The organism is Nonomuraea sp. NPDC049625, assembly GCF_040675285.1.
Classification (GTDB): Bacteria; Actinomycetota; Actinomycetes; order Streptosporangiales; family Streptosporangiaceae; genus Nonomuraea; species Nonomuraea angiospora_A.
In genome coordinates this window covers 280,817-336,179 of the sequence record NZ_JBFAOQ010000016.1, presented here as the reverse complement: position 1 = coordinate 336,179, position 55,363 = coordinate 280,817, and the positions used below count along the sequence as shown (strand labels likewise).

Here is a 55,363-nt window from a genome sequence, read left to right as displayed (position 1 = left end):
GACGCCGTAGACCTTGTGGCCACCTGCCGTCACGGGCAGAGCCGCCGCGTTCGCGCCTTGGTCGGCCGTGGGATTGGCGCCGCCGCCGGGAGCGATCGTGAGGTCGTTGTGGCGCGACGTCTGGTCGTAGATGCGAACGATCGTGCAGTACGTACCCGAGCAGAAGGAGTCCTGGGTCGCGGCGTTCGCGTAACCGCCGGCGCTGAGCACGCCGATGTTGGTCGTCGCACCGTCGGACCAGCGCCGCACCTGGTAGAGCGCCCCGTTGTAGGAGCCGAAGAGCGCACGGGTGGTGCTGTGAGCGGCGACGCACGGGGTGCCGCCGCTCGCGTAGATGTCGCAGGACGACGTGCCGGCCGCCTGTGCCGTGCCTGGCACGGCGACCAGCGCGGTGACGGCGAGCGCCGCGAAGGAAGCGACGGTGAGGGCCGTTCGCCGCCAGTGGCGCAGAGACCAGAAACCCATTGTGTGCCTTTCGTGTGGAGAATTGTTAGCGCTAACATTTATGTCGACAAAATTTGTTTGTTAGCGCTAACATAGTTATCTCTGCATCAACGGGCTATTGCACGGTTCCTTGGTGTGGGACCGTCGGCATGGCTCTACGCACTCGGACGTGCGCCGCAGGTCAGTCACCGGCGAGCGCTCCGCTATAACATGCGGGTTTCCGCTGTGTTTCGACCAAAGTGTCATCAACGATGCGGCGGCTGTCAATACCTGGCGAAGATCGCCTTCTATTCCGTCACAACGTGCGACAGGAGAACTTGGCAAAAAGCGTTACGCCAAAAGGCCCCGGCGCCATGGTGAGGCGTCGGGGCCGCGTGGATGAAGGTTGAGCAGGCGTTCGGCCGGCTACTCCGCCGGTCGCTCAGCGCGCGGCCTGCGAGGTGACGTGCTCGATGGCCTTGACGGCGAGCTTGGGCTGGTCGAGGTAGATGTAGTGCCCACTGTTCTTGGCGGTGCTCAGCTTGCTCCGGCTGGACAGGCCGAGCCACTTGCGCTGGCCCGCGGTCCACGCCCGCTCCAGGTTCGGCCCGTACGTGGGGATGGCCGCCAGGTACTGCTTGCCGTGCTGGATCACCTTGACCGGGATGTTCCCGGCGGAACGGACCTTGCCGTCGGTGATGACCAGCTTCTCCGGGTTCTTTCCCCGGAATATCGCGAGGTTCTGTGCGCGCACCTCGGCCGCCGGGCCCTTGGCGGAGGCGGGGATCGTCGTGGAGATGTCGGCGACCATGGTCGAGGGTGTGGCGTCCATCAGGACCAGGCCCTTGACCCGGTCCCGGTGCTCGGGGGCGTACCTGGCAGCGATCAGCCCACCCAGCGAGTGCCCGGCCAGGACGACCGGGTTGTCACCGGCGATGCGGTCGAGCACCCCGGTCAGGACCTTGCCGGTGCTCGCGAAGTCCTGCGGCCCATCCGGCTGGTCGCTGCCGCCCGCACCCAGCCGGTCGTAGGAACACACCCGGTTCTTCGCGCTCAGCGTCTTCTGCAGGGCAGCCATCTTGTCCAGAGCGTCACCCCCGCCGTGCAGCAGGACGACGACCGGCTTGCCCTCCGCCAGGTCGCCCGAGCAGGACACGTTCACCGACCGCCCACCGACCTCGATCTTCTTGGTGCCGGAGAACGGATCGGCCTTCCGCGGCGTGGAAGCGAAGGGGTCCCAGGCCTCCGCCTTGGTGGAGGAGAAAGGGTCCCAGTCCTCCGCCGCGGCGCTCCCGGTACCGGCGAGTCCCACACCGACCACGGTGCAGCACAGTACGGCCACAGCGGATGCCTTGAAATTGCGGAGCATGATGTCCTCCAGTCAGATAAATGACCGAATTGCTGCGGCCATGACGTAACGCTATGGAATCGACAGCCCCGGAATCGTCACCACCTGGGGGACATTCGCCGGTAGCTCGCACGGGGGACAAGCGCGCCGCGCCAGACGTAAGCCAAGGCCGGCGACCCAGGTACGGCAGGGCCGTCAGGGGCTGAGAGGCGGGCGCCGCGGGAATAGCATGGCCTGGTGGGATCGTTGTGGCCGAAGTGCTCGCCCGGCGACGGGCGCCCTTTCCGGTGATCGCCCGTTCGGCTGCTGCGGCCGTGGCCACCACAACACGACCTTTCTTCATGGAGCGCGTATGACCGACCGCCTCACCGCCGGGCTGATCAGCCAGGCGGCCGAACGGCTGCGGCCGGTCATACGCCACACCGCACTGGAGCCGAACCAGCGGCTGTCCGACCTGCTCGGTGGTCAAGTGCTGCTCAAGCGCGAGGACGCGCAGGTCTGTCGCTCGTACAAGGTGCGCGGGGCGTTCAACCTGATCGCCTCCCTCACGGATGAGGAACGGCGGCGTGGCGTGGTCTGCGCGAGCGCGGGCAACCACGGGCAGGGCGTCGCGTTCGCCTGCGCCCGTCTGGGGATCAACGGCCGGGTGTACGTCCCGTCCACCACGCCACGGCAGAAGCGCGAGCGCATCGCGGCGCTCGGCGGCGACCGGGTGGAGGTCGTGGTCGGCGGCGGCACCTACGACGAGGCGAGCAGCGCCGCGCACGCCGACAGCGAGCACACCGGCGCCATCTACGTGCACCCGTTCGACGACGTCAGGACGATGGCCGGGCAGGGCACGGTCGGTCTGGAGATCCTGGCGCAGTGCGGGGAGGCGCCGCACACCGTGGTCGTCCCGGTCGGTGGAGGCGGCCTGATCAGCGGCATCGCCGTCTGGCTGCGCGAGCACTCACCCGCCACCCGCATCGTGGGGGCCGAGCCCGCCGGAGCGGCCAGCATGCGCGCCGCCCTCGGCCACGGCGAGCCTCTCGCCCTGCCCGAGTTGGACACCTTCGTGGACGGCGCCGCCGTCGGGAGGGTGGGAGACGCCACGTTCCCCCTGGTCAAGGACCTGGTCGACGAGGTCGTGGCGGTCGATGAGGGTGCGGTGTGCACCGAGATGCTGGATCTCTACCAGACCGACGGCATCATCGCCGAACCCGCCGGAGCTCTCGCGGGTGCCGCGGCCCGTGAGCTGCTGCCCTACGCCTCCGGAGGGCCGGTGGTGTGCGTGGTGTCGGGCGGCAACAACGACGTCAGCCGGTACAACGAGGTGCTGGAGCGCTCTCTTGTGCACATCGGCCTGCGGCACTACTTCCTGGTGACCTTCCCGCAGCGCCCCGGGGCCCTGCGCCACTTCCTGGACGAGGTTCTGGGAGAGGGCGAGGACATCATCGTCTTCGAGTACGTCAAGAAGAACAACCGTGAAACCGGCCCGGCGCTCGTCGGCATCGAACTCGAGCGGGCCGGCGACCTCGACAGCCTCCTGTCCCGGATGAAGGCCAGCCCGCTCACGGTGGAGCGCATCCCACCGGGCTCGCCGCTGTTCACGTTCCTTCTCTGACGTCCCGTGGCCGCCGTGGCGAGGAGCAGGCGGGCCACGCGCGGTCAGGCCGAGGTCTCGGAGGCGCCGCGTGCCGCCAGCATGCGCCGCATCAGGTCGATCTCGGCCTTCTGGGCGGCCAGGATGGCGCCGGCCATGCGGCTGACCTGGGGCTGCTCACTCTGAACGGCCGCTTGGGCCATCTGCACGCCGCCCTGATGGTGCGGGATCATCAGGCGCAGGAACAGCACTTCGGCGTCCTTGCCGTCGGCCTGCTCCAGCTCCTTGATCTGGGCCGTGGTGGCCATGCCGGGCATGGCCTTGTTCGTGCTGTGGTGGCTCTGGCCCATCCAGGCCATGCGCGGCTGCAGCGAGGCCTGGGACAGGCCCCACATGTCCAGCCAGGCGTACATCTGCCCGATCTGCTGCTGTTGGGTGGTCGCGATGTCGTAGGCGAGCGTCCTGACCTCGCGATCGCTGGTGCGATCCCGGACGATGAGCGCCATCTGAACAGCCTGCGCGTGATGAGCCTGCATGTCACGGGCGAACCCCGCCTCCACCGAGGCGTCCGCGGGCGGTCGGGGGTAGAGCAGTCCGAGGCCCAAGACGGCCACGGCGAACGCCAGCGCGGCGGTCGCGGGCACCAGCACGCGGCGCCGCCGCAGAACGGCCGGCAGCCTCATGCGGACGGCTCCCCGACCCCGCCGCTGCAGGTCGCCCCCGGCTCGGGCGTGCCCGGGCCGTTGATGTGGGTACGCAGGAACACCGGCAGTCGCGGATCGTCGGCGCTGTCGAGTTTGAGCTGCTTGCCCCAGGAGTTGAGCGCGACCGGGGACGACAGGCCCGGGTAGGGGGACAGGAGGACGAAGTCGCGTCCCCTGGCCTGGTCGAGCAGCATGTCGAGCTGTTCTTTGGGCAGTCCCGGACGGTAGGCCACCCAGACCGCTCCGTGCTCCTGGCTGTGGACCGCGTTCTCGTTGCGGATCGGATCGGTGTAGACGCCGCAGTTCTGCCAGGCCGGGGAGTGATCCCCGCCGACGGGCGGCGCCTGCGGATACGTGACCGGCTTGCTGGTGTGGTTGCGTTGCGTCACGTTGACCGTCTGCACCGCGTCCAGGGACGTGCGGGCACGGTCGTCGAGCCAGAACACCGTCACCGCCGCAGCCAGCGCGCCGACGCCGGTCACGGAGACGCCGATCACGGCGATCCGGCGCCGCCTCTCCTGTCGTCGCTGCTGAGCCTGCAGCGCGGAGAGCCGCTCCTTGATCGTGCCCTGCGGCTTGTCGCCCATTCGACTGCCTCTCCCTACGAGCTTCTACGTTGCGTAGAAGTTCTACCGCATGTCGAATACAGAGGTCGTAAGAGCGGCTGGTGCGCTCAGTTACAGAGTCGGCGTTCGGGGAAGCGGAACGGGGTGCTCATTCCTGTCGAACAGGACACCGGAGACCGTCACCCTTGGTGATCGTCATCATCGTCTCTCTGGGGGCGGCGTGCCTTCTGGGTATCGGCTTCGTCGCCCAGCAGCATGCCGCGTACCGCGAGCCGCTGGAGGAGATGCTGCACGCGCGCCTGCTCCTGAACCTCATGCGCATGCCGTTGTGGCTGGTCGGGCTCGGGCTGATGGTGTGCGGCCAGATCCTCGGCGCCATCGCGCTCCGGTATGCGGACGTGTCGCAGGTGGAGCCGCTTCTCGCGATGAACCTGCTGTTCGCCCTGACCGCGGCCCATGTCATCTACCAGGAACCGTTCGGCCGCACGCTGCAGCTGGGCGCCTTGCTGGTGAGCGGAGGAGTGGCGCTGTTCCTGTTCGCCGGAAGGCCCCAGGGTGGCCGCCTCCCCGATCCGGTCTCCATACGGTGGCTCGCGGCGCTCCCGGTGGTCGTGGTCGCGGGGGCGCTGGTCCTCTTCGGCCTGCGGCGGACCCTGAAGGTCAAGGCGATCTTGCTGGCGGCCGCCGCCGGGGTGCTGTACGGCCTGCAGGACGTACTGACCCGCGGCTCCCTGCTCACGCTGGACAACGGGCCGAACATGCTCACGACCTGGCAACTGTACGTCTTGCCGTGCGTCGCCGTGGTGGGGCTGCTGCTCAATCAGAGCGCGTTCGACGCCGCCCCGCTCCAGATCTCGCTACCGGCCACCACGGTCGCGGAGCCGATCTGCGGGATCGTGCTGGGTGTGGCGATCTTCGCCGAACGTCTGCAGGTCACCCCGGCGGCGATCGCGGGTGAGGTGGCCGGTTTGGTCGCGATGGTGACCGGCATCGTCATCCTCGGCCGATCCCCGTTCCTGGCCAAGCCCGCGCAGCCCGTGCTCCAAGGTCCGCACCGAAGGGAGCGATGATCCGGACACGGACTCCAGGCTCAGAAGACCTGGGCCAGGCACCCCAGGGCGACTGCCACCACGACCGTGGCCACCGCCAGGGCTCTTACGGGTGTGGGTATGCGCAACACGATGCCCCTCCAGGTTTCACAGGCAGTACCGCACGAGCCATTCGTCCTCGTCATAGACATCCCGCGCGGGGTCCGGCGCGGTGGCCGCACGCTCTTCGACCGCGTCCTCGAGCCGGATCCGCTCGGGCAGCCGGCCGAAGCGGGCGCGGCGTGCCGCTTCGGCGGGGTCCTGAGCCGACCGCACTTCAAGCGGCTTTCGCGTTGATGGTGACCGGGATGTTGCCGCGGGTCGCCTTGGAGTAGGGGCAGATCTGGTGGGCCGCGGCGCCGAGCTCGCCGGCCGTCTGCTGGTCCACGCCTCCGAGCTCCAGGTTGAGCACGGCGCTGAGGCCGAACTCGCCGTCGTCGCCGTGGTGCAGGGTCACCTCCGCCGTGATGGCCGTGCTCGTCAGCCTGATCTTGCGCTCCGCCGCCGCCCTTCTGACCGCACCGAGGAAGCAGGAGCCCCAGCCCGCGGCCAGCAGCTGCTCGAGGTTAGTGGCCCCGCCCGCGCCGCCGAGCTGCTTCGGGATGGCGAGCGTCGTGTCGAGGAGGCCGTCGTCGGCCTGGACCCGGCCCCCGTTGCGGCCTTCTCCCGTGACGGTGACGACTCCGGTGTAGCTGACAGCCATGGCTTTCCCTTCAAGGTTTCCGGGGACACATCGCGCGTCACCGGTTCAACTGGTGACGATATTGGCAAAGCCGCTCGTCACCTGTCAAGCCGGTGACGCGTCCTGGCGGCGGAACAGGCTAGGATCTCGTTCGGCCCACAGCTCTTCCTCCAGGTGGTGGTCTCGCCACTCCTCCGGCGGGTCGGCCGGCCAGTCGTGACCGAAGATCGTGTACGGATGATGCGCGCCGGACGAGTGGACCGCGTTCTCGCGCGCGACCGTCGCGACCTCGCCGACCGAGGCGGCACACCTGATCGTGGGGTTCCTCGACCAGGTCGGCACGCCGGAGGAGGTCACGCTCGTCCTGTCCGGCATGCCGGAGCCCGCGCAGCGGTTCGTGCCCGCGATGCGCGACCAGGCGCGTGCCGCCCTCGCGGTCCTGACCGGTGCCACGGAAGGCTGAGCGCACGAGACACCTCGCGGTGCCCTCGTCAACCGTTCGTATGCAGGCGGTGCCTAGGGCCGTGCCGTACGGCCGGCGCCGCGCAGCAGTGTGTCGACCACGACGTCGGCGGCCTGTGCGGAGCTCAGCTCGGGCAGGTTCTCGGCGGCGTGCACCAGCAGCGGCGGCAGGATCGTGGCCACCCAGCCGGGCGGCAGGTCGGAGCGCAGCAGGCCCTCGTCGGTGGCGCGCCGCAGGAAGGCGTCGACCTCGTCGATCAGGCCGCGGCGGCGTTCGTGGAGCGTCTTCTCGCGGAGCATGCGACTCGTTTCCACCGGCCATTTGCGGTTGACGGCGATGATGCCCTCGACGTAGCGGTGCAGCGCGACCTCGACCGGGGCCTCGCGCAGCCTGGCCGCCTCGATGGCCTTCTCGACCGCGTCGTAGCGGGCTCCATAGACGGCGGCCATGAGGTCTTCGCGGGAGGCGAAGCGGCGGTAGACCGTGCGGCGGTCCACCCCCGCCGCCACGGCGATGGCGGCGATGGTCGCCGAGGGGTCGTCGGCGAGCATGCGGGCGCCTGTGCTCAGGACGCGTTCGAGGTTGCGGGTCGCGTCTGCTCTCACCCGCCCAAAGATACCCCTTCCGGCGATTTAGTGTCACGCTAACGCTGAGCTTAGTTTTCTAAGTGCTACATTGATGAGGCAGTTAGGCAATATCGACCAAAGGAAGCACCCATGGCCAGGACATGGCTCATCACCGGATCGTCGCGCGGCTTCGGCCGCCACCTCGCCGAAGCGGTCCTCGAAGCGGGCGACCAGGTCATCGCCACCGCACGCAGCCCCAAGCAGCTCGACGACCTGGTGGCCCGCCACGGTGACCGGATCCGAGCGGTCGCGCTCGACGTCACCGACGCCGCCGCGGCCGCCCGGGCGGTCAAGGAGGCCACCGACGCCTTCGGCAGCCTCGACGTGGTCGTCAACAACGCCGGCTACGGCAACAGCGCGCCGATCGAGGAGATGGCCGAGGACGACTTCCGCGCCCAGATCGAAACCAACCTCTTCGGCGTGGTGAACGTCACCCGGGCCGCCCTGCCCGTCCTGCGCGCCCAGCGATCAGGAGTCTTCGTACAGTTCTCCTCCATCGGCGGGCGCGTCGGCGGCACTCCCGGGATGGGGGCCTACCAGACCGCGAAGTTCGCCGTCGAAGGCTTCTCCGAAGTGCTCGCCAACGAGGTAGCGCCCTTCGGCGTCAAGGTCGTCATCGTCGAGCCGGGCGCGTTCCGTACCGACTGGCAAGGGCCCTCCATGGAGATCCACCCCGTCGGCCCCGACTACGAGCAGACCGTGGGCGCCATCCACCGCTACCGGCGCGACACCGACGGCACCCAGCCCGGCGACCCCGCGCGCGCCGCCAGGATCATCATCGACGTCGTCGGCCACGACGACCCGCCCAGGCGACTCCTCCTCGGCAGCGACGCCGTCGCCTCCGCCCAGAAGGCCGCCGAGCTCCGTGCCGCCGAAACCGAGAAATGGGCCGATGTCAGCCGCTCGGCCGACTACCCCGCCGACGAACGCTAGTCACCGCCCCGGCCGCGGGGCCGGTGGGGGCGGCGGGAGTGCGAGGACCGCGCGGACCGCGGCCGTCAGCCGTTCTCGGCTGTCGGCCCCGATCACGGGGCGACCGTCCGCGCTCGGGGCCGCCAGCGCCCGCCGGAACACAGCGGTCGGCAGGTCGACCACGCACAGCGTCACCACCTCGACGCTCGCCCCGTCAGCACGATCCCACAGCGCCCGCGACAGGCGGGTCAGCAGCGCCACCAACCGCTTGTCCAGGGCGAACATCTCCTCGGCCAGCTCCTGCGGCACCTCGGGACCGAGCAGCTGGTCACGGCGCACCGCCACGAGCATCCGGGCGGCGGCGGGCCGGCGGTCGGCGAACACCGCGGGCACGCTCGCCACCGCCGCCACCGCCTCGACTGCCGCTTCGCGGTCGCCCCCTTGCACCGCGTCGGCCAGCTCGACCTGGAGATCCAGGAAATCTCCCGCCGCCCTCAGCCATAGCCGCCCGAGCAGCACCGGCAACGACCCGAACGCGTGGTAGATCACCCCGTTCGACACCCCGGCGGCCGTCGCCAGCGCTCGCACCGTGAACCGCTCCGGGCCGCCATCGGCCACCAATTGCTCGGCGACGTCCAGCAACCGGTCGAGATCATGAACTCGAGGACGAGGCATGCCTCGTATCATAACAGAGCGCACGCTCCATAATCACGCGGTGGCGTCCACACGGGTGCGGCGGCCGTCCCAGATCCGGCCGAGCTGAATGACGCTCATGCCGAACATCAGGACGCCCAACGGGACGTGCACGGTCTTCACGTGCGCTATGCCCAGCGCTATCTGCGCCGACGTGACCACGAAGAAACCGGCCGCGTACCGGATGGGCCTGGGCGAGCCGCCGCCCGGCCGCCAGACCAGGATCGAGACCACCAGGTGCAGCAGGGTCACGACGAACGTCGCGTATGCTCCAGCACTGTGCAGTGCCCCACCCCCGGGCAAGGACAAAAGCAGCCCGGCGGTGATCGCCTGGACGAAGACGGCCAAGGTTTGCAGGGTGATCGCGATCCGCAGCAACCTGAGGTTCGTGGGTGTGGACATGTCGGGGCTTCCCTTCTCGATCCCGGTGTCTCGGCAGTCCGACGACACGACCGCCGGGAATGTGAGGCGCGGACGACCTCACGTTCCGGGAAGTTGTCTCGTCTGTCCGGGTGAGGGCGGAAACGACCGAGGAGCAGGCGACACCATGACCACCCCATCCGAGCCAGGGCTCGACCCGAGCCTGAGCGTGATCATGAGCGAGCGGCGTCAGCTGATCAATCTCGCCTACCGCCTCCTCGGCTCCCTTGCAGATGCGGAGGATGTCGTCCAGGAGGCCTGCGCCCGCTGGTACGCCATGACCCCGCAACAGCAGCAGGCCATCAACTCCCCCGGTGCCTGGCTGACGAAGGTCGCCGGCCGCATCTGCCTCGATGTGCTCGGCTCGGCACGCGCGCGGCGCGAGCGCTACGTGGGCGAATGGATCCCCGAGCCGCTGCCCGACCGTACGGAGTGGATCAGCGCGCGGCCGGGCGGCGCCATGACCGACCCGGCCGACCGGATCACCCTCGACGAGTCGATCAACATGGCCTTCCTGGTCGTGCTCGAGTCGATGACCCCGGCCGAGCGCGTGGCGTTCATCCTGCACGACGTCTTCCGCTACTCCTTCGCCGAAGTGGCGGAGATCGTCGGTCGTACGCCGGTGGCGTGCCGCCAGCTGGCCTCCTCGGCCCGCCGTCGTCTTCGCGAGGCACAGGCTCCCGCGGCTCCGGCGGCCCGGCCCGGCATCGTCGGCGACTTCAAGCGGGCGTGGGAAGCCAAGGACATCAAAGCCCTCATCAGCCTCCTCGACCCCGACGCCACGGCGGTCATCGACGGCGGCGGCCTCGTCAGCGCCGGCCTCCACCCGATCGAAGGCAGCGAGCAGATCGCCCGCTACCTCCTCGCCATCGCCGGAATGTCACCCGGCCTGACGATCCTGGAACGTACGGTCAACGGTCAGCCCGGTCTGGTGGCCCAGCAGGACGGCGTGACGGTGACGGTGGCGGCGTTCGACGTCACGGGCGACCGGATCAAGCACATCTGGGCGGTACGCAACCCCGAGAAGCTCCGGCCTTGGACGGCGCAGCCACAGCCTTAGGACCGGCTCATCCGGCGTGCTCCAGGAAGGCGCGGACCTCTCCGGCCTCCGGAACGCCGAGTTCCTCGTACAGGCCGAGGGCCGCCCGCCCGTGCTCGCAGGCCTGCTCCGCCCGCCCGAGCGCGAGGAGGGCGCGGGCCAGCCCGTCGTGAGCTCGCGCCTGCTCAGGGCGGTTGCGGGCCAGGTCGGCGAGCGCGAGCGCGGCCGTGTGCTCCCCGATCGCCCAGGCCGGGTCGTCGGCCGCCTCGGCCAGCCCGTTGAGTGCGGCCGCCTCGTCGGTGGTGTTGCCGAGCTTGCGGTAGAGGGCCGCGGCCTGCTCGTGGCGGGTGCGGGCCTGGGCGAGCTCGCCCTGGTGCCGGAGGACGACGCCGAGGTGGTTGAGGATCATCGCCTCCCCTGCCGGGTTGCCGACCTTGCGGTGCAGCGCCAGTGCCAGGTCGAGATGGCGCCGGGCCTCCTCCGGGCGGCCGGCCCGGTCGAGGGCCAGGGCGAGGATGCCGAGCACGTTGGCCTCGCCCCAGGTGTCGGCGCCGATCCGGGTGAGATCGAGTGCCTGCTCCAGGTACTGCTCCGCCTGCTCGTCCTGGCGTCGGCGCAGGGCCACGTTGCCCAGGGTGAGCAGTGCCCGAGCGCGTTCGTAGGCCTCCTCGCACGCGTCGAGGGCCTGGCGGGCGTGCTCCTCCGCGCGCTCGTACTCGCCGAGCCGCCAGTAGGTCCACGCCAGGTCGGCGAGCGCCCGCTCCTCGAACTCGCGGTGGCCGAACTTGCGGCTGCGCTGCAACGCCAGGGTGTGCAGCGTGAGCGCGTCGTCGTGGTGCGCCTGCCGGTCGAGGAAGGGGCGCATCGTCAGAGCCAGCATGCCGACGCAGATCTCGGGTCCGTGGACGGCGGTCGCGATGATGTTGGAGCGTTCGGCGTCGAGCCAGGCGATCGCCTCCGCGGCGTCCCGGATGGGCGCGATCGGGGCGGCCGGCTGGGGGATGCCCTCCCGCTGGCTGACGCTGTACGGGTAGAGCCGGTCCATCGCCGCCCGAGCGCGGTGCAGGTAGTAGGTGAGCAGTCGCAGGACCTCGCCGTCGTCCTCGGCGATCGAGCGCGCGTGCTCGCGGAGGAGATCGTGGAAGGTGTAGCGGCCAGGTTCGAACTGCAGGAGCATGTGGGCGTCGAGGAGGCCTTCCAGGAGCTCCTCCGCCTCGTCCTCCGGGATGCCCGCCAGCGCGGCCGCGCCGCAGGCGTCGATGTCGCGTCCCGGCGCCAGCCCGAGCAGGCGGAACATACGCTGCTCGGCCTCGTCGAGCTGCTCATATGACAGGGTGAAGGCCGCCGACACCCCGTCCAGGAGCCGGCGATGGTCCCGCAGCCGGCCCGCCAGGTAGGACACGGTCCAGCGCGGACGGTGCTGGAGGCGGGCGGCCGAGATCCGGATGGCGAGCGGGAGGCGCCCGCACAGCTGCAGCACCTCGCGTACGGCCTCCGGCTCATGGCCGGCGCGTTCGCCCACGATCCGCTCGAACAGCTCGGCGGCGTCCTGCTCCCCCAGCACGTCGACCGAGAGCGCGTGGGCGCCGTCCAGGTCGACCAGCCGCCGCCGGCTGGTGATCAGGACGAGGGTGTCGGAGTGTCCCGGCAGCAGGGGGCGTACGTGCTCGGCGTCGAGAACGTTGTCCAGCACGGCGAGCGCGCGGCGATCGGCCAGCTCGGCGCGCCACAGGGCGCTCCGCTCGACCAGCGTGACCGGGATGCGCTCGGCGGGCACCCCGAGCTGGCGCAGGAGCGCTTCCAGCGCGGCGGCGGCGTCGAGCGGCTCCCGGCCCGCGGTGTGGGCCTGCAGGTCGATGAAGAGCCGGCCGTCGGGATAGCGGGCGGCCAGCCGATGGGCCACGTGTACGGCGAGCGTGGTCTTGCCGATCCCGGCCATGCCGTCGATCGTGACAACCGCCGGCCCGTGCCGCTCACCCACCTCGCCTATGAGCCGGTCCAGCTCGGTGGTACGTCCGGAGAAATCGGGAATGTCGTACGGCAGGAATGTGGAGCGACGCGGCGGGCCAGCAACCACCGGCGCCGCGCCGGCCAGGCGCAACGCCGGATCGTCCGCCAGGACCGCCCGCTCCAGCTCGATGAAGGCGTGCCCGGGATCCAGCCCCTGCTCGTCCGCCAGAGCCGTCCGGTAGGAACGCGCCGCGGCCAGGGCGTCGGCCTGCCGCCCCGCCCGGTGCAGGGCCAGGACGAGGTGACCGTTGAGCTTCTCGCGGAGCGGGTTGGCGGTCACCTGGGCGGCGAGCTCGTCGAGCAGCTCGCCGTGCCGCCCGGCGGCGAGCTCGCCCTCCACCAGGCGTTCATAGGCCGACAGCCGCCGGTCGTTCCAGAGCTCGCGGACGCCGGTGACGTAATGCGCGTGCACGTCCTCCAGCGCCTCGCCGCCCCACAGCTCCAGGGCCTTGCGCAGCTCACCCGCGGCTGCCAGTTCGGTGAACTCCTGCGCGTCGACCTGCCCGGACTCCGGCTGCGCGACATAGCCGCCGGCACGCGTCTCAAGGAGGTTTACGGCTCCCGCTCCGCGCAGCACCTTGCGGATCGCGGTGATCGAGGCATGGATCTGCGACCGGGCGGTGTCGGGCTGGTCGTAGCCCCACATCGCGTCGATCAGCCGCTCGATGCTGATCACCCGGCCGGCGTTGAGCAGGAGGTAGGCCAGCACAGCCCGGTGACGTGGGGCGATGCCCGCCAGCGGCGCGCCGTCGACGATCATCTGGACGGGGCCGAGAAGAGTGAATCGCAGCATTCGTCCCCCATCACCTTCGCATCGTGCACGCATCGCGAATGTATCAACCTGGCCAGACACTCTGATCTCACACGAACCGAGACAGAGGAGAACACGATGGAAGCCCGGATGAAGAACCCCGCAACCCTCATCCCCGCCGCGATGCAGCCGATCATGCAGGTCATGAAGGCTGCTCAGTCGCAGGGCCTCCCCCAGGAGCTCATGGAGATGATCCACCTGCGGGTCAGCCAGATCAACCGCTGCAGCTTCTGCGTCGACGCCGGCCTGAAGAACCTGCGCAAGCTCGGCGAGAGCGACGACCGCATCGGCCTGATCGCCGCCTGGCGCGAGGCTCCGTACTACACCGACGCCGAGCGGGCCGCCCTGGAGCTGGCCGAGGCCTCGACCCGGCTGGCCGACCGCGACGACGCCGTCTCCGACGAGATCTGGGACAACGCCGCCGACCACTTCGACGAGCAGCAGCTGGCCTCGATCCTGCTGATGACCGCCGTCACCAACCTCTTCAACCGCCTGAACGCCCCGATCCGGCAGGTCGCCGGCACCTGGTAAGCCCCTGCTCACACGTACAGAAGGAGACACCGACATGTCCGCCGTCCGCTCGCACCGCTACTCCGTCTCCGAGTCCGACCTTGAGGAGTTCCTGGCCCGCCGCAGGTCGCTGATCGCGACTGTCCGGAAGGGTCACCCCGGGCTCACCCGCACCGTGCTGATCCGGCTCGACGACGACACGTACACCGACACCTGGCACTGGGAGAGCGCCGAGCAGCTGGGCGCCGCGCTCGCCGCCCTGCCCACCTTTCCGGAGGCCCCGCTGACCATGTCCCTCACCAAGGACGCCACCGCCCTGAACGGCCGGCTCGTCGACGAGCACTGAGCCGCCACTGACGAGGAGTCCACCACGTGTCCAACCCGGCCGGCGCCCCATCCACGACGGCGAACCGTTCGTACCGCTCGAACCGCTCCTACCGTGACGTGCTGCGCGACAAGCGCGTGGCTGGGCTGCTGCTCGGCGACCTGCTGGCCAACATCAGCACGGGCATGATCCTCGTGGCCATGCCCGTGCAGACCCTGCGCATCCACGGGGACATACCTCCGGCGATCGCCGTCGGGATGGTGGAGGCGGCCCCGTTCCTCCTGTCCACGGTCCTGGCGCTCGGCATCGGCCTGGGCCGGGTCCGGACACCGCCCCGCACCCTGCTGCTCGCCGACTGCGTGCTGCGGGCGCTGACCTTCACCGGCCTGGGCCTGGCCGCGGTGACCGACCGGCTCACCCTGCCCGTACTGGTCGGCGGGCTGCTGCTGGGCGCGGCCTTCCGGATGGCTGGTGCGAGCGGTCGCCGTCTGCTCGTCACCTCGATGGCGAGCGAGTCGGAACGGTACGGCGTCAACGGGCTGCTGGGCCTGAACAGCAACGTCGCACTCTACGTGCTGGGCCCCGTGGCCGGCGGGCTCATGATGGCGGCCGACGGGCCGGGTGCGGTGCTGTTCGTCGACGCGTGCGGCGCACTGCTGCTGATGGCCTGCGTACTGCGCTGGGCACCACGGGCGCGGTCGAAGCCACAGTCACGGCCGCGGTCGAAGCCGCAGTCGAAGCCGCAGTCGAAATCGGAGCGGTCAGAGCCGCCGCCGGCGCCGCCGCTGGAGTCGGAGCGGTCGGAACCGGAGCGGTCAGAACCGCGATCGGAGCCGCAGTCGCGGTCGAAGCCACAGCCGAAGCCATGGCCGGAATCGCCGCCCGAGTCGCCGCCGGAGCCGCAGTCGCAGTTGGATTCACCGCCGGAGCCATGGTCGGAGTCGAAGCTGTGGTCGGAGCAGTCGGAGCCGTGGCCGGAGTCGGAGTTGGAGTCGCCGCCGGAGTCACCGTCGGAGTCACCGTCGGAGGAGTCCACCCACATGCGGCAGGACGAATCGGGGTGGCGCATCCTGCGCCGCCGCCCCGTGGCGGCCCGGCTGCTGGTCGTGGTGTTCTTCTTCAACTTCCTCTACATGCCGGTCGAGGTAGCACTCCCCCTGTACGTCCAGGGCACCCTGCACAGCGGCGCGTCCGGCCTCGGTCTGCTCTGGAGCGCCCTGGGCGTCGGCGCGATCGCGGGCGCCGCCCTGGTCAACCTGATGCGCGGCCTCCCCCAGCGCCATCTGCTCATCACGATCATCGGTTTGTGGGCACTCTGCCCGATCGCCCTGGCCACCGCGGGCAACCTGACCGCCCCGATGATCGTGTTCGCCCTGGGCGGCCTGGTCTGGGCCCCGTTCACCCCCGTCGCGTACAGCTTCCTGCAGTCAGACCTGCGGCCCAGCGAACAACAGCCGGTAGTGACCCTCTGGACGACGGGGTCAACAATCGCGGCCCCACTGGGCCTCGTGGCCGGCGGCCCGCTCATCCAACTGACCGGCACCGACACGGGCCTGGTCATCTCGGGCCTCCTCACCCTGCTCCTGGTGCCACTTGCAGCCGCAACCGTCCTAACCCGCGGCCAGACCGCTGTCGAGACCAGCCGCAGCGCTCCCGGCACCACCACCCGCCAATAACGGCATCTGGCGCGTACGCCAACCCGACTTGACGAGGCCGACAACAGAGACGCTGACACCACCAACCGCCGATAACCACTTCAAGCACGTACGCTAACCCGGCTTGACGAGGCCGGCTTCATAGGCGGCGATGACAAGCTGGGCGCGGTCTCGGGCCTGCAGCTTGGCCAGCAAGCGGCCGATGTGCGTCTTGACGGTCCCGGGGCTCAGCTGGAGCTGGGCACTGAGCTCGGCGTTGGACAGTCCGTGGGCGATGAGTGTGAGCACCTCACGCTCCCGGTCCGTCAGATTGCCGAGCCCGTGGAAGACCCGCGGGGCCGGCCGCCGTACGAACTCCGCGATCAATCGTGTGGTGACGCTGGGCGCAAGCAGCGTCTCGCCCGACGCGACCACCCGGATCGCCCTCAGGAGATCGTCAGGGGGAGCGTCCTTGAGCAGGAACCCGCTGGCACCCGCGCGCAGCGCCGCGTAGACGTACTCATCGAGGTCGAACGTCGTGAGGATGAGTACTCGGGTATCCCCGGCGATCTGCCGGGTCGCGGCGATGCCGTCCATCTCCGGCATCCTGACGTCCATGAGCACCACATCGGGTGACTCGGTCCGCGCGAGTGCCACCGCCTGGTGTCCGTCGGCCGCCTCCCCGACGACGATGAGATCGTCCTCCGAGTCGATCAGCAAGCGGAAGCTGCCACGCAGCAGTGCCTGATCGTCGGCGACAAGCACTCGAATCAAGAGATCCCCCACAACACACCCACCACAAGCAGGTTCAACACCAGGCTCGTAGACGCGCTACCCAGGTCTCTGCCTCCCACATTGCGCCACTCAACACCACGGACACCGGCTCCTGGGCCAGGATCTTGACATCAGACACTCCCGCATCCATCCATCCCCATCGCGCGGAACCACCGGCCTCGAACGACGTCGCCGGTGTGAGTCACGTAGGTCACGGGATCTCCCATGATGCGTGTACGCCGAACCCACCCCCCGGCAGAGGTCCGGCCTCGAAGGTGCCGCCGTACATCATGGCCCGTTCCCGCATCCCCGCAAGACCGTGCCCGCCCTCCTTGCCCGGCAGCACTCGCTGTCCCGGCCCGTCGTCCACAACCGAGATCTTCAACAACCCGTCGACGACCGACACGCCGGCCCGGCAACGGGCAGGAGCGGCGTGCCTGACGACGTTGGTGATCGCCTCCTGAACGATGCGATAGACGGACAGCCCCATGCTGTCGGGCACGGTTCCGCTCACCGAGAGCTCGACCTGCACACCGGCCTCCGCCGCGCGTTGTGCCAGGGACGGCAGGTCGGCAAGGCCGGGGAGTGGCGTGCTCTCAGGTGCGCTGCCTGACGAACGCAGGGCGCCGAGCAACTGGCGCATCTCCACGAGCGAGCCGCGCCCGATCTGCTCGATGGCACGTAACGCTTCGCGCCCTTCCTCCGGATGCTTGTCCAGGACCTTGGCCGCCACCCCCGCCTTGACGGTGATCATGCTCAGCGAATGGGCGACGACGTCGTGCAGCTCGCGGGCGATCCGCAGGCGCTCGTCGACCACTGCCTTCTCGGCCTGCATCTTGGCTTCGCGCGCGGCGGACACCCGGCGGGTGCGCGCCGCCGTACCGAGACTCCAGCCGGCTCCCACGACCAGCCAGGCCGCCCCGACGATGAAGACGGGATCCGGCCAGCCGTTCACTCGCGGTGCGCCCATCACCGAGGTCAGCAGAGCGCCTCCGGTGACGAGCAGGCCCAGCACGAGGGCGATCGCCGACCGCCGCGCCGGTTGGGTGGCCGACACCGGGTAGATGGTCAAGGCCACTACCCCGACCATCATCAGCCGGTTCGCCTGTAGCGTGAGCAGAAGGAGGCCGGCCAGGAGCGCAGCGTAGTATGCGGGCACCGGCCAGATCCGCCGCACCGCCACGGGCACCGCGAGCAGCCAGCAGGTCAGCACCGACGCGGTGCTCACCGCCAGGCCCTCCGGATCCGTCGTGGACCCCAGCGCGAGCAGCACCGCGACCACGGTGTCGGCGAGAACGAGCAGCCAGTGCGGGGGCCGCCGGACGAGCAGGTTCACAGCTCGACGCTATCGAGGAACGACCGCGAGCGAATCGGAGCACGATCCGTCAGACCAGGGTCGTACTCCGCTCTCTTACGCCCGCACCGTATGACCCTGGTCCGAGCCGCAAGACCGGATCTGGCTCCGATGTGCGCACCCACCGCCGTGCAGGATCGTTTCCCGCATGGATCGACGCACACTCATCGCCCTGAGCCTCGCTGCCTGCCTCGCCGTCTCGCTCGGCGGCATCGCACTGGCGTCGGCGCAAGCGTATCGTCTCGCCTGGAAGGAATGTGGCGACGGCCTGCGATGCGCCGAGCTGGTCGTTCCCGTGGACTGGGCCGATCCGGGCGGCCCCAAGACCTCGGTGCACGTGGCCAGAATGCCCGCGACGGGCAGGAGCATGGGCCCGCTGATCGTCAACTTCGGAGGCCCGGCCACCAGCACGGTGATGCTCAGGCAGAGAGACGATCCCGACATCCCGCCGGAGCTGCCGACCCTGCTCAAGGAGTTGCGGAACCGGTTCGACGTCATCGCCCTGGATCCGCGCGGGATGTCCGAGCCCGGCAGCGGCAAGAGAGTGAGCTGCGAGGAGCCCTCGGCCTCCATCTTCGGACTGGTCCTGGCGCGGACGAAGCAGGACTGGGACGCTCACGCCGCCAAGAACGCGGCCCATCAGGCGAGCTGCCGCAAGACGGCCAGGTCGGCGTGGTACGGAATGACGGCATGGAACGTGGCGCACGACATCGACGCACTGCGCGCCGCACTCGGCCAGGAGAAGCTCCGCTACGCGGGCAACTCTTACGGCACCGTCTACGCCCAGGCCTACCTGGAGCTGTTCCCGCAGCGGGTGGAGCGGATGTATTTCGACGGGACCGCCGATCACACCCAGCAGGAGTTCGAGCCCTGGTTGCGCAACTACGCGCGGACCCAGGAGCGACATCTCACCCGCTTCCGTGACTGGTGCGCCCGCCGTACGGACTGCGCCCTGCACGGCAGAGATGCGGGCAAGACATGGGACGAACTGGTCGTAAGAGTGCGCCGCGCGCCACTCCCGGCGTCGGCCGGCAGGACGGTGCACGAGGGACAGCTGTACGCAGGCGCGGTCAAAGGCATGAACCCGGCGTACTGGCCGCGATTCGCGACTGCCATCCGCAAGGCCCTCGACGGCGACGCCGCCGGCTTTCTCACCGAGCTCGCGCCGGATCAGGGCGGCTCGTCCGTGAGCCAGGACTCTCTGTGCAACGACTTCATGCCGAAGCTGCCGACGTACGAGGAGTTCCAAGGCATCGAGGCCAGGCTTCGTGAGATCGCGCCGAGGTTCGGCTGGATCGAGGGACGCTTCGAACTCGGGCGGTGCTGGGGGCGCAGCGGGGGCGCGTCCTGGGCGCCGCACCCGTTACGGGTGAAGGACGTCCCACCGATCCTCTTCGCGATCGGGGAGCTCGACAACAACACCAACTACCTCGGGCAGCAGCACGTGGCGGAGCAGGTTCCGTCCGCGCAGGTCCTGTGGCACGGAGACGGCCACGCGGCGTGGGCCGCCAACACCTGCCTGCGGCGGCATGTCCTCGCCTACCTGACCGCGGGGACGCTGCCCGCGCGGGGCACGCGCTGCCCGGCCGAGCTGATTCAACGGGTGGGGAAATGATCGAAGTCATAGATCTGACGAAGGTGTACGGTTCCACGCGGGCGGTCTCGGGGCTGACGTTCGACGTCAAGCCCGGACAGGTCACGGGCTTTCTCGGCCACAACGGGGCCGGCAAGTCCACCACCATGAGGGTGATTCTCGGCCTTCACGCGCCCACCTCGGGCAAGGCGTTGATCAACGGCGTCCGCAAGCGCGACCTCCATGACCCCATGCGTGAGGTCGGTGCCATGCTCGATGCCACCGAGGTGCAGGGCGGGCGCAGCGCGTTCGATCACCTCCAGGCGCTGGCGCATGCCGGCGGGATCGCGCGCCGCAGAGTCGTAGCGGTTCTCGAGGAGGTCGGCCTGGCCGGCGCGGCACGCAAGCGGATCGCCGGGTTCTCCCAGGGGATGCGCCAGCGCCTCGGCATCGCGGCGGCACTGCTCGGCGACCCGGGGGTGCTCATTCTTGACGAGCCGGTCAACGGCCTCGACCCCGACGGCATCCGCTGGCTCAGGACGCTGCTGAGGTCTCTGGCGGCCGAGGGGCGGACCGTCCTCCTGTCGAGCCATCTGATGACCGAGATGTCCCTCACCGCCGACCGGCTCATCATCATCGGCCGCGGTCAGCTGATCGAGGACACCACGATGGGGGAGCTGCTGGCCCGCTTCCAAGGCGACGTTTCGGTCCGCTCGCCACATGCGGCCCGCTTGTCCGGGGCACTCGAAGCGGCGGGAGCAACCGTACGCCGCACCCAGACGTCCGGCGCGAGCACGCCTTCGACTTCTACCTCCTGGGCCGAAGGAGAGCTGCTGGTGACCGGCTTGTCGGCAGCCGCCATAGGCGATGTCGCCCTGGCGAACGGCTGCGCCATCCACGAATTGACACCCCGCCAGGCATCGCTGGAAGAGGCCTTCATGGAGATAACCCAATGATCAACGTCGTCGCATCGGAATGGCTCAAGCTGCGCTCGCTCCGATCCACCTACTACGTCCTGGCCTCCACGCTCTCAGCCGTGGCGCTCACCGGCTTCGCCGCCCTCTCGATCTCGCGCTACTTCGACACCAAGGGTCCCGGCGGCGAACCCGTCGGCACGGGGCTCACTTTCAGCGCCGACATTCCCCCCGTGCTCTTCGGCATGCTGGGCGTGCTCGCCATCTCCGGCGAGTACAGCACCGGCATGATCAGGCTGACGTTGACCACGCTCCGACGCCCGTGGATCCTGCTCCTGGCCAAGTCCGCCGTGGTGGCCACCGTGGCTGCGATCACGGGTCAGCTGCTGGCGTTCGCCACCTACTTCACCGCACAGGCGGTGGTAGGCGGACGCCCGATCGGCGCCTCGTTCTCCGAACCGACCGCCCTGTCCGAGGTGCTGTCGACAGGCGCAGGCTCCGCCGTCGCAGCGGTGATGGGGCTGTGCCTGGCCACGATTCTGCGTTCGACACCGGGAGCACTCATCGCACTGGTCGCCTTCCTGACGGCCCCGACCGTGATCGAGCGCTTTCTCCCCGCCCCTTGGAACGACTGGACAGGCTCCTTGACGGTCCCCTCACTGACGAGGCAGTTAGCCGGAGTCCCCGACTCCGGCGCCTTCGCCCCTTCGTCGGCCAGCGCCGTCCTCGTCGCTTATGTCACGATTTTCCTCGTCGCAGCAGCCCTGGCAATCACCCGTCGCGACGCCTGACCACAACTGACCCTCCACGGACGGCGTCCCACGACCACGGACGGCGTCCCGCGACGGTATGGGGGCTGCGGCCCTCGGGTACACGGGCCCCTTGCACCTCAGCCGCTTTCGACCGCTCGCTTCCACCGCCTCCGTCGCTTGCACCTCGCACCCTCAGGCCTTTCACATCGGTCGACTGCGCCGCTTGCGTCTCGCCAGCCTCGGAGCTTTCACCTCGGACCGACTACGCCCCTTGCACCTCGCCAGCCTCGGACCTTTCGCCTCGGGGCGCCTCCACCCCTTTCACATCGACCGCCTCGGGGGCTCCGTAGTATGCGCCGGAGATCCAACACATTTGGCTGACCAGACTCGTCCCCCCGCGCCCAGGCCGAAATTGCGCTCAGGCAGGGCAACCCGTCACTGGGAGGGACCTGCGTCAACGCTCCAGCTTGGGGCTCATGGCCGTTATCCGAGCCCCGGGCCGTGATGGCGTCCTCGACCGTGGCGTGGCGCGCCATCACACCGGTCACGACGGCACACGTGCTCACCTGGCCTCTTGGGCGGCCCACCTGCGCCACACCGTGCGCTTCTCGGACGCGTTGCGCACGCTGCTCACCACCGGCTAACACGCGCTGCTCGAGCTGGGCCCGGGCCGTACTTCAGCAGCCTGGCCCGGCAGCACCCGCTGCACCTCAGCTATTCGGCGTTGCTGACCCGCCTACGGCTACGAGATCGCGGCGTGGCTGCGGGAGCAGCTGTAAGGGCCGTGTCAGGACGGCAACGGCCCGGTATCAGAGCGGTCGGCGATCGTAAAGGCCATGAACGGTTGAACGCCTGCCCGCCCAACCGAATCCCAACAGTTTTGAAGGAGCGCACCACCATGGCCATCACCCTCATCGACCAGGACAAGCTCACCCTTCGGACCGCCGCCTGGGGCGCCGTCTCCCTGATGTCCGCCGCCGGCGCCGCCGGCTCGGCCCACAAGGTCGCCACCGAAGGCTCCATCGCCCTGACCTCCGCCACCGGCCCCGTCGGACACGTGCTCGCCAAGGCGCCCAAGGGCGTCAAGTACGGCAAGACCGTGGCTGCCCTCGCCGACCAGGTGTTGCCGGCGCTGACCGCGTCCATGAACCTGCTCAGGCAGCAGGACCCGGCCGAGGCCGACAACTTCCGCAGCACCGTCATGGTCGCCGTCGAAGCCTCCATCGGAGATCACCAGGGCCGGCCCAGCCCCACCCTGACCGACATGGCCCGCAAGATCACCGCGGCCCTCGACGCCGCCTGACGGGCTGCTGCATCCCCATCGACTCCGGGAGGAACCATGAGAACTATCTTCGGCGTACCCCACCGCAGCAAGGTCTTGCGGCGAGCGGCGGTCACGGTGCTGGCGGCCGCGCTGGTGGCCGGGGCGGCCGCCCCCGCCGCGGCTACCGCACAGGACCGTCCGGAGCTGCATAAAGCCATCCAGGAGTGGATCGACGACGGTTTCGCCGGGATGCAGATGCGCGTCCACGACGAGCGGGGCGACTGGGTGGGCAGCGCCGGGGTGCGCAAGCTGGGCGAGAGCGCCAAGCCGCCGACGAACGGGCGCTACTGGATCGGCAGCACCACCAAGACCTTCATGGCGACCTTGGTGCTGCAGTTGGTGGCCGAGGGCAGGGTCGGGCTGGACGCTTCGGTGGCCGGCTACCTGCCCGACCTGGGCCTGGACCCGCGGATCACCGTGCGGATGATGTTGCAGCACACCAGCGGGTTGTTCAACTACACCGGCGATGCCTACGACGACGGCGTATGGGTGCCGGGCCTGCCCTCCGTGGGCAAGGAGTGGGTGGACAACCGGTTCAAGTCCTACCAGCCGGAAGAACTGGTACGGTTCGCGCTGTCCAAGCCTGCCAAGTTCGCGCCGGGGACGAGCTGGGGCTACGCCAACACCAACTACACCCTCGCCCTGCTGCTGATCGAGAAGGTCACCGGCCGCCCGTACGCCGAGGAGATGCAGCGCCGGATCCTGGGGCCGCTACGGCTGACGGGCACCTCGGTGCCGGGCAACCGGCCGGACCTCCCCGGACCGCACGCGCACGGCTACTACCGGTACGAGGACGCCGGTCAGTGGAAGGTGGTCGACGTCACCCGCCAGAATCTCTCCCTGTTGGCCGGCGCCGGCAACATGATCTCGACGACCAAGGACGTGCAGACGTTCATGTCCGCGCTGGTGAGCGGCAGGCTCCTGCCAGCCGCGCTGATGACCGAGATGAGCACGCCGGACCCGAGGAGCGCCGGCCTCTTCGGCAGCTACGGCCTGGGACTGTACGTGCTGGACACCGGCCCGGACTGCGCCGGCATCGTCCTCAACCACGACGGCAGCCCTCCCGGGGGCTACGGATCGCTGATGTACAGCACGCCCGACGGCAGCAAGGTCCTGACCGCCTCGCTGACCTCCGGAGACGCCGCGGTCGACACGGCGACGGTGTTCCCCAAGGCGTTGAACAGGCTCATCAACGAGGTGTTCTGCGACGGCCGTCAGGCACAGTAGGCGAACCCGGGCCACGCCGCGCTCACCGGGCTCGGCGTGGCCCGCCTGCATGGCCGCCCGGAACGTGGTCATCCGATGCCTGGCCGACCACCGGTGCCGCAGCACGCGGACCCGCCCCCGTCAACCGCTGCCCCAGCGCCGCACGCCGGCCTCATCCGTCCAGGGCTGCGGCAGATTTCATGCCCGCGCCGCACGCCGGCTTCGTCCGTCCAGGGCCGCGGCGGATTTCACGCCTTATGACGCGGTACCTGCAGTCGCATGATCTGGCCAGCCGTCGGTGTGGCGCAGGTCTGGTGGTCCGGGCGGCGTTGGAGGTGGGGGTAGGTGTCCTCGCCGACCTCGCCAGCGGCGTACATGCGGCCGAGTTCGACGCTCTGTACGACGAGCACCTCCCGGCCGAGTTCGACGCTCTGTACGACGAGCACCTCCCGGCCGAGTTCGACGCTCTGTACGACGAGCACTTCCCGGCCGAGTTTGGCGCTCTGTACGACGAGCGCCTCCCGGCGGAGTTGCGCGTAGTCGCCGGGAGCCAGCTCGGATTTGGCCCGCCGAGTGATTCCGAACGAGATCTGGCGGTAAGAGCTTCCCTGCCAGGTCACGATGGGTGAAGTGCTTGCCGCCGCCGGGGGCCGGGTTTCGGTCGGGATGGCAGGGGATGAGTCCGGCACGGCCCGACTCGATAACCAGCCACGACGCGTTTCCTCAGGTCGGGTTGCTCGCTAATTGGTTTATGTCAGGCTGCCGAATGCCCTTGGTAGCTCACCGTCACAGCCGCTGGAGTCCGTTCGGAATCACTCTGCGGGCCCGGTCCCCCGAGGCCTCGCCCACACCCTCAGGATCAGCCGCTCTACCGCTGGAGCGCCTGGCCGGAGGAGAAAGCCGCGGGGCCCCTCCCGCACGGAACCGTTCACCAAGGGGAGCTCGCGATGTCAGTGCCACGCCCTCCTGCGAGGGCTCGGGCCAGACCTCGTCGTGGGGGGGTGGCGTTCGTGACTCCTGGCGCGTGTGGCCGCGACAACCCCTACTGACGTGTCGCGTGTTGCAGGCCACTGACGTTCTCAGGTCGACTGGCGACCGCGGAACGGGTTCACCTCCGTCGTTTCTGCTGGTCAGGCAAATGATGTTCGGCGGATACGACGGCAGCCCCACCTCGGTCCCTCGCCTCAGCCGATTCCATCTCTTCACCTCATCCGCTTCCGTCGTTTAGACCTCAACAGCCGCAGGCCTTTCGCCTCCGCCCCTTGCACCTCAGGCTGCTGTCACTGGGGTGAAGTGCTGCCGGAGAAGCTGCTGGTGCCATCCGCGGAGTAAGGGAGCGTCGTTCAGTGGGGTGCTAGCGGTACTTGTTGAGGGCTGTGGCGACGAGCTTGGCGGCGCGGTCGGCGGTGCCGAATCCGGAGCGTCGGGCTCTGACGGTGATGGTCACCTCGACGTTCGACAGTCGGAAGGAGATCTTGGTCTCGTAGACTCGCCACGGCCAGTTGGGCACCTGCCGGGTGTAGCTGAACGCCTCGTCGCCGACCTTCGGCCCCGTGCGGATCTTGGTCTTTTCGTTGCGCTTCGGCTCGTCCTCCATGTACTTGACCATCTGATCATGGGTCAAGTTGGCCGCGGAGGCGCTCGGCAAGCGGAACGCCATGATGTTCAGGCTGGAAGCGTCCGTATTGGACCAGGAGCAGGTGGTGTCGGTCAGGAACTGGCGCTTCATCGGACCGCCGAACAGCGAGCGCGTCTGGGCGCTGGTCAGCAGATCGCATGCCTCGAAGTCGCGGGAGATGACCGGGGTGGCCTCCGGCGACGAGCCGAACGTCGGCCGCGGGGAATAGGTATAGGTGACGGGGGGCGCGAGCATGGCGCCGAGTAGGCGGATGACGTTCGGGAACAGGTACGGCACGACCACCACCCCTGCCGCCACGACCAGCACCACCGCGAGCAGGGCGCCCACGACGACCTGGACGCGGCGACGCCGGCGTGGGCGGCTGCCCGGGACGGTCCGCGTCCGTGGCGAAGTCGGGACGTCTGTCGTCTCGCCCCGCGAGAGGGCCCTCAACCAGCCGGCCACCTCGTCCGGGGAGCAGCGGCGTACCGGGTCCTTCTCCAGGATCGCGGCCAGCACAGGTGCCAGCGGGCCGGCCAGCCGGAAAGGGGCGGGCTCCTGCATCAGTACGGCGGCCAGGACCGCGGCCTCGTTCGGGCGGGGGAACGGCGGGCCGCCCTCCACCGCCGTGAAGAGCGTGGCGCCGAGCGACCACAGGTCGGCGAGCGGGCCGTCGGCCTCGCCGCGCAGGCGCTCCGGGGCGATGTAGCCGGGCGAGCCGGTCAGCATCCCCGTCTGCGTGAGCCCGGTGTCCCCGGCGATCGTCGCGATGCCGAAGTCGGTGAGCAGCACCCGCCCGTCGTCGGGGAGCAGGACGTTGGCGGGTTTGACGTCCCGGTGCAGGATGCCGGACGCGTGCGCGGCACCGAGGGCGTCGAGCATCTGCATGCCGATCTCGGCTACGCGGTGCGGCGGCAGCGGGCCGTCATCGCGTACGACCCGGTCGAGGGAGCGGCCGCGTACCAGCTCCATGATGATCCACGGCCGGCCGTCGTCCAGGACCACGTCGTGCACGGTGACGATGGACGGGTGGGAGCGCAGCGTCGCCGCGGCGCGCGCTTCCCGGAGCGTGCGTTCGGCCAGTTCGGCCCGCGACGCCTCGTCGAGATCCGACGGGAGCCGGACCTCCTTGATGGCCACTTCCTGTCGGAGGAGCTCGTCCATCGCCCGCCAGACGGTGCCCATGCCGCCCTGGCCGAGCTGCGAAAGCAGCCGATAACGGCCCGCGAGCAACGTCACCGTGCCATTACCGACGTCTCGGACTCCGCGACCATTCGTCGCCTCCTGTCGATATCCGGCTCAGCACGGGCACATCAGATAGTAAGCGAACGGATCGCGAGCGTCAGGGAATGTCGATCAAAGGTCACCCGACACCTTTGGACATTTAGCTCAGGCCGATCTCAGTCTTCCTGGGGTACCTGGCTCCAGACGGTCGCCGCGGACGCCAACATCGCGGGTGCTCGCGATGCAGGCGGCGTTCGCGGCGTTTGCGGCGTTCGGTGCTCTCGATGCTCGTTCGGTGCGCGCGGTGCTCCCTACTTTCACGGCGGTCGGTGCTCGCGGTGCTCACGGCGATCGGTGCTCACGGTGCTGGCAGGGTTCGCGGTGCCCGCGGGGTTGCGGGCTGCTGGGCTATGGGGTTGCGGGGTTCACGGTGCTCGCGTTCGAGGATCTCGGCGCCGTCCTCACCCCCTTGAGCTGGCCGATGTCCGAGGTCTTCTCCGATGTGCTGGGCCGTTCGTTTGCTAGGTCTGGGCGTCCGATGATGACGTTCGCCGGTTCTGACCTCGGCTGCCTGGCGGCCCTTCGGTGTCTGGCTCGATGGGCAAGGGGGCCGCGCCGACGTGCCCGCGCTGCGGCTCGGCCCTGGTCTGCGCACCTTTCAGGATGTTTACCAGTGGTGGGCGCCGTGGAGCTGGCCGCGGACCGCGCCGTCGGGGAACTCGGAGGTGTGCAGGTTGGCGTACCAGTTCTTCGGGTTCTTCTTGATTCCGTTGAGGACGCTGGTGTCCTTGACGCGGACGGAGCCGGAGCTCGTGTTGCCGCGGGTGGTGCCGTTGGACAGCAGGTCGATGACGACGGGGCCGTTCGTGCCGGCCTTGCCCCGGTGAATGTGGAAGGCGGTGGGCTTGGCGACCTTCTTCCACTGGACGAAGTAGTAGAGGCGGTTGCCCTTGATGCGGAACTTGGCGGCTGCCAGGCCGTTCCGGTCGTTGACCTTCTTGCCGGCCTCCGGCACCTCGTTCTTGCCGAGAAGAACTGCGGTGAAGTAGTACGTCTTGGCCGCGCTGGCCACCTTTGCGTTGGCCACCTTGGCGCTGGTGAACGTGGCGGGGGCGGCGTTGGCCGATGCCGAGGTGACGGCCAGGGCCGCGGTCGAGGCCAGCGCCGCGATGGCCGCGCCGGCCACTGCACGCCGCCACTGGATACGCCCGTTGCTGATCTGCTCGAAAGTGTTCATGGGTACCTGCCTCCGGTTGGTCTTACGGATCTCTTCGGACAAGGCAGGACGTTAGTGAGGTGGTCTCCGACGTTCTGTGGACAAATCCGCATAAGGCGTTGGGGTGATCAGTGTCACAAAGCCTGAGGCGGACAGACCGAAACCCGGTGCCGACTTCGTGCAGGGCTCAGGCGAGCGAAGGGCAGTGAGCGGCGAGCGGAAGCTGGCGACGGGCAGGTGAAGACCCGCGACGGGCGTGCCAAGGCCGGTAGACGGCGGGTAAAGCCTGGCGACGGGCGGGTGACGGCCGGGGGCGAGCGGACGAAGGCTGGGGGCGAGCGGGTGACGGCTGGGGGCGGGCAGACGAAGGCTGGGGCGAGCGGGTGAAGGCTGGGGTGGGTGTGAAGGGGTGACGGTATTTGGCTTGGCGTGGGTGGGGTGCTGAGTGGTGTGGTTTTGGGGTGGAGATGGCTGCTGGTTGCTGGTTGGTATGTGGGTTACTGGGTGACGTCGAGTTCTGCGCGCATGCCCATGGCGTAGTGCCCCGAGAAGTTGCAGATCAGCTCGTACCGTCCAGGCTGCAGGGTCAGCGTCGCCCAGCCTGCGGACCCGGGGGCGATGCCTCCGCCCTCGCCTGCGGCGCAGTTGTGGGACGCCTCGCCGATAGAGCCCGTCTCGCTTACGCGGTTGTCGGCTCCGATCGGCTGCTTCCCGATGGGCTTACCCGCCGCGAGCGGCAGTACGACCACCTCGTGGGCCAGGGTGCCGGTGTTGGAGGCACGGAGGGACACGGTGCCTGCTGTGACCTTGGCCGGCTTCACGGTCAGGCGCATGGGCGCTGCGCCGGTCGTGTCGGTCAGGTCGACGTCCACCACCTTGCCCGGCAGCGGTGGAGGGGTGCATTCTTGGGCGAGCCGCGACCCGGCCGCCTGCCCCGTGGCCGTCGATGTGCCGGTGGGCATGTGCCCTGTGGCTGTTGGTGTGCCGGTGAACAGTGCGGCTGTTATTGCGACTGCTGCGGTGCCTGCGGACCAGGCGTCGTGAGGCCTCATCGGGCTCACCCCCCGAGTGCGCGTGTGCTCACCCGTCTCCCGCGTCATGGTCGAGCTCGACCGGCGAGCGTCCCTCTTCCAGACTACGCGTGGCACACCCACCCGGACTCGCGCGAGCCCATCAAGCGCCGTATGGCCTCACGTGAGCGGCGCGTCCTCGTACCCAGGCGGGTCTGACTGCGTTCGTGGCGTCGTGCGGCAGGGTGAGGAGCAGGGTGGAGGTGATCATCGTGGGAGCCACCGGCGGCATTGCCGACCCTCGTCGATGCTCCTCTTCCGGGTTAGTGCCGGGCCGGCCGGAGCCGGCTGCCTGATGAGACAGGGTTGAATACGTAAGCGCCGGATGTTGAAAGTTTCAGTCACCACGTGGCCGTCGTCGCAGATGGGCGGGACGCGCGGGTCGCGGCGATTGAGGTCCCGCGGTTGCGATGCCTACGGTGCTGAAGTCCGCACACGTGATCCCGTCAAGGAGTCCGTCATGCGCGCCCGTGTCGTACCTGCCCTGATTCTGGCCCTGATCGCCCTCATCGTCAGCGCTCCCGAGGCACGCGCTCAGGTGCTCGGGGGTTTCGACTTCGCCAGGGCGGAGGTGTCCGTCACGGGGTTGCAGGTGCCGTGGGGGCTGGCGTTCCTGCCGGACGGCAGCGCGCTGGTCTCCGAGCGGAACACCGGGCGGATCCTCCAGGTACGGCCCGGCCAGACCCCCACCCAGGTCGCCACCGTGAACGGGGTGAGCGCTTCCGGTGAGAGCGGCCTGCTCGGCATCGCGGCCAGGGACGGCTGGGTGTATGCGTACTTCACCAGCACCGCCGGGGACAACCGCCTGGTCAGGTTCCAGTTGAGCGCCCCTCAGACACAGACGGTGATCTTCTCCGGCGTCCCGAGCGCCACCATCCACGACGGCGGCCGCCTGGCGTTCGGCCCGGACGGCATGCTCTACCTGAGCACCGGCGACGCCAGCAACACCAGCAACGCCCAGAACCTCAACAGCCCCGCCGGCAAGATCCTGCGCATGACGCCCACCGGTGGGGTGCCTTCGGACAATCCGTTCGCGGGATCCCGCGTCTGGAGCTACGGCCACCGCAACGTGCAGGGCCTGGCCTGGGACTCCCAAGGCAGGATGTACGCCAGCGAATTCGGCCAGAACACCTGGGACGAGATCAACCAGATCGTCGCGGGCGGCAACTACGGCTGGCCCACCTGCGAAGGCAACTGCGGCAACTCCTCCTTCCGCAACCCCATCGTCACCTGGACGACCGCCGAGGCGTCGCCGAGCGGGCTCGCGTACGCCAACAACACGCTCTTCGCCGCGGCGCTGGGCGGCCGGCGCCTCTGGACGGTGCCGCTGACCGGCAGCGGCACTCCCGGCACGCCGGTGGCCGAGTTCCAGTCCGTGTACGGACGCCTCCGCGCGGTCGCGCTCGGACCCGACGGCTGGCTCTGGGTGACGACCAGCAACCGGGACGGCCGCGGCACACCGGTTGCCCAGGACGACCGCATCATCCGCATCCCGCCCGCCACGAGCGGAACCGACACCACCCCGCCGACCGCCCCCGGCAACCTGGCCGCCTCCGCCACCACCTCCACCGGCACCACGCTGACGTGGACCGCCTCGACCGACAACGTCGGCGTGACCGGCTACGACGTCCTGCGCGCGCCGGGCTCGTCCGGCGGCACCTTCACGCAGGTGGGCACCGCGGCGACCGCCTCGTTCACCGACACCGGGCTGACCGCCGCCACCACCTACCGCTACCAGGTACGCGCCCGCGACGCGGCGAGCAATTTGTCGCCGGTGTCCAACACGGTCACGGTCACCACCGGTCCGGGCGGCACCACCGGCGGATGCACGGCCACGCCGACCACCCAGACCCAGTGGAGCACCGGCTACGTGATCCAGCCGGTCACGGTCGCCAACACCGGGACCGCCACGACCACGGGCTGGACGGTGACGTTCACGCTGCCCAGCGGGCACGCCGTCACCGGCTCATGGAACGCCACGCTGACCGTCAGCGGCCAGACCGTCACGGTCAGGAACGCCGGTCACAACGGCACGCTCGCGCCTGGCCAGAGCACGACGTTCGGCTTCCAGGCCAGCCGTCCCAACGGCGACACCCAGACTCCTTCCACCTATCGGTGCACGAGCCCCTGACCTGGCCGCCCGTTTCGCCGGGGAGACTGAACGACGTCGCGGGGCCGCGTCATCGGCGGTTGCTGCTGATGGTGGCTTCGGGGAGTGACCAAAGATGTAAAGCCGTACATCGATCGATGTACGGCTCATTTCGCCCGCCGGGACGACAGGGAGCAGCCACCGCGCCACCAGGCTTGAGGGTGTGACCAGACGTATCGACGCGCTTGACGTGTTGCGCGGCGTGGCCATCATGGGCACGCTCGGCACGAACATCTGGATCTTCACCGCGCCAGGCGGGTCCGCCGAGTTCCTTCAGTTCGGGGGCGGGGCCGGTGTGGTGGAGACGTTCCTGCGATTCCTGTCCAACGGCAAGTTCCTCGGGCTGTTGACCCTGCTCTTCGGCGTCGGCCTGGAGCTGCAGTACCGCAGCGCGGTCCGGCGCGGGCTGACGTGGCCGGGCAGGTATCTCTGGCGCGCGACGCTGCTGTTCGTCGAGGGGGCGCTGCACTACGTGCTGGTCTTCGAGTTCGACGTGCTGATGGGGTACGCGATCACCTCGATGATCGTGGCGTACCTGGTGGGCAGGAGCCGGCGCGCGGTCACCGCCTGGATGGTCGCCGCGGGGGCGGTGCACGTCGCCATGGTGACTCTGATCACGGCAGCCCTGATGGCGGGGCCGGCGGGTGGCGGCACCCCGATCTACCCCCAGGACGGCTGGCTCGACCAGGTCGTCTTCCGTCTGCGGCATGTCGCCGTCTTCCGTGCGGAGCTGGTGTTCATCATCCCCATGGGCATCGTGCTGTTCCTGCTCGGCGCCCGCCTGTTGCGCGCCGGCGTCTTCGAGGAGGACGGCGCGGGCCTGCGGAGGAAGCTGATCGTCATCGGCCTCGGCGTCGGTGTGCCGCTGAACCTGGCCACCTCCTTCGCGGGGCCGGCCTGGTTCGCCGTCGACCGCTATCTCGTGGCGCCGCTGGTCGCCCTGGGTCTGCTGGGGCTGATCACCTCGATCGTGCTCGGCATGCGTGGTGCGCCGGGCGTGCTCAGGAGGGGGATCACGAACGTGGGGCGTACGGCGCTGTCCTGCTACGTCTTCCAGAATCTGGCGGCCAGTGTCCTGTGTTACGGCTGGGGTCTGGGGCTGGCGGATCGGTTCGACGGGCTGCGGCCGTGGTGGGTGCCGGTGGCGTGGGCCGGGATCTGCGTGCTGTTCATGGTGCTGTCGTCGTTGTGGCTGCGCCGGTTCAGTCGCGGGCCGCTGGAGCTGGCCTGGCAATGGGCCTACCAGGCACCGGCCCTGGCGCGCCGTCCCTGACAACCGGCGGCCATGCGCGGGTGACCGGGCCGAAGCGGCCGGCGACATGAGGGCGGCCGACGGTCGAGGAACGGCTGGGGGTCGGGGGTGGCCGATGGTCTGAGGCGGCTGGTGGTCGGGGGCGGCCGGCGGCAGGAGGGGGCGGCAGGGGGCAGGGGGGCAGCGGGCGGGGCGACTGGAGGGGGTGGGGAGACCGTACGCTGGGTCGCGAGTCCGGGACAGGGAGGCGAGCGGAGGATGCGCTACCGGCGAGCGGTGGAGAGGCTGCGGCAGCTCGCCCAGGCCTGCGAGCAGACCCGCCGCGTGCCGGCGGACGAACCCTTCCTACGCGCCGCGTACGTCTTCGGCGACCTGCTCGCGGGCGCCGACCCCGTCGATCACCTCGAGATCGTCCTGGTGCTGAACCTCCCGCCGGAGGAGGTGACCTGGGGCTCCCAGCCGCCCGGCACCGCGTGGCTGGTCGATTTCCTCCGGCTGGACCAGGGCGGGGTCGCGTACTGGTGGCGCTCCCACCTGGATCCGGTGGAGAACCATCGCATCCACGACCCGGTGCGGTTCTGGTCGCTGGACGGGCCCGAGCAGGACGTGCTCGACGCGCTGGCCGAGCGGCGCTTCGACCGGGTGCGTGAGGTGACGTCCCGGCCTCAGGAGGAGCCCGCCCAGGTCGCCGGGGAGTTGCGGGCGGCGCTGGACCATCTGCGGGCCGTACGCGACTCGTACTGGGACCGGCAGTGGCGCCGGCGGCACCGCAGCCTGGGGCGATACCCCGAGCACCACCTGTGGGAGGCCGTTCAGGGCTACCTGGACCTCCTCGAGGCACACGGAGACGGGCACGAGCACGAGGAAATTCGATTGCCGCCGGAATCCGCGGAGGGCTAGGGTCGCGATCACCATCTCGTGACGGAGGAGTTGCTTTTATGCGTGTCGATGAGCTGACCGTTCCGGTACATCAGCCATCACATGTAAGGACTCACGATCTTGGATCTGTCACGTAGCTTCACCATCCGGGAGAGCAGCCACCGGATCATCGACCCGTTCACCCCTGAGAAGCTGGCCACGCTCGGCGCGGCGATCGGGCTGCGGCCCGGAGCCACCGTGCTCGATCTGTGCTGCGGCAAGGGTGAGATGTTGTGCACCTGGTCCCGTGATCATGGGATCACCGGCGCCGGGGTCGACATCAGCACCGTCTTCCTCGCCGCCGCCCGCGAGCGAGCCGCCGAGCTCGGCGTCGGCGAGCGGGTGACGTTCACGCACGGGGACGCCTCCACGTACGTGACCGGGGAGCTGGTCGACGTCGCGGCGTGCGTCGGCGCGACGTGGATCGGCGGCGGGACCGCCGGCACGGTCGCGCTGCTGGAGCGCAGCCTGCGCCCGGGCGGCACGATGCTGATCGGCGAGGTGTTCTGGCGGGCCGAACCGCCCAGCCAGGAGGCCGTCGAGGCGTGCCACGCGACCTCGCGCGACGACTTCGGGACGCTGCCCGACCTCTTCGAGCTGTTCGACGGGCTCGGGTACGACGTCGTCGAGATGGTGCTCGCCGACGAGGACAGCTGGGACCGGTACGTCGCCGCCCAGTGGCGCAACCTGCGTACCTGGCTGGACGCCAACCCCGACGACGAGCTCGCGCCCGAACTGCGCGCCGAGCTGTCGCGCGAGCCGATGCGTTACGTCCGCTTCCAGCGGCACCTGCTCGGCTGGGGCGTGTTCGCCCTCATGAAGCGCTGAGCTCCGCGGTGGTCAGGCCCGGTCCACTCAAGCCGGGCCTGACCACCGCCAGAGCAGAAAGCCGGAGCAGAAAGCCGGAGCAGATAGCCGGGCTGGAGCCCCTTCAACGCGGCGGTCAGGTTTGAAAGAGGACGCGCGGAGAAACTTGATGGTGGGATCACTTCGCAAGCTATTGTTGTTTATATGAATAGCTCTTCAAGCGAGCGAGTCGTCTTGTCGCCGGACGACTGCGCGGTCCGGGTCGTCGACCCCGACCGGGTCGCCGCCGTGTGCGAGCGGATGCCGGCGGCCGACGATCTGGCCGACACCGCCGACGTCTTCGGCCTGCTGTCCGATCCGAACCGGCTGCGGCTGCTCGTGGCGCTGCTGGACGGAGAGCTGTGCGTGTGCGACCTCGCGGCCGTGACCGGCCAGAGCGAGTCCGCGGTCTCCCACGCCCTGCGGTTGCTGCGCGCCCACCGCATCGTCGTCGCCCGGCGCGCCGGGCGGATGGCGTACTACCGGCTGGACGACCCCCACGTACGCATGCTGCTCGACCTGGCGCTCGCCCACACCGAGCACACCGAGGCCATCCACCCCGAACGGGACGGGGCCGACTGATGGGCGCCGGGCACGGACACGGGCACGCCGGCGCCCAGCACCGGTGGCGGCTGGCGGTCTCCTTCGTCCTGATCGGCGCGTTCTTCGTGGTCGAGCTGGTCTACGGCCTGATCTCCGGCTCGCTGGCGCTGATGTCGGACGCCGGGCACATGGCCGCCGACGTCGTCACCCTGGGCGCCGCCCTGGTGGCCACCCGCATCGCCACCCGGCCGGACGCCACGGGAAGGCGCAGCTACGGCTCCTACCGGGCCGAGGTGTTCGCGTCCCTGCTGGCCGTGGTCATGATGCTCGGCGTCGCGCTGTACGTGGTCTTGGAGGCCATCGGGCGGATCGGCGGACCCGCGGAGGTCTCCTCCGGCCCGATGCTCGTCGTCGGCGGCATCGGCCTGGTCGTCAACCTCATCGCCCTGTTGCTGCTGCGTGCCGGGGCCGCCGAGAGCCTCAACGTCAAGGGCGCCTACCTGGAGGTCGTGGCCGACACGGCCGGGTCCGTCGGCGTCATCGTGGCGGGCTGGCTGATCACGGCCACCGGTCAGACGTTCTGGGACACCGTCGTCGCCCTCGCCATCGGCGTCTTCGTCGCCCTGCGCGCGATCTCCCTCGGCCGTCAGGTCTTCGCGGTGCTGGGGCAGCACGTGCCCGAGGGCATGGACGCGGCCGCGGTGGCGGCCGACCTGGCGGCGCTCGAAGGCGTACGCGACGTGCACGACCTGCACCTGTGGACCCTCACCTCCGGCATGAACGTCGCCACCGCCCACCTGGTCACCGTCGACCCGAAGGACCACCACGCCATCCTGGACAAGGCCCGCGACCTGCTGCTCCGCCGCCACGGCGTGGCGCACGCGACCCTTCAGGTGGAGCCCGCCGACCACACCGGCTGCGACGAGCTCGGCTGGTGACCGCCCCCGCCCCTGAGGGACTCTTCAGGGACGTCTCAGGGAACTCCCCGACGCCCGGGCGGGGCCTGGTGAACCACACTTGGGCGTCATGGGCATGAAGAGAGCGGGCGTGATCGCAGGGCTGCTGGGGGTTGCGGCGGTGTTGACCGGGTGCGGCCTCGCCGGCCCCCTCGATGAGGACACCAAGTCCTACGACGTCACCGACAAGGTGGCCGGCATCAGGATCGGGTCCGACTCCGGCACCGTCGAGGTGGTGGAGTCGGACCGCCAGGGCATCCACGTGACCGAGCATCTCGTCTGGCGCAAGAACAAGCCGGAGGCCACCCACGGCGTGGAGGGCGACACGCTCGCCCTGACGTACAAGTGCCCCCGCAGCTGGGGGCTGGGGAGCGGGGCCGCGGCCTGCGACGTGAACTACAAGGTGGAGATCCCCAAGGGGCTCCGCGTCAAGATCGACTCCGACTCCGGGGACCTGACGCTGAAGGGCCTGTCCGGCGAGGTGGACGTCCGCAGCGACTCCGGGGTGATCGAGGCCGGCGGGCTGTCGGGCAAGCGGGTCGTCACGGAGACCGACTCGGGGGACGTCGAGCTGGTCTTCACCGCGCAGCCGGACAAGGTCGTGAGCTCCTCGGACTCGGGCTCGATCACGGTTCGCGTGCCGCAGGGGCCGTACAACGTGATCGCCAAGACCGACTCCGGCAGCAAGGACGTCACGGCGGCCACCGACGCCTCGGCGCCGCGTACGATCGAGCTTTCCAGCGACTCCGGCAACCTGGAGGTCGCCACCCCCTGAACCCCCCTGAGGGCACAGGTCCGGCCGAAAGTACTGTCGCGAACCCTGCTTCCGGCCGAAGCCGCCACCGGCATGAGGCCCGCAGGATGAGGCGTCATGCCACCCGAAACTCCCGATTCCCGAAGAAGGGCGCGGATCACCGCGCTCGACGTCATACGCGGCTTCGCGCTCTGCGGGATCCTCCTGGCCAACGTCCAGCCGATCTCCCACGTCGGCGACGCCCTCGTCCCCGTCCAGCACGCGGCGGAGACCCCTGGCGCGATGTGGATGGGGCTGCTGGTCGAGCAGCGGTTCTTCCCGATCTTCTCGCTGCTGTTCGGCATCGGCTTCTCGCTGCTCCTGGAGTCCGCGGCAGGGCGCACCGCCAGTCCGCGGCTGCTCCTGCTGCGCCGGCTCCTGGTGCTGCTCGCGATGGGGCTGGTGCACATGTTCGCGCTCTGGCGGGGCGACATCCTGACGATCTACGCCGTCGTCGGCCTGGTGGTGCTCCTGCCCTCGACCTGGCTGCCGCGCTGGGCCGTGACGGGCCTCGCCGTCGCGTTCCTCGCCGCGGCGCTGGCCTTCGGCGGCGGGACCGCGCTGGTCCCCGGGCTGTTCCTGGCCGGCTCCGCGCTGACCCGGTACGGGGTGATCGACCGGATCGAGCGCTCCGCCCCCGTGGCGCTGACCGTGCTCTTCGCGGCCGGCGCGGCGGTCGCCCTGTGGCTGCAGGCCCGCGCGCAGGACGGATCGCTCGCCGTCGGCGGGCTCCTGATGGCGGGCGTGTACGTGTGCGGCCTGCTGGTCCTGCTCAGGACGCCGCTCCGGCCGGTCCTGCAGGCCGTCTTCGCCCCGCTGGGCCGGATGGCGCTGACCAACTACCTGTCCGCCACGATCCTCGTCCTGGTGATCTCCAGGGCCGTGGCGGGCTCGCCGGAGACCTGGCCTGTGACGACGGTGCTGCTGATCGCCGGGGCGATCCTCGCGACCCAGTGGCTGGTCTCCACCCTCTGGCTGCGCCGCTTCCGGTACGGCCCCATGGAGTGGCTCTGGCGCTGGGCCACCTGGCTGCGCCGCCCGGCGATGCAGCGGATCGGGGACGGTGCGCGTTCCTAAGGCATGAACGGTGAGACAGTCGCTCGCGCGCCCGCGCCGCCCGAAGCCGAGGCGGTGCTGGCGAGTCTGTACCGCGAGCACTGGCTCGCCCTGGTGCGCCTGGCCGTGCTGCTCGTCGGCGACCGGGAGAGCGCCGAGGACGTCGTGCAGGACGTCTTCTCCAGGTTGCACGGCAAACGCCCCGGGAAGCTCACCCTGGCCTACGTCCGCGTCTGCGTGCTGAACGCCTCCCGCTCGGTCCTGCGCAGGCGCGGCGTGGCCGCCCGGGCGCCGCTGGCCGGGCCGGGCGGGCCGGTGGACTCCGCGGAGACGGCGGCGCTGCTGGGAGAGTCGCGCGAGGAGATGCTCGACGCGCTGGCCCGGCTGCCCAGGCGGCAGCGCGAGGTCCTCGTCCTGCGTTACTACCTCGATCTTTCCGACGCCGAGATCGCGAAGGCGACGCGCGTCAGGCAGAGCACCGTACGGTCCACCGCCTCCAGGGCCCTGGACCGGCTCCAGCGCGAACTGGGAGGCAAGGCATGACCGGCATCGAGGAACGCCTCAGGGACGCGCTGGCCGCCAGGGCCGAGTCCGTGCGCGACGACGGGCGGCCCCGCCGGCTGCCCGCGCCGCGCGAGCGGTCGTCCGGCGCGAGGTGGCGGGCGCCGCTGGCGGTGGCGGCCGCGATCCTGATCGTGGTGGCGGCCACCGTCGCGGTCACCCGTACGGTCACGTCGCCCGCCCCGGCGGTCCGGCCGACCCCCGCCACGTGGGCGCCCCCCATCGAGCAGGTGTGGCCGGGCACCGTGCACGAGATCCCGGCCAAGGGACCGGGCGGCGCGATGTTCATGCCGGACGTGTTCGTCAGCGACCGAGTCGTGGTGGGACGGGGATACCCCAAGCGCCAGCCTGACGAGATCTGGTCGTACGACCTGGACAAGCGGACGTTCACCAGGATCGCGCAGCTCGAGAAGAGGAGCCCGCCGTTCAGCCCGACGGTCTTCGGCGACGGTCACCTGGCGTGGTCGTCGATCCGCGGCCCCATGAAGGAGGTCTGGACGGTACCGGTCAAGGGTGGCGTGCCCCGCCGGATCTTCTCGGACCGCGCCACGGTCATCCGCGACAACATGGTCCTGGGGATCCGCCGCATGGCCATCGCGGACGGCATGGTCGTGTGGTCGCCCGACGAGGGCGGCGTCCACCGGGCCCCGCTGAAGGGTGGCAAGGCGACCTTGATCGACGGGACGAAGGGTTACAGCCTGGTCGAATGGCCCTGGGCCGGGTCGCCGCGAAATGACAACCTGGCGGACGACTTCAGCTGGCGTCCCGTGGAGCACCTGAAGAACGTGCTCACCGGCGAACGCAGGGACGTGGTCCCGCCCTCCGGAAGAACGTCGTGGACCGACTGCGGGGTGACGTGGTGCTTCAACGGTTCCGAGGCATGGCGGCGCGACGGCACGGGCCTGCGGAAGCTGCCGGGGAGCACCCACGGGGAGCTCGGTTCGGGCCGCTTCGTCCGGCTCCTCCAGGCGGCCTCCGGAAAACAGGCGATCGGCATGCACGACCTCGCCACGGGACGCACCGGCCGGCTGTTCCAGGTCTCGACGCGCACCACTCTTCACCTGCGGGACGGCATCGCCTGGTTCCAGACGGAACGGGACACCCTGGTCCTCGTCGATCTGTCCGCCATCGGCCGATGAGTTTCGCCGGCGACGCGAGTCATAGCCACGACGGTGAAACGACTGGAGGTTTCCATGACGACCACGCACACGCTCGCCATCCCGGGCGGACGCCTGAGCTACGAGGTCCGCGGCGCCGGCCCGGTGCTGGTGATCACGGGGTCGCCGATGGCCGCGGCCGACTTCGCGCCGCTGGCCGAGGCGATGGCGGGCGACTACACGGTGGTCACCCACGACCCGCGGGGCATCTCGGGCAGCGTGCTCGACGACCCCACCCAGGACTCCACCCCCGAGCTGCGGGCCGACGACCTGGCCCTGCTCCTGGACGCCCTGGGCGCCGAGACCGCCGACGTGTTCGGCAGCAGCGGCGGCGCGGTGACCGGCCTGGCGCTGGTGGCCCGGCACCCCGGCCGGGTCCGTACGCTCGTCGCGCACGAGCCGCCCTCGCTGGAGCTGCTCCCCGACGCCGCCGACCAGCGCGCCGCGACCGAGGACATCATCGCGACCTACCACCGGGACGGCGTCTGGGCGGCTTTTGCGAAGTTCATGGCAACCGCCGGGTTCGACCAGGGCGACGAGGGTGCCCCGGCCGGGCCTCCCGGGGAGCCGACGGAGCAGATGCTGGCCGACAGCGCGCGCTTCTTCGCCCATGAGCTGCGCGGCACCGCCCGCTACGTGCCCGACGTCGCCGCGCTGAAGGCCGCCCCGGCCCAGGTCGTGGTGGGCATCGGTGACGAGTCGGGCGGGCTGGTCACGTACCGGACCTCCGTGGCGCTGGCCGAGCTGCTGGGCACGGCTCCGACGGAGTTCCCCGGCGACCACGGCGGATTCATCGGCAGGACCGAGGAGTTCGCCGCGGTGCTGCGCAAGGTGCTCGCCGGCTGAGATCGACGGAAGACGCCTGCGGGCCCCGGGCGTTGGGGTGGAAGAACCCCTATGAGGAGGGCCGATGAGCAAGCGGGCACTGGTACTGGGTGGCGGCGGGGTCGCCGGGATCGCGTGGACGACGGGCGTGCTGGCGGCGCTCGCCGACGGCGGTGTGGACGTGACAGGGGCCGACCGCATCGTCGGCACGTCGGCGGGCTCGGCGGTCGCCGCCCAGGTCACCAGCGGCCGGCCGCTCTCCGAGCTGCTGGAGCGGCAGGTCGATCCCGCGCTCCAGACGCTCGAACTGCCCAGCGGGGTGCGGGTGGAGGAGATGTGGGCGAAGCTCATGGAGGTCTACGAGAGCACGTCCGACCCGGTCGAGCAGCGGCGGAAGATCGGCGCGCTGGCGCTGGCCGCCGACACGATCAGCGAGGCCAGGCGGCGCGAGGTGATCGAGGCCCGGCTGCCCGTGCACGAGTGGCCGCGGCGTGACCTGGTGATCGTGGCGGTCGAGGCGGTCAGCGGCGAGACCCGGCTGTTCGATCCCGGGTCGGGGGTGGAGCTGGTGGACGCGGTGGCGGCCAGCTGCGCGGTGCCCGGCGTGTGGCCGTGCGTAACGATCGACGGGGTCCGGTACATGGACGGCGGCGTGCGTACGAGCACCAACTCCGACCTCGCGGCCGGGTTCGACCGGGTGCTGGTGCTGGCCCCGATGCCCGACGTCGGCGAGCCGTCCTGGGCCGCGCTCGACGGCCGGGTCGAGGTGATCGGGCCGGACGCCGACTCGCTGGCCGCCTTCGGGATCGACCCGCTCGACCCGGCGGTACGCACGCCCAGCGCCCGAGCCGGTTACGCCCAGGGCCGCGGCGCGGTCGCCCAGGTGGCGGCGCTCTGGGAGTGAACGGCTTGAACCTCCCGCCACGGGAGGTTCTACGGTCGGGTGCGTGAGCGAAGACGCGCGTCGATGGACGATCGGGGAGCTGGCCAGGGCCTCCGGGGTGACCGTCAGGACGCTCTACCACTACGACGAGATCGGCCTGGTCAGGGCCGGCGAGCGGACGGCGTCCGGGCACCGTCGCTACACCGAGGCGGACCTGCGCAGGCTCTACCGGGTGCGCGCGCTGCGCGGCCTCGGACTGTCGCTGGACGAGATCGCCGAGGTCCTGAACAGGCCTGAGGACGACTTGGGGACGCTGCGCGACCTGCTCGGCGCGCAGCTCGCCGAGATCGAGATCCAGACCGCCCGGCTGGGGCAGCTGAAGCAGCAGATCAGCGGCCTCATGTGGCTGCTGGACAAGTCGGTCATGCCCGACGCCGAGCAGTTCATGGCCGCGCTCGAGATGATCTCGGTGTACGAGACGTACTTCGCCCAGGAGCTCCGCGACCACCTGGCCACGCGGCGGGCGGAGCTGGGCGAGGAGCGGCTGGCGGGCCTGCGGGCCGAATGGCTGGAGCTCGTCCGCGAGACCCGGGAGCTCCTCCTTGCGGGCACGCCCGTCGACGACCCCAGGGTGCAGGAGATCTCCGCGCGCTGGGAGGCCATGACCGCCGCGCTGCAGCCCGGCGACGAGCAGGTCAAGGAACGGCTCACCGCCGCGGGCATGGCGCTGTGGCGCGCCAACAGCGCCGGGGTCAGCGCGGAGATCAGCCGCCAGATCGACTGGCTGGGGGCGGGCGATCTGCCCGCCGTCATCGACTACCTCCAGCGCGCCAGGCAGGCGCGCGAGAGCGGAGAGTGACGCATGCGGTATCCCGACGCACCGGTACGCCCCCAGCACAACGAGGTCGGCGGGCTGACGTTCGACGATCCCTACCAGTGGCTGGAGGAGGACGGCCAGGACGTCCTGGCCTGGCAGGCGGCCCAGGACGAGCTGGCCAGGTCCTGGATCCACGGCTGGCCGCACCACGGCGCGCTCGCGGCCAGGGTCGGCGAGCTGGTCGAGCAGATGGACGCGCGCAACCTGGTGGTCCCCGTCCGGCACGGGCCCCGGTGGTTCAGCGGCCGGATCCCCGACGGGCGCGAGCTGATGGTCCTGGAGGTGGCCGACGCGCCCACCGGGCCCTGGCGTACCGTGATCGACCTCAACGAGCTGTCCGACGGCACGCCGCTGAGGATGTCCCCCAAGCCGTCGCCGGACGGGCGGCTCCTGGCGTACTCGCTGGACGCGGCGGGCCACGAGTTGCCCGTGCTCAAGGTGGTCGAGATCGACACCGGGAAGGTACTGCTCGACGGCGTGCCCCAGCAGCGGCCCGGCCTGGTGGCCTGGCTCCCTGACAGCAGCGGCTTCTTCTACATGGCCAACGAGACGGTCTCGGGGCCGCTGCGCTGGCGGCTGTTCTTCCACCGGCTCGGGGAGGAGCCGCCCACGGAGCCGGAGCCGCTGGACATCCCGCACATGTTCGCCATCCCCAAGATCTCCCCCGACGGGCGCTGGGCGGTGCTCCAGGTCGACCACCTCAGGCCCCGGCCGCACTTCCTGGCCCGGCTGGACGGCTCGGGCCGGGAATGGCGGGAGTTCGTCACCGACGCCGAGCACCTCTACAAGGGCGAGATCATCGGCGACGCGTACGTGTGCGTCACCACGGCCGGCGCGGCGCGCGGCCGCCTGGTCCGCATCCCCCTCGGCAGCCCCGGCGACCAGGACACCTGGACGGAGCTGGTGCCGGGCGGCGACGCGGTGCTGACCGGCGTGACCCCGGTGGGCGACCGGCTGGTGATCGGCGAGCTGGTGGACACGGTCTCCCGCGTCCGGATCCTCGACCCGGACGGCAAGGAGCTCGGCGAGGTCCCCCTGCCCGGCCCCGGCTCGGTCAGCTCGGTGGCCCAGGGAGTGGTCGCGCTCGGCGTGATGGACCAGGTCGTCGGCTGCGAGGACGCCATCACCTTCGGCTACACCTCTTACACGCAGGTGCCGACCGTCTACCACTACGAGCTGGAGTCGGGCACCCTGACCGCCCTGCAGGGCGGCGGGCACAGCCTGACCGGGCTGGTCACCACCCGCGTGTGGGCCACCTCCAAGGACGGCACGCGCATCCCCTGCACGCTGGTCCACCGGGCCGACCTGGACCGGACCGGGCCGCGGCCGACGCTGCTCCACGCGTACGGCGGCTTCAACGTCGCGGAGCTGGCCTCGTACCTCGGTCCCCTGGCCGCGTTCGTCGAGGCGGGCGGGATCTACGCGCACACCCACGTGCGCGGCGGCGGCGAGTTCGGCCTGGAGTGGTGGGAGGCGGGCCGGCTGCACGCCAAGCAGAACTCCTTCGACGACCTGTACGCCATCGCCGGCCGGCTGATCGCCGACGGGGTCACCGCCCCGGACCGGCTGGCCTTCCAGGGCGCCTCGAACGGCGGGATGCTCGCGGGCGTGGCCGCGACCCAGCGCCCCGACCTCTGGCGGGCGGTGGTCTGCGTCGCCCCGAAGCTGGACATGATGCGCGTGGCCCACGACCCGGTGGGAGCCGCCGCCACCCTGCCCGAGTACGGCAACCCGGCCGACCCGGCCGACGCGCCCGTGCTGATGGCCTACTCGCCGTACCACAACGTGCGGCCGGCGACGGCGTACCCGGCGATCCTGCTGGACGCGGGCGCGAACGACCCCCGCTGCCCGGCCTGGCACTCCCGCAAGTTCGCCGCCAGGGCGCAGGCCGCCACCACCGCCTCCCACCCGGTCCTGCTGCGCGTCTGGGCGGACGCCGGGCACGGCGGCACGAACTGGAGCACGATCGTTGCCCAGCAGACGGACTGGCTGGCCTTCGTCATGCGTGAGCTGGGCCTTCGCCCGGGCGACGACGTTCGCCAAACCGTGTCCTGACATGACCGTCATCAAGGAGTTCACTGGCGGAAGGGGGGCGATTCACGAGACCGGTCGATGGGCCGCGCACCACCGATCCGCAAGGAACGCGAGGTCGTGCAGATGAAGAAGATCCACCCCAAGGTCGAAGAAGCGGTCGACACCCTCAGGCTGACCCCGATCGCCAGGCGGCGCCTGCTCACCGGCGCCGGGCTGGCCAGCGCGTCGGCCGCGGCCTCCGCACTGCTGGCGGCATGCACCGCCGGCCAGGACAAGCCCGCCGCGAGCGGCGCGGCCGGGGCGGCGCCCGGCGACTTCCCCGCCACACCCAAGTGGAAGTTCGTGCTGGTCTGTCACGTCACCACGAACCCGTTCTTCACCCCCACCCAGTACGGCGCCCAGGACGCGTGCGCGCTGCTCGGCACCGAGTTCCAGTGGACGGGCTCGAAGGACTCGATCGTGGCCGAGATGGTCAACGCGTGCAACACCGCCGTCTCGGGCAAGGCCGACGGGTTGGCCGTGGCCGTCGTGGACAAGGCGGCCTTCCGCGACCCGGTCAACCGGGCGCTGGACGCGGGCATCCCCGTGGTGTCGTACAACGCGGACGGCTCCCGCGACGACAAGGGCACGAGCCGGCTGGCCTACATCGGGCAGGGCCTGTACGAGTCCGGCTACGCGCTCGGCCAGCGGGCGCTCCAGCAGGTGGAGTCGGGCGAGGTCGCCGGCTTCATCGCCACCCCTGGGGCCCTGAACATCCAGCCCAGGATCGACGGCGCCCAGCAGGCGTTCAAGGACTCGGGCAAGCCCATCAAGTTCACCCCGGTGGGTACGAACGCCGACGTCACCAAGGGCCTGTCGATCATCGACGCCTACGCGCAGGGCCACGCGAACCTGGCCGGCATGCTGGCCGTGGACGCCGGCTCCACCCAGTCGATCGGGCAGACGGTCAAGAAGTACAACATGCGGAGCAAGGGCCTCAAGGTGGCCGGAGGCTTCGACCTGGTGCCGGAGACGCTGGCCGCGATCAAGGCTGGCGACCTCGACTACACCATCGACCAGCAGCCCTACCTGCAGGGTTTCCTGCCGGTGCTCTACCTCTACCTCTACAAGCTGTCCGGCGGGCTGCTCTTCCCCTCCGAGACGAACACGGGCCTGCTGTTCGTGACGAAGGACAACGTGGGCCCGTACCAGACGACCAAGACGCGCTTCGAGGGCTCCGACACCGCGCAGAAGCTGGTGGAACGTTCGGGCGCCATCGCCCATGCGTAGATTCCGGGAGGAGTTCCTGAAGCACCGCGAGGCCGGCGTCCTGGTGGTGGCGATCGCTCTGGGGCTGTACTTCATGTCGGTCACGGACGTCTTCCTGACCGGGGACAACCTGGTCAACATCACCCAGGCCGCCGCGCCCACGGCCATCGTCGCGTGCGGGACCGTACTGCTGCTGGTCAGCGGGGAGATCGACCTGTCGGTCGGCGTGGTGGCGGCGCTGGCGCCGTTCATGATGCACTACGCGATCGACTTCTGGGGGTTCCCGGCGCTGCCGGCGATCCTGCTGGCGCTGCTGACCGGGACCGCGATCGGGTTCGCGAACGGGTTCGTGACCGTGGTGCTGCGGGTGCCGTCGTTCGTGACGACGCTGGGCACCTTCTACGCGGTGACCGGCATCGTGCTCACCACGTCGCACGCCTACCCCGCCGAGATCCCGGCCGCGGTGGACGGGACGATCGGGTTGTGGCTGGGCGCCTATCCGTGGGCCCACCTGGCGTGGGCCGCGGCGATCGTGATCGTCCTGCACGTGCTGCTGGCGCGTACCAGGTGGGGGTTGCACACGATCGCGGTCGGGGGCAACCCGCTGGGGGCGTCGGAGGCGGGCGTCCGCACCGCGCGCATCAAAATCGGAAATTTCATGATTGGCGGGACTCTGGGGGCGTTCGCCGGGCTGATCGAGGCGTTCCGGATCCACACCATCGACCCGAACATCGGCGGCGGCACCGGCCTGATGTTCACCGCGGTGTCGGCCGCGGTGATCGGCGGCACGGCGCTGGCCGGCGGCTCCGGGACGATCGTCGGCGGCGCGATCGGGGCCCTCGTCCTGGCCGTCCTCCAGAACGGCATGAACCTCATCGGCATCTCCGCCAACCCCTACTTCCTCATCCTGGGCGGCGCGATCCTGCTCTCCATGATCGCGAACGTCTCCCTGACCCGGCTGCGAAGGGCGGGACGGACATGACCGAGGTCCTGCGCACCGAGTCGCTGTCCAAGCGGTTCGGGGCGGTGACCGCGCTGCGGGACGTCAGCCTGACCCTGACGCGGGGCGAGGTGCTCGGCCTGATCGGCGACAACGGCGCGGGCAAGTCCACGCTGGTCAAGCTCCTGTGCGGGTTCCACCAGCCGGACTCGGGCCGGATCCTGCTCGACGGCGAGGAGGTGGCGCTCAGGTCGGTGCGCCAGGCCAGGTCACTGGGGATCGACATCGTCTACCAGGACCTCGCGCTCATCAACGAGCTCAGCGTCTACCACAACATGTTCCTGGGCCGGGAGCACGTCGGGTTCGCGCGGCTGCTGAGCAACCGGCGCATGCGCCGCCTGGCCACCGAGCACCTGGACGCCATGGGAGTGCGCATCCCGTCGGTGGACGTCGAGGTCGCCAAGCTGTCGGGCGGCCAGCGGCAGGCCATCGCAGTCGCCCGCTCGGTCTACTCGCGCTCGCGGATCCTGCTGCTCGACGAGCCGCTGGCCGCGATGGGGGCCAAGGAGGGGGCGCTGATCCTCGACCTGGTCAGCGACCTGAAGGCGCGCGGCGAGGTATCCATCGTGATCATCGCGCACAACTACGCGCAGATCCTGGAGGTGTGCGACCGGGTCAACCTGCTCCAGCACGGCACGATCACGTTCGACAAGCCCACCGCCGACACCTCGCTCCAGGAGCTCACGGACCTGGTCGTGCAGGAGTACCGCAGGGCGCGCGGCGGCGGTCACTAGCGGAGCCGCACGGTTGTGGAGGCGCCCTCCCGGCCGACCAGGCCGTCGAAGGTGAACGTCTCCCCCGCCCACGTGACGGTCAGCTCGTCGAGGTCGCACCGGGGGTCCGACACGGTCAGCGTGTCCCCGCGCACCAGCACCGCGCACGGGGCCGAGGCGGTCAGGCCGCCCGCGGTCCCGGCGTCCCAGAAGTTCGCCGCGGTGAGGCCCAGCGAGGGCACGTGGACGGCCTGCAGGCGGCCGGTGTTGGCGAGCACGCGCACCCAGCCGGGGTCGGCCGCCCGCGCGCTGGTCTCCTCCTGGCCGGCGCCCGGCATGAGCAGGTAGACGTATCCGGCCGAGCGCGGATCGACGCCGTGGTCGAGCCAGAGCGTCACGTAGTCGCGGGTCACGCCGCCGCCGGCGCGGCGCTCGCGCAGCGTGCGCAGGGGCCCGCGCACGACGTAGCCGCCGTGCCCTTCGAGGTGGGCCCAGCCCTCCCGCACCGTCAGCGCGGCGCCGGTCCTGCGGTTGTCCACGACCGTCTCGACGGGCACGCCGTCCTCCGCGGTGATGCCCGCGCCCAGGCACACGATCGCGTCGTCGAGGAAGAACCACGACCTGAACGCCTCCATCGTGCTCTCCAGGCCGTTCAGGTGCTGGCCGACGGTGGCGTACGTGCCGTCCGTGGCCCCGCCCACCCACCGGCCCGGCGGGCAGGTGTCGCCCCAGTCTCCGCCCGCGCCGTCGGGCAGCCTCTTGGTGGAGACGGTCGTCCCGGGCAGCCGGTAGGGGTCCACGGTGGGCCAGAAGTCGTCCGAATACTGGTCGCCGTGGCCCGTCGCCCACCAATAGAGCATCCCCGAGCCGGTGTGCCAGCCGCGCAGGTTCTCGCCGTTGCCGTGCTCGTAGTGGCCGATCCTGGAGGAGGCCATGCTGAGCGCCGCGCACCAGCCCGGCCTGCGGTGCACGGCCCGGGCGCTCATCGGCAGCAGCCGGTGCCCGACCGGCTCCTGCGCCGCGGGCACGGAGGCGTCGTCCACGACCGCGGCCAGCCGGGCGTGGAAGGCGGGCTCGGGGTGCTCCAGCATCGGCCGGTACGTGTCGCGTACCGCCCAGCCCTTGACCATGGCGTGCCAGCGCGCCCGCTCGGCGGCCGGGGCGCCCTCCCCCAGCAGCAGGACCGCGGCGGCGATCTCCCGCCCGCGCTCGTGGTCGCCGAACGGCTTCCTGGCGACTCCCCTGCCGCGGACCAGGTCCATGCAGGCGCCGTCGCGGACGAAGGGGGCGAACGACCGCTCGACCATGTCGAACACGTTCTGGTCGGAGACCTCCCACGGCGTGCCCCGCAGCACCGCGAACATCGTCGCCAGCCCCGACAGCAGCGTCACCCCGTAGGCCCCCTGGTAGGGCACGTGCGTGTGCTGGATGAACGACCCGTCCCGGTAGAACCCGTCGCCCTCGCCGACGAGGCGGAACACCGGCGCGAGCGCGGACGCCGCCAGCGCCGCCCTGCCGTGGTCGGCGTCGAGCATGGCCCGCAGCAGCATCACCAGGCACAGGTCCACGCGGTTGGCCGCGGTGCTGTTGCCCCTGTACCGGCCGAGCCGGCGTTCCGGCACGAAGTGGTCGACCGCGTCCCGCAGCCGCGCGCTCTGCGGCTCGGGCAGGCCGGCGAGCACCGCCGCGTCGAGCAGCGCCTTCGGCACGCCGATCTGCCAGTGCCACCAGTTGCCGGTCGCCTCGGCGCCGTCGGCGTACACGCTCCGCCGGTAGTGGTCCACCCCTTCCGCGACCGCCGCCGCCAGCCCAGCGTCGCCGGTCAGGCCGGTGCCCTCCAGCACGTACGCCTGCGCCATGGCCCGCAGCCGCCGCGGCGTGGTCACGAAGGAGGGGAACGCCTGGTCGGGCCAGAGCGAGGCGCGGCCGGGGGCCATGGTGTCGCGGTGGCGGGCGGCCGTTCTGCCCAGTCTGTCCAGCCAGGTCCGGTACGGCTCGGCGGCCGGGTCGTACCCGCCGCCCACCGTGACCTCCCGCCAGCGGCGGCGTAAGCGGAGGAAGGAGTCGTCCGGGGTGTGCGCGGGGTCGGCGGGCACCAGCGCGCCGAGCAGCCCGGCCGCGGTCACGCCGCCGAGCCGGAGGAACGAGCGCCTGGTTGGCCGGTGCACGCCTCGATTATCGGGTCAGAGCGGGAGCACGGCCCCGAACCGCTTCACGGTCCTGATGATCGGCGCGGTCTCGATGCGCCCGATCGCGGGCAGCGCGCCCAGGCTCTCGGTCAGGTAGCGGTAGAACGCCGCGTCGTCGCGGCAGACGACGTTGGCCATCAGGTTGGCGGGGCCCGTCGTCGCGCCGACGTACGCGACCTCCGGGTGCCAGGTCAGCGCCCGCCCGGTGGCGTCCAGCTCGGCCGGCGGCACCGACATCCACAGCTGCGCCTCCACCCGGTGGCCCAGCAGCACGGGCATCACGTCGAGGTGGAAGAAGAGCGCCCCCGTCCCGTAGAGCTGCTCCACCCGGCGCCGGACCGTCGACTCGGACCAGCCCGTCGCCGCGGCCAGGTCCGCGTAGGGCGCCCGGCCGTCCCGCGACAGCGCCTCCAGCAGGGCGTCGTCACCGGGGCCCAGCGTGATCTCCTCGTCCTCGGCATGGCGGGCGAACGCCCGTCCCTCCTCGATGCCCGCCGCCTGCTCGGGGGAGAGCGCGGCCAGCCCGTCCCAGCCGACCCGCCCGCCGACGAACATGTGCAGGGTCCGGTGCGCCGTCACCGACAGCACGCGGTCGGTCTTGGCGAGCCTGCCCAGCAGCAGCGACTGGCGCTCCTTCGCCGTGCGCTGGATCGTGTTACAGGAGATCTCGGTGCCGCCGGACAGCAGATGCACCCAGAACGTGTCGGAGCGCCGCGCGAGCGCCTCGGCGATCGAGACCGCCGCGTCGGGGGTGCACCGCAACCTGATGGACCACGACTCGAAGCCGAGCCGCCGCCCGTCCACGGCGCCGACCACCCGTACGGTGCCGCTGGCGCGCAGCCGCCGGTAGCGGCGGGCCACCCGCTGGTCGGACACGCCGAGCACCTCGCCGATGCGGCTGAACGCGGCCCGCCCGTCCACCTGCAGCGCGTGCAGGAGCCTGCGGTCCAGCTCGTCCAGCTCGATGTTTTTCACCATCACAGGCTAGCTCGCGGGGAAAAGCGCCAGAAGTGCTGCTTCTGCTGGCGAATATCCCCATGCGGGCCCGATCTTATCCCCCATGACCCAGACCTCCGCAGCGACGAGGACCGGCTGGTGGCCGTTGGTGGCCGCGTGCACCGGCGCATTCATGCTCCTCGTCGACGTGACCATCGTGATGGTCGCGCTCCCCGACATCATCGACGACCTCCACATGTCCTTCACCGGCACCCAGTGGCTGCTGGACGGCTACGCGCTGGCCCTGGCCGCCCTGCTGCTCGCCGCCGGTTCCTTCGCCGATCACGCGGGACGGCGCAAGGTCTATCTGTGGGCGCTGATCGTGTTCGCGCTGGCCTCGCTGGCCTGCGGGCTGGCGCCCAGCGGCGGCGTGCTGCTGGCCGCCCGCGTGGTCCAGGGCGCGGGCGGGGCCGCCATGATGGCCACGACCCTGGCCCTGGTCAGCGCGACCTATCACGGCAGGCAGCGCGGCATCGCGTTCGGCGTGTGGGGCGGCGTCAGCGGGGCCGCCGCGGCCGTCGCCCCCGTGCTCGGCGGCCTGCTCACCGAGCACCTGCACTGGCGGGCCATCTTCCTGGTGAACCTGCCCATCAGCCTGGGTGCGGTCTGGCTGACCCTGCGCACGGTCGAGGAGTCGCGCCGGCCCGGCAAGGGGCGGCTCGACTGGCCGGGCATGGCGACGTTCACGGTGGCGGCGGGCGCGCTCACGTACGGGCTGATCGAGGTCGGGCAGCACGGCTGGACGTCGGCGCGGACGCTCGTGCCACTGGCCGCGGCGGCGGTGGCGCTCGCGGTGTTCGGCGTCATCGAGACGCGCGGCGATCACCCCATGCTGGACCTCAGGCTCTTCGCGAACCGGTCGTTCAGCGGCATCATGACCGGAGCCATGCTGCTGGTGCCGGCGGCGTTCGCCTGTCTCGCGTTCACCTCGCTCTGGCTGCAGCAGGACCTCCGGCTCAGCCCCGTGATGGCGGGGCTGGCGCTGTCGCCGATGGCCCTCGCCTCCCTGGTGACCTCGGTCGCCGCCGCCCGGCTCCTCCCCGGGCTGTCCCCGAGGGCGGCGATCGGCGGCGGGCTGCTGCTGATCGGCGCGGGCGCCTTCCTCCAGGGCACGCTCGACGCCGACTCGTCGTGGACCGCGCTGGTGCCCGGCCTGATCGTGACGGGGGTGGGCGTGGGGCTGTCCATCCCGTCGCTGAGCTCGGCCGCCATGTCGTACGCCCCTCCGCACCGCGCGGGCATGGCCGCGGGCACCGTCAACACGCTCAGGCAGCTCGGTTACGCGCTCGGCGTCGCCGTGTTCGGCATCCTGTACCAGGACGGCCTGGCGCCGTACGCCGCGCTCGACGACGTCTACCGGGCGAGCGCGGTCACCGGCCTGGCGGCGGGGCTCCTGGTCCTGGCGACTGTCCGTCCCGCGCGAGCCGCGTGAGCGTCAGAGCAGCCGGCGGATGTCCCCGTACGCGCGGTAGAAGCCGCCCCGGCCGGCGGAGCGCACGCCGTCGACGAGGTAGCGGGCTCCGGCCTCCCGGATGTCCTTGGGGAACTGCACGTTCCACGTCTCGAAGCCGGGGCTGACCACGCGGACCCGCAGCCGCTCGCCCTCCTTGAAGCACTCCACCACCACGCCGTCGCCCGCGTCGGTGGTGGTCTCCAGCGTCACCGACGGCTCCACCACCTGCAGCGACGCGGCCGCCTTGACGTCGAGCGGCTGCGGCACGGTGCCCGTGCGGGCCGCGGCGATGGCCGCCTCACTGGCGTCGATGCAGGCCAGCGAGCCGTCGGTGGTGACGATGTAGAGGCGGTCGTCCAGGAACTGCATGGAGAACGCGGAGCCGCAGCCGGTGCCGAGCTTCCACAGCCGCTCGCCGGAGGCGTCGAAGCAGTAGACCGACGAGTGGTTGTCACCGGCGAAGACGTGGCGGCCGCCCGGCGAGGTGGCGCAGGAGTAGACGGCGCCGTCGCACTGGTAGGCCGCCTCGATCCGGCCGTCGCCCTTGGCCAGGCGGATCACGCGGCCCACGGAGCCGCGGGCGGTGCCGGCGTAGACGGAGTGCGCCTCCTGCCAGCCGAACAGCACCTGCTCGCCGAGGGCGGTCTGCCAGACGGGCGTGCCGTCCTGGACGTCGTAGCGGGCCACGCCCTTGGAGTGCCCGTGGTAGACCGAGTCCTCGTCGCACCTGACCATCCAGGCCGAGTCGCCGGCGACGCCGCGCGACCACTGGAACTCGTCCTCGTAGTCGATCGTGGTGACCCCGCCGGCGCGGTCGGAGACGCCGAGCACGCCGTCGTGGATGTCGAGCCAGTAGATGTCCACGTCGGTGGCGATCTCGTACGCGGACCTCGGCACCTTGCCGCTCAGGTCGTACACGCGGCCGTCGTCGCAGCCCGCGTAGATCCAGAAGTCGTCGGCCACGATGCACTTGACGCCGTCGGGCAGCTTGAAGCGGCCGGTCACGGTGCCGGAGTGGGTGACGGTGTAGACGTCGCCGTGCTGGTTGCCGACCCAGCAGCGCTCGTCGTCCACGAAGATGCCGAACGCCGACGCCCCGCTGTCGAAGCGCCACAGGACCGGCGCCTGCTGGGCGGTCGACTGCGTGCTGGGGATGGCCCGGCGGGTGACGGCCCGGCGCTGGCGCATTCCGCGGACCGCCGCGGCGTACCCCTTGCGGGTCTTCTCGCCGATCTTCTTGGCGGCCGCGGCCTGGGCCTTGGCCGCGGTGGGGAAGTCGGTGACCTTGGTCTGGCCGCTCTCGCCGATGCGTCCGTAGGTGATCGTGACGCGGGTGCCCGCCACGGTCACGTCGTAGAACTTGTGCGATCCGCCGCCGTCCTCTGACAGCTCCAGGTAGGTCATGTCCGTACTTCTCCTGATTTGCCGGGCTTGATCACTTGCCCCGGAGAGTAGAGGACGGTGGCGACAAATCGCAGGGACCTACTTGTCGTACTCGTACGCTCCGGCGTCGACCGCGCCGTCACTGCCGTCGATGGCCCGGCCGGTCACGTCGCTGTCGCTGAACTTGGTGATCCCGAAGTCGATGGCCGGGCTCCCGGCACGCAGGCTCAGCGGGTTGGCGGTGTTCGACAGGTTGAACCGCGGGTCGGCCGTGATGTTGTCGTGGCCGCCCATCTGGTGCTGCGAGGCGCCGAAGAACACGTTGTGGTGGCTGTCGGTGACGTTCGGGCCGTAGGCGGTCTTGGCCGTGACCTGGATGATGTTCTGCGACATCGACAGGTGGGCGTTGGTGCAGCCGGCGTCGCAGACGACGCCCTGGGAGCCCGCCTGGGGCAGGTACACGGAGTTGTTGCGGAACACGGTGCCGAACACGGGCCCGTTCGGGTCGGGGTCCTCCCCGGGCTCCTGCGGGCCGCGGGTGACGAGGGCCGCGCCCGTCTTGGGGCCGGTGATCACGTTGTACTCGAAGACGTTGCCCGAGGTGCCGTCGGGGTCCTCGGGGTCGCCGTTCTCGTCGACGCCGTGGCTGGTGCCGAGCTCGGTGAAGGTCTCGTTGTCCACCGAGATGTTGTGGTGGATGCGGTTGTCGGAGCCGAGGAAGATCTCCACGGCCGCGCCGTCCAACCCGTAGTCGTAGCTGGTCGCGATCGAGCCGCGGAACTCGTTCCAGCCGATGTCGGAGTTGTCACCCTGGACGAGGATCGCGAACGCGCCCGAGTCGTCGTTGCCCGGCTCCTCGGTGTTCTTGCTCATGAAGTTGTTGTCGATGAAGTCGTTGGCCGTCACCGCGTTACGCTGCGCCTTCGGCGCGATGTAGACCCCGGCCGCGGCGCCCGTGATGTAGTTGCGCTCGACGACATTGTCATTGCCCGTCACCTTCACGCCGGCCCACGAACAGCGGCCGTCGTCCTGGGGCACTCCCACCTGGAGGTTGTAGACCTCGATGTGATCGCCGTCCAGGCTCACGCACGCCTCGTTGTCCCCGGAGATGATCGGTCTGGCACTGCTCGTGCCGTAGGTGTCCACGACGATCGGGGCCTGCGCGTTGCCCGACTCGGTGATCGCGAGTTGCTGCCCCTTCCACCTGCTGCCGCGCTTCAAGAACAGCTTGGCGCCTTCGGGCAGATTCGCCGCCGACGCCTTGGTGAGGGTCTTCCACGCGGTGGCCTCCGAGGTGCCTAAGGCGGAGTCGTTGCCGTTGACGGAGTCCACGTAGAAGACGGCGGCGTCCGCCGATGCGGTACCCGTGGCCACGGTCGTGGCGAGCGTGGTGGTGACGAGCGCGAGCGCTGCCGTCGACGCGCCGGTCCGCAAGTTCCAGCCTGACATTTCAGCCTCCAGAACTGCCGGGGCTCCGTCACGCAACGAAGATCATCCCCGGCTTGCGGCTGACACATTAACCGGATTTAGTCGGAAAGTCCCGATTTTTCCTGACTCAAATCGGAGGTTTAGGTCCCGGCCCTGATCGGCACCACGTTGCCGGGCGCCCCGCTGCGCGGCAGCGCGAACCAGGTGGCCTTGCCGACGAGATCGGGGTGGGTGACGTAGCGCTGGGGATGGCAGCCGTAGAACCCGTCGGAGAGCCTGGCGATGATCCGCAGCCCCCGCCCGTGCTCGGCCCGCTCGTCCGGCGGGGCGGGCTCCGGCAGCAGCGGACTGCTGTCCACGACCACGCACATGATCTCTTTCGCGTCGATGTGCAGGGCCAGTTCGTACGGGCCGTCACCGTACATCAGAGCATTGGTGATCAATTCGCTCACCATGAGGACGGCGTCGTCAACGAGATCCGAACAAAGGGAGAGCGCCGACAATTCTTCGCGGATGATCGCCCGCGCGTGGCCGACCGTCCGGACGTCTTCGCGCAGTGGCCACACGTACTGCATCCGGCTCCGACGAGCTGATCGCAGCGTGGTCATGGCATCTCTTTCCTGTGTTTGCCGGGCTTCCGGGACAGAGGGACAGCGAATGCGCGTTTCACTCAACAAGAGAGCCTGCCTTTGGGTCGACGTACATGGCCGTCGAAACCTGTACGCACGGGGAGGCCTTTTGGGTCGAATCTTCGGTGAGAAATCGCAATTCTTTTTAACCGCCGCCCGAAACGACGGGTATGGGCCCGGGTATGGGCCCTGCCATGAGCACTGACGAGAACACACCCGAGATCGACACCCAGCCCCCCGCCGCCGCCGCCCGGCGGCCGGGCCGGCGTGGAGAGCCGCCGCCGAAGCCCAAGCCCGCGGGGATGCAAGCGCTGGAGCAGGCGCTGTCGCGGGCGGGCAAGGAGTTGAAGGACATCCTGTGGGTCCGGCCATGACGACTGGCTCCTGAGGGCCCTGTTCGCGTCGCCGCTGCCGAGGCCCGGCGACGCGACCGGCTCACGAGGTCTCGGCCACCCCCGCGAGCAGGGACCAGAGCGAGTACGGGGTCAAGGGGACGTCGGTGATCCGGCCGGCGATCTCCGGGAGGGCGGCGGCCACGGCGTTGGCGATGGCGGCCGGAGGGCCGATCGTGCCCGACTCCCCCACCCCCTTCATCCCGCCGGGCGTCAGCGGC

General features: G+C 70.3%; 55 protein-coding genes (2 of these 55 cut by a window edge). 33 read left to right on the top strand and 22 right to left on the bottom strand.

The genetic code is table 11. The features are described from left to right. Nucleotides 1–465: the beginning of an arabinofuranosidase catalytic domain-containing protein gene (locus tag AB0J87_RS49475; RefSeq protein WP_363979218.1), read on the bottom strand. 1,029 nt of this gene lie to the left of the window's left edge; only the first 465 of its 1,494 coding nucleotides appear in the window; its start codon is at nt 463–465; its stop codon lies off the left edge, out of view. A 400-nt stretch (nt 466–865) separates the two neighbouring features. After that, nucleotides 866–1,792, bottom strand: a complete 927-nt coding sequence (locus AB0J87_RS49470; protein WP_363979215.1) for an alpha/beta hydrolase — start codon at nt 1,790–1,792, stop codon at nt 866–868. 331 nt (nt 1,793–2,123) lie between these two features. Between AB0J87_RS49470 and ilvA the strand changes: the two genes are divergently transcribed. After that, a complete protein-coding gene (gene ilvA / locus AB0J87_RS49465) occupies nt 2,124–3,374 on the top strand; it encodes a threonine ammonia-lyase IlvA (protein WP_363979212.1) in 1,251 nt (416 codons plus the stop codon). A gap of 44 nt (nt 3,375–3,418) precedes the next feature. Here the strand turns inward: ilvA and AB0J87_RS49460 are convergent, their stop codons facing one another. Together AB0J87_RS49460 and AB0J87_RS49455 are read right to left on the bottom strand one after the other, a co-directional pair. Next, the gene (locus AB0J87_RS49460) at nt 3,419–4,036 is read right to left on the bottom strand and encodes a DUF305 domain-containing protein (RefSeq protein ID WP_363979209.1); all 618 of its coding nucleotides are present in this window, start codon (nt 4,034–4,036) and stop codon (nt 3,419–3,421) included. After that, entirely contained in the window at nt 4,033–4,644 is a 612-nt protein-coding gene (locus AB0J87_RS49455; protein ID WP_363979206.1) for a DUF3105 domain-containing protein, read from the bottom strand. The genes AB0J87_RS49460 and AB0J87_RS49455 overlap by 4 nt, the downstream gene beginning before the upstream one ends. Nucleotides 4,645–4,811: 167 nt before the next feature. Here AB0J87_RS49455 and AB0J87_RS49450 point away from each other — a divergent pair, with 167 nt between their 5' ends. After that, entirely contained in the window at nt 4,812–5,693 is an 882-nt protein-coding gene (locus tag AB0J87_RS49450; protein ID WP_363979203.1) for a DMT family transporter, read from the top strand. Between the two features lie 126 nt (nt 5,694–5,819). Here AB0J87_RS49450 and AB0J87_RS49445 read toward each other — a convergent pair whose 3' ends face one another. Together AB0J87_RS49445 and AB0J87_RS49440 are read right to left on the bottom strand one after the other, a co-directional pair. After that, a complete protein-coding gene (locus AB0J87_RS49445; protein WP_363979200.1) occupies nt 5,820–5,987 on the bottom strand; it encodes a hypothetical protein in 168 nt (55 codons plus the stop codon). 1 nt (nt 5,988) lies between these two features. Next, nucleotides 5,989–6,414, bottom strand: coding sequence for an Ohr family peroxiredoxin (locus AB0J87_RS49440; RefSeq protein ID WP_363979197.1), 426 nt, complete (start codon nt 6,412–6,414; stop codon nt 5,989–5,991). Between the two features lie 295 nt (nt 6,415–6,709). Here AB0J87_RS49440 and AB0J87_RS49435 point away from each other — a divergent pair, with 295 nt between their 5' ends. Next, a complete protein-coding gene (locus tag AB0J87_RS49435) occupies nt 6,710–6,856 on the top strand; it encodes a hypothetical protein (RefSeq protein ID WP_363979194.1) in 147 nt (48 codons plus the stop codon). 53 nt (nt 6,857–6,909) lie between these two features. Here the strand turns inward: AB0J87_RS49435 and AB0J87_RS49430 are convergent, their stop codons facing one another. After that, the gene (locus AB0J87_RS49430) at nt 6,910–7,461 is read right to left on the bottom strand and encodes a TetR family transcriptional regulator (RefSeq protein WP_363979191.1); all 552 of its coding nucleotides are present in this window, start codon (nt 7,459–7,461) and stop codon (nt 6,910–6,912) included. 111 nt (nt 7,462–7,572) lie between these two features. Here AB0J87_RS49430 and AB0J87_RS49425 point away from each other — a divergent pair, with 111 nt between their 5' ends. Beyond that, nucleotides 7,573–8,415 (top strand): oxidoreductase, encoded by an 843-nt coding sequence (locus AB0J87_RS49425; protein WP_363979188.1) that lies wholly within the window; start codon nt 7,573–7,575, stop codon nt 8,413–8,415. Here AB0J87_RS49425 and AB0J87_RS49420 read toward each other — a convergent pair whose 3' ends face one another. Both AB0J87_RS49420 and AB0J87_RS49415 read right to left on the bottom strand, forming a co-directional pair. After that, entirely contained in the window at nt 8,416–9,069 is a 654-nt protein-coding gene (locus AB0J87_RS49420; RefSeq protein WP_363979185.1) for a helix-turn-helix domain-containing protein, read from the bottom strand. It abuts the gene before it with no gap. 33 nt (nt 9,070–9,102) lie between these two features. Continuing rightward, on the bottom strand, nt 9,103–9,489 hold the full coding sequence (locus AB0J87_RS49415) for a hypothetical protein (RefSeq protein ID WP_363979182.1): 387 nt from the start codon (nt 9,487–9,489) through the stop codon (nt 9,103–9,105). 145 nt (nt 9,490–9,634) lie between these two features. Here AB0J87_RS49415 and sigJ point away from each other — a divergent pair, with 145 nt between their 5' ends. Further along, nucleotides 9,635–10,567, top strand: a complete 933-nt coding sequence (gene sigJ, locus AB0J87_RS49410) for an RNA polymerase sigma factor SigJ (protein WP_363979179.1) — start codon at nt 9,635–9,637, stop codon at nt 10,565–10,567. 7 nt (nt 10,568–10,574) lie between these two features. On the opposite strand, the gene AB0J87_RS49405 is transcribed toward sigJ, so the two are convergent. Next, nucleotides 10,575–13,349: a BTAD domain-containing putative transcriptional regulator gene (locus AB0J87_RS49405; protein ID WP_363979176.1), complete on the bottom strand. Its 2,775-nt coding sequence runs from the start codon at nt 13,347–13,349 to the stop codon at nt 10,575–10,577. 96 nt (nt 13,350–13,445) lie between these two features. Between AB0J87_RS49405 and AB0J87_RS49400 the strand changes: the two genes are divergently transcribed. Genes AB0J87_RS49400 through AB0J87_RS49390 form a run of 3 tightly spaced genes read left to right on the top strand, consistent with a single transcriptional unit; the run spans nt 13,446 to nt 15,878 of the window. After that, nucleotides 13,446–13,898 carry a carboxymuconolactone decarboxylase family protein gene (locus AB0J87_RS49400; protein WP_350723914.1) on the top strand — a complete coding sequence of 151 codons (453 nt, stop codon included), beginning with the start codon at nt 13,446–13,448 and terminating at the stop codon, nt 13,896–13,898. Between the two features lie 34 nt (nt 13,899–13,932). After that, complete coding sequence (locus tag AB0J87_RS49395; RefSeq protein ID WP_363979173.1) at nt 13,933–14,223, top strand: hypothetical protein; 291 nt, start codon at nt 13,933–13,935, stop codon at nt 14,221–14,223. 26 nt (nt 14,224–14,249) lie between these two features. Beyond that, complete coding sequence (locus AB0J87_RS49390) at nt 14,250–15,878, top strand: MFS transporter (RefSeq protein WP_363979169.1); 1,629 nt, start codon at nt 14,250–14,252, stop codon at nt 15,876–15,878. A gap of 93 nt (nt 15,879–15,971) precedes the next feature. Here AB0J87_RS49390 and AB0J87_RS49385 read toward each other — a convergent pair whose 3' ends face one another. Then, nucleotides 15,972–16,610 carry a response regulator transcription factor gene (locus AB0J87_RS49385; protein WP_363979166.1) on the bottom strand — a complete coding sequence of 213 codons (639 nt, stop codon included), beginning with the start codon at nt 16,608–16,610 and terminating at the stop codon, nt 15,972–15,974. Between the two features lie 211 nt (nt 16,611–16,821). After that, the gene (locus AB0J87_RS49380) at nt 16,822–17,946 is read right to left on the bottom strand and encodes a sensor histidine kinase (RefSeq protein WP_363979163.1); all 1,125 of its coding nucleotides are present in this window, start codon (nt 17,944–17,946) and stop codon (nt 16,822–16,824) included. Nucleotides 17,947–18,112: 166 nt separating this feature from the next. Between AB0J87_RS49380 and AB0J87_RS49375 the strand changes: the two genes are divergently transcribed. The 6 genes from AB0J87_RS49375 to AB0J87_RS49350 all read left to right on the top strand — a co-directional run bounded on the left by AB0J87_RS49375 (nt 18,113) and on the right by AB0J87_RS49350 (nt 23,754). Next, nucleotides 18,113–19,579, top strand: coding sequence for an alpha/beta fold hydrolase (locus AB0J87_RS49375; protein ID WP_363979160.1), 1,467 nt, complete (start codon nt 18,113–18,115; stop codon nt 19,577–19,579). Beyond that, a complete protein-coding gene (locus AB0J87_RS49370; RefSeq protein WP_363979157.1) occupies nt 19,576–20,493 on the top strand; it encodes an ATP-binding cassette domain-containing protein in 918 nt (305 codons plus the stop codon). The genes AB0J87_RS49375 and AB0J87_RS49370 overlap by 4 nt, the downstream gene beginning before the upstream one ends. After that, the gene (locus tag AB0J87_RS49365) at nt 20,490–21,242 is read left to right on the top strand and encodes a hypothetical protein (RefSeq protein WP_363979154.1); all 753 of its coding nucleotides are present in this window, start codon (nt 20,490–20,492) and stop codon (nt 21,240–21,242) included. The genes AB0J87_RS49370 and AB0J87_RS49365 overlap by 4 nt, the downstream gene beginning before the upstream one ends. Before the next feature lie 437 nt (nt 21,243–21,679). Continuing rightward, entirely contained in the window at nt 21,680–21,847 is a 168-nt protein-coding gene (locus AB0J87_RS49360; protein ID WP_363979151.1) for a hypothetical protein, read from the top strand. 254 nt (nt 21,848–22,101) lie between these two features. After that, nucleotides 22,102–22,506, top strand: a complete 405-nt coding sequence (locus AB0J87_RS49355) for a hypothetical protein (RefSeq protein WP_363979148.1) — start codon at nt 22,102–22,104, stop codon at nt 22,504–22,506. Between the two features lie 36 nt (nt 22,507–22,542). After that, nucleotides 22,543–23,754: a serine hydrolase domain-containing protein gene (locus AB0J87_RS49350; RefSeq protein WP_363979145.1), complete on the top strand. Its 1,212-nt coding sequence runs from the start codon at nt 22,543–22,545 to the stop codon at nt 23,752–23,754. A gap of 227 nt (nt 23,755–23,981) precedes the next feature. Here AB0J87_RS49350 and AB0J87_RS49345 read toward each other — a convergent pair whose 3' ends face one another. The 4 genes from AB0J87_RS49345 to AB0J87_RS49330 all read right to left on the bottom strand — a co-directional run bounded on the left by AB0J87_RS49345 (nt 23,982) and on the right by AB0J87_RS49330 (nt 28,753). Beyond that, nucleotides 23,982–24,353 carry a hypothetical protein gene (locus AB0J87_RS49345; protein WP_363979142.1) on the bottom strand — a complete coding sequence of 124 codons (372 nt, stop codon included), beginning with the start codon at nt 24,351–24,353 and terminating at the stop codon, nt 23,982–23,984. 734 nt (nt 24,354–25,087) lie between these two features. Further along, the gene (locus tag AB0J87_RS49340) at nt 25,088–26,590 is read right to left on the bottom strand and encodes a serine/threonine-protein kinase (protein WP_363979139.1); all 1,503 of its coding nucleotides are present in this window, start codon (nt 26,588–26,590) and stop codon (nt 25,088–25,090) included. A 652-nt stretch (nt 26,591–27,242) separates the two neighbouring features. Next, nucleotides 27,243–27,812 (bottom strand): CHRD domain-containing protein, encoded by a 570-nt coding sequence (locus AB0J87_RS49335; RefSeq protein ID WP_363979136.1) that lies wholly within the window; start codon nt 27,810–27,812, stop codon nt 27,243–27,245. Nucleotides 27,813–28,288: 476 nt separating this feature from the next. Then, on the bottom strand, nt 28,289–28,753 hold the full coding sequence (locus AB0J87_RS49330) for a hypothetical protein (RefSeq protein ID WP_363979133.1): 465 nt from the start codon (nt 28,751–28,753) through the stop codon (nt 28,289–28,291). A 568-nt stretch (nt 28,754–29,321) separates the two neighbouring features. On the opposite strand from AB0J87_RS49330, the gene AB0J87_RS49325 reads away from it, so the two are divergent. The 17 genes from AB0J87_RS49325 (at nt 29,322) to AB0J87_RS49245 (ending at nt 46,693) form a co-directional block, all read left to right on the top strand. Continuing rightward, nucleotides 29,322–30,992, top strand: a complete 1,671-nt coding sequence (locus AB0J87_RS49325) for a PQQ-dependent sugar dehydrogenase (RefSeq protein ID WP_363979130.1) — start codon at nt 29,322–29,324, stop codon at nt 30,990–30,992. A 181-nt stretch (nt 30,993–31,173) separates the two neighbouring features. After that, a complete protein-coding gene (locus tag AB0J87_RS49320; protein WP_363979127.1) occupies nt 31,174–32,283 on the top strand; it encodes a DUF418 domain-containing protein in 1,110 nt (369 codons plus the stop codon). A 237-nt stretch (nt 32,284–32,520) separates the two neighbouring features. After that, nucleotides 32,521–33,162, top strand: a complete 642-nt coding sequence (locus AB0J87_RS49315; protein WP_363979124.1) for a hypothetical protein — start codon at nt 32,521–32,523, stop codon at nt 33,160–33,162. Nucleotides 33,163–33,261: 99 nt separating this feature from the next. Then, nucleotides 33,262–34,008: a methyltransferase domain-containing protein gene (locus AB0J87_RS49310; protein WP_363979121.1), complete on the top strand. Its 747-nt coding sequence runs from the start codon at nt 33,262–33,264 to the stop codon at nt 34,006–34,008. Between the two features lie 183 nt (nt 34,009–34,191). Continuing rightward, the gene (locus AB0J87_RS49305; protein WP_363979118.1) at nt 34,192–34,608 is read left to right on the top strand and encodes a metalloregulator ArsR/SmtB family transcription factor; all 417 of its coding nucleotides are present in this window, start codon (nt 34,192–34,194) and stop codon (nt 34,606–34,608) included. Beyond that, entirely contained in the window at nt 34,608–35,507 is a 900-nt protein-coding gene (locus AB0J87_RS49300) for a cation diffusion facilitator family transporter (protein ID WP_350723954.1), read from the top strand. Before AB0J87_RS49305 ends, AB0J87_RS49300 begins: the two co-directional genes overlap by 1 nt. Before the next feature lie 88 nt (nt 35,508–35,595). Beyond that, a complete protein-coding gene (locus AB0J87_RS49295) occupies nt 35,596–36,300 on the top strand; it encodes a DUF4097 family beta strand repeat-containing protein (RefSeq protein ID WP_363979115.1) in 705 nt (234 codons plus the stop codon). Nucleotides 36,301–36,396: 96 nt separating this feature from the next. Then, nucleotides 36,397–37,395: a DUF418 domain-containing protein gene (locus AB0J87_RS49290; RefSeq protein WP_363979112.1), complete on the top strand. Its 999-nt coding sequence runs from the start codon at nt 36,397–36,399 to the stop codon at nt 37,393–37,395. A 3-nt stretch (nt 37,396–37,398) separates the two neighbouring features. Further along, nucleotides 37,399–37,917 carry a sigma-70 family RNA polymerase sigma factor gene (locus tag AB0J87_RS49285; RefSeq protein ID WP_363979109.1) on the top strand — a complete coding sequence of 173 codons (519 nt, stop codon included), beginning with the start codon at nt 37,399–37,401 and terminating at the stop codon, nt 37,915–37,917. Further along, a complete protein-coding gene (locus AB0J87_RS49280; RefSeq protein WP_363979106.1) occupies nt 37,914–39,074 on the top strand; it encodes a hypothetical protein in 1,161 nt (386 codons plus the stop codon). Before AB0J87_RS49285 ends, AB0J87_RS49280 begins: the two co-directional genes overlap by 4 nt. Nucleotides 39,075–39,128: 54 nt before the next feature. Then, on the top strand, nt 39,129–39,938 hold the full coding sequence (locus tag AB0J87_RS49275) for an alpha/beta hydrolase (protein WP_363979103.1): 810 nt from the start codon (nt 39,129–39,131) through the stop codon (nt 39,936–39,938). 64 nt (nt 39,939–40,002) lie between these two features. Next, on the top strand, nt 40,003–40,821 hold the full coding sequence (locus tag AB0J87_RS49270) for a patatin-like phospholipase family protein (protein WP_363979100.1): 819 nt from the start codon (nt 40,003–40,005) through the stop codon (nt 40,819–40,821). Nucleotides 40,822–40,864: 43 nt separating this feature from the next. Then, complete coding sequence (locus AB0J87_RS49265) at nt 40,865–41,659, top strand: MerR family transcriptional regulator (RefSeq protein WP_363979097.1); 795 nt, start codon at nt 40,865–40,867, stop codon at nt 41,657–41,659. Nucleotides 41,660–41,662: 3 nt separating this feature from the next. Next, entirely contained in the window at nt 41,663–43,732 is a 2,070-nt protein-coding gene (locus AB0J87_RS49260; RefSeq protein ID WP_363979094.1) for a prolyl oligopeptidase family serine peptidase, read from the top strand. Nucleotides 43,733–43,789: 57 nt separating this feature from the next. Next, on the top strand, nt 43,790–44,980 hold the full coding sequence (locus AB0J87_RS49255; RefSeq protein WP_363979092.1) for a sugar ABC transporter substrate-binding protein: 1,191 nt from the start codon (nt 43,790–43,792) through the stop codon (nt 44,978–44,980). After that, nucleotides 44,973–45,941: an ABC transporter permease gene (locus AB0J87_RS49250; protein WP_363979089.1), complete on the top strand. Its 969-nt coding sequence runs from the start codon at nt 44,973–44,975 to the stop codon at nt 45,939–45,941. Before AB0J87_RS49255 ends, AB0J87_RS49250 begins: the two co-directional genes overlap by 8 nt. Beyond that, nucleotides 45,938–46,693, top strand: coding sequence for an ATP-binding cassette domain-containing protein (locus AB0J87_RS49245; RefSeq protein WP_350723970.1), 756 nt, complete (start codon nt 45,938–45,940; stop codon nt 46,691–46,693). The genes AB0J87_RS49250 and AB0J87_RS49245 overlap by 4 nt, the downstream gene beginning before the upstream one ends. On the opposite strand, the gene AB0J87_RS49240 is transcribed toward AB0J87_RS49245, so the two are convergent. Further along, the gene (locus AB0J87_RS49240) at nt 46,690–48,840 is read right to left on the bottom strand and encodes a polysaccharide lyase 8 family protein (RefSeq protein ID WP_363979085.1); all 2,151 of its coding nucleotides are present in this window, start codon (nt 48,838–48,840) and stop codon (nt 46,690–46,692) included. The two genes, AB0J87_RS49245 and AB0J87_RS49240, sit on opposite strands and share 4 nt — an antisense overlap. A gap of 15 nt (nt 48,841–48,855) precedes the next feature. Beyond that, nucleotides 48,856–49,836, bottom strand: coding sequence for an AsnC family transcriptional regulator (locus tag AB0J87_RS49235; protein ID WP_363979082.1), 981 nt, complete (start codon nt 49,834–49,836; stop codon nt 48,856–48,858). Nucleotides 49,837–49,921: 85 nt separating this feature from the next. Between AB0J87_RS49235 and AB0J87_RS49230 the strand changes: the two genes are divergently transcribed. Continuing rightward, nucleotides 49,922–51,289, top strand: a complete 1,368-nt coding sequence (locus tag AB0J87_RS49230; RefSeq protein ID WP_363979079.1) for an MFS transporter — start codon at nt 49,922–49,924, stop codon at nt 51,287–51,289. 3 nt (nt 51,290–51,292) lie between these two features. Here AB0J87_RS49230 and AB0J87_RS49225 read toward each other — a convergent pair whose 3' ends face one another. From AB0J87_RS49225 to AB0J87_RS49215, 3 genes are all read right to left on the bottom strand, one after another. Beyond that, a complete protein-coding gene (locus tag AB0J87_RS49225) occupies nt 51,293–52,714 on the bottom strand; it encodes a WGR domain-containing protein (RefSeq protein ID WP_363979076.1) in 1,422 nt (473 codons plus the stop codon). 78 nt (nt 52,715–52,792) lie between these two features. Next, nucleotides 52,793–54,142 (bottom strand): hypothetical protein, encoded by a 1,350-nt coding sequence (locus tag AB0J87_RS49220; RefSeq protein WP_363979073.1) that lies wholly within the window; start codon nt 54,140–54,142, stop codon nt 52,793–52,795. A gap of 119 nt (nt 54,143–54,261) precedes the next feature. After that, entirely contained in the window at nt 54,262–54,696 is a 435-nt protein-coding gene (locus AB0J87_RS49215) for an ATP-binding protein (RefSeq protein WP_363979286.1), read from the bottom strand. A gap of 248 nt (nt 54,697–54,944) precedes the next feature. Here AB0J87_RS49215 and AB0J87_RS49210 point away from each other — a divergent pair, with 248 nt between their 5' ends. Further along, on the top strand, nt 54,945–55,124 hold the full coding sequence (locus tag AB0J87_RS49210) for a hypothetical protein (protein WP_363979071.1): 180 nt from the start codon (nt 54,945–54,947) through the stop codon (nt 55,122–55,124). A 61-nt stretch (nt 55,125–55,185) separates the two neighbouring features. On the opposite strand, the gene AB0J87_RS49205 is transcribed toward AB0J87_RS49210, so the two are convergent. Continuing rightward, a protein-coding gene (locus AB0J87_RS49205; protein ID WP_363979068.1) for a xanthine dehydrogenase family protein molybdopterin-binding subunit crosses the window boundary here: on the bottom strand, nt 55,186–55,363 show its final stretch. 2,120 nt of this gene lie beyond the right edge of the window; the window shows 178 of its 2,298 coding nt (coding positions 2,121–2,298); its start codon lies off the right edge, out of view; the stop codon is at nt 55,186–55,188.

What these genes read in the sequence shown, in the direction of transcription:
- AB0J87_RS49470 (WP_363979215.1), bottom strand. Translation starts at nt 1,792, where the DNA reads ATGCTCCGCAATTTCAAGGCATCCGCTGTGGCCGTACTGTGCTGCACC.
- ilvA (WP_363979212.1), top strand. Translation starts at nt 2,124, where the DNA reads ATGACCGACCGCCTCACCGCCGGGCTGATCAGCCAGGCGGCCGAACGG.
- AB0J87_RS49460 (WP_363979209.1), bottom strand. Translation starts at nt 4,036, where the DNA reads ATGAGGCTGCCGGCCGTTCTGCGGCGGCGCCGCGTGCTGGTGCCCGCG.
- AB0J87_RS49455 (WP_363979206.1), bottom strand. Translation starts at nt 4,644, where the DNA reads ATGGGCGACAAGCCGCAGGGCACGATCAAGGAGCGGCTCTCCGCGCTG.
- AB0J87_RS49440 (WP_363979197.1), bottom strand. Translation starts at nt 6,414, where the DNA reads ATGGCTGTCAGCTACACCGGAGTCGTCACCGTCACGGGAGAAGGCCGC.
- AB0J87_RS49425 (WP_363979188.1), top strand. Translation starts at nt 7,573, where the DNA reads ATGGCCAGGACATGGCTCATCACCGGATCGTCGCGCGGCTTCGGCCGC.
- AB0J87_RS49420 (WP_363979185.1), bottom strand. Translation starts at nt 9,069, where the DNA reads ATGCCTCGTCCTCGAGTTCATGATCTCGACCGGTTGCTGGACGTCGCC.
- AB0J87_RS49415 (WP_363979182.1), bottom strand. Translation starts at nt 9,489, where the DNA reads ATGTCCACACCCACGAACCTCAGGTTGCTGCGGATCGCGATCACCCTG.
- sigJ (WP_363979179.1), top strand. Translation starts at nt 9,635, where the DNA reads ATGACCACCCCATCCGAGCCAGGGCTCGACCCGAGCCTGAGCGTGATC.
- AB0J87_RS49405 (WP_363979176.1), bottom strand. Translation starts at nt 13,349, where the DNA reads ATGCTGCGATTCACTCTTCTCGGCCCCGTCCAGATGATCGTCGACGGC.
- AB0J87_RS49400 (WP_350723914.1), top strand. Translation starts at nt 13,446, where the DNA reads ATGGAAGCCCGGATGAAGAACCCCGCAACCCTCATCCCCGCCGCGATG.
- AB0J87_RS49395 (WP_363979173.1), top strand. Translation starts at nt 13,933, where the DNA reads ATGTCCGCCGTCCGCTCGCACCGCTACTCCGTCTCCGAGTCCGACCTT.
- AB0J87_RS49375 (WP_363979160.1), top strand. Translation starts at nt 18,113, where the DNA reads ATGGATCGACGCACACTCATCGCCCTGAGCCTCGCTGCCTGCCTCGCC.
- AB0J87_RS49370 (WP_363979157.1), top strand. Translation starts at nt 19,576, where the DNA reads ATGATCGAAGTCATAGATCTGACGAAGGTGTACGGTTCCACGCGGGCG.
- AB0J87_RS49365 (WP_363979154.1), top strand. Translation starts at nt 20,490, where the DNA reads ATGATCAACGTCGTCGCATCGGAATGGCTCAAGCTGCGCTCGCTCCGA.
- AB0J87_RS49360 (WP_363979151.1), top strand. Translation starts at nt 21,680, where the DNA reads ATGGCCGTTATCCGAGCCCCGGGCCGTGATGGCGTCCTCGACCGTGGC.
- AB0J87_RS49355 (WP_363979148.1), top strand. Translation starts at nt 22,102, where the DNA reads ATGGCCATCACCCTCATCGACCAGGACAAGCTCACCCTTCGGACCGCC.
- AB0J87_RS49350 (WP_363979145.1), top strand. Translation starts at nt 22,543, where the DNA reads ATGAGAACTATCTTCGGCGTACCCCACCGCAGCAAGGTCTTGCGGCGA.
- AB0J87_RS49335 (WP_363979136.1), bottom strand. Translation starts at nt 27,812, where the DNA reads ATGAACACTTTCGAGCAGATCAGCAACGGGCGTATCCAGTGGCGGCGT.
- AB0J87_RS49330 (WP_363979133.1), bottom strand. Translation starts at nt 28,753, where the DNA reads ATGCCCACCGGCACATCGACGGCCACGGGGCAGGCGGCCGGGTCGCGG.
- AB0J87_RS49325 (WP_363979130.1), top strand. Translation starts at nt 29,322, where the DNA reads ATGCGCGCCCGTGTCGTACCTGCCCTGATTCTGGCCCTGATCGCCCTC.
- AB0J87_RS49315 (WP_363979124.1), top strand. Translation starts at nt 32,521, where the DNA reads ATGCGCTACCGGCGAGCGGTGGAGAGGCTGCGGCAGCTCGCCCAGGCC.
- AB0J87_RS49305 (WP_363979118.1), top strand. Translation starts at nt 34,192, where the DNA reads ATGAATAGCTCTTCAAGCGAGCGAGTCGTCTTGTCGCCGGACGACTGC.
- AB0J87_RS49300 (WP_350723954.1), top strand. Translation starts at nt 34,608, where the DNA reads ATGGGCGCCGGGCACGGACACGGGCACGCCGGCGCCCAGCACCGGTGG.
- AB0J87_RS49295 (WP_363979115.1), top strand. Translation starts at nt 35,596, where the DNA reads ATGGGCATGAAGAGAGCGGGCGTGATCGCAGGGCTGCTGGGGGTTGCG.
- AB0J87_RS49290 (WP_363979112.1), top strand. Translation starts at nt 36,397, where the DNA reads ATGCCACCCGAAACTCCCGATTCCCGAAGAAGGGCGCGGATCACCGCG.
- AB0J87_RS49285 (WP_363979109.1), top strand. Translation starts at nt 37,399, where the DNA reads ATGAACGGTGAGACAGTCGCTCGCGCGCCCGCGCCGCCCGAAGCCGAG.
- AB0J87_RS49280 (WP_363979106.1), top strand. Translation starts at nt 37,914, where the DNA reads ATGACCGGCATCGAGGAACGCCTCAGGGACGCGCTGGCCGCCAGGGCC.
- AB0J87_RS49275 (WP_363979103.1), top strand. Translation starts at nt 39,129, where the DNA reads ATGACGACCACGCACACGCTCGCCATCCCGGGCGGACGCCTGAGCTAC.
- AB0J87_RS49270 (WP_363979100.1), top strand. Translation starts at nt 40,003, where the DNA reads ATGAGCAAGCGGGCACTGGTACTGGGTGGCGGCGGGGTCGCCGGGATC.
- AB0J87_RS49260 (WP_363979094.1), top strand. Translation starts at nt 41,663, where the DNA reads ATGCGGTATCCCGACGCACCGGTACGCCCCCAGCACAACGAGGTCGGC.
- AB0J87_RS49255 (WP_363979092.1), top strand. Translation starts at nt 43,790, where the DNA reads ATGGGCCGCGCACCACCGATCCGCAAGGAACGCGAGGTCGTGCAGATG.
- AB0J87_RS49250 (WP_363979089.1), top strand. Translation starts at nt 44,973, where the DNA reads ATGCGTAGATTCCGGGAGGAGTTCCTGAAGCACCGCGAGGCCGGCGTC.
- AB0J87_RS49245 (WP_350723970.1), top strand. Translation starts at nt 45,938, where the DNA reads ATGACCGAGGTCCTGCGCACCGAGTCGCTGTCCAAGCGGTTCGGGGCG.
- AB0J87_RS49230 (WP_363979079.1), top strand. Translation starts at nt 49,922, where the DNA reads ATGACCCAGACCTCCGCAGCGACGAGGACCGGCTGGTGGCCGTTGGTG.
- AB0J87_RS49225 (WP_363979076.1), bottom strand. Translation starts at nt 52,714, where the DNA reads ATGACCTACCTGGAGCTGTCAGAGGACGGCGGCGGATCGCACAAGTTC.
- AB0J87_RS49220 (WP_363979073.1), bottom strand. Translation starts at nt 54,142, where the DNA reads ATGTCAGGCTGGAACTTGCGGACCGGCGCGTCGACGGCAGCGCTCGCG.
- AB0J87_RS49215 (WP_363979286.1), bottom strand. Translation starts at nt 54,696, where the DNA reads ATGCAGTACGTGTGGCCACTGCGCGAAGACGTCCGGACGGTCGGCCAC.
- AB0J87_RS49210 (WP_363979071.1), top strand. Translation starts at nt 54,945, where the DNA reads ATGAGCACTGACGAGAACACACCCGAGATCGACACCCAGCCCCCCGCC.